The organism is Cupriavidus sp. CuC1, from assembly GCF_044627735.1.
Classification (GTDB): Bacteria; Pseudomonadota; Gammaproteobacteria; order Burkholderiales; family Burkholderiaceae; genus Cupriavidus; species Cupriavidus ulmosensis.
The window spans coordinates 1-55846 of sequence record NZ_JBIUHC010000026.1; the positions used below are offsets into that span (position 1 = coordinate 1).

Sequence of the window (55846 nt, forward strand, 5' to 3'; positions counted from 1 at the left end):
ACGCACAAGAAGAGTCCCAAGGCCGTGCGTCCGACGCCACCTCGGAAACGCGGACATCCTCCCAGTCTCGATCGCCCCCGGCAAAATCGGCCGTGGAGACGTGACGACTCCGGTTAAATGGATACCCCACAGCAACGATTTACTGAAAATTCTTTCCAAGAATTAATCGCGGTAAATCCACTGCCCGCCAGCTTGAGCTAGCCAGGCTTCACGCCTTGGCCGCGCACTCCACCGGCGGCGTCTCGTCGCCATCCCCCAGCGGCCGCTGCAACAACACCGTATCGATCCACTGCCCGTGCTTGAAGCCGACGGATTGCAGCCTGCCTATGGTGCGAAAGCCCACCCGTTCGTGCAACGCCAGCGAGCCCGCGCCTTCTCCGCTGGCCGTGCAGGCCACCACCGCCACCATCTGCCGCCACGGACCGCTCTCGCAGCGCGACACCAGCGCGGCTAGCAGCGCAAGGCCGAGGCCCTGGCCCCGGTAGCGCTCGTCGATATAGACCGAATCCTCGATGGCAAAGCGGTAGGCGCTGCGCGTGCGGTAGGCGGACGCATAGGCGTAACCCAGCACCTCGCCGCCGCGCTCGGCCACCAGGTAGGGCAGGCCCTGGCGTTTCACCTCGGCATGGCGCAGGCGGATGTCGTCCACGCCTGGCTCGACTTCCTCGAACGACGCGCGGCCGTGGCGCACATGGTGCGCGTAGATGGCCTGGATGGCGGGGATGTCCTCGCCGGTGGCGTCGCGGATCGACAGACTGGCGCAGGCCTGGACGGCGACGGTGGCATTGGCCACGGCCATCGGCGTGGCGGAGGCGGCGCTGAGTGTGGCGAGAGGGGCTTTCATGATGCTGGCGCGGCGAGAGGTCTGGGCAGGTGGGCCGGATCGAGCGTAGTCGATGCCGGAGGAAAAGCGAAACACGGATGGAAGCCGTGTTGCAGCGAGTTGCCCCGCAGCAGGCAAGGGCCGGGGCACGCTGCAACCTTACCTTGCGCCGATGCTATAAAGGAAGCTTCGCTGACTTATGCAGCGCATAAGAAATTCTTTGCCATGCGGCATCTCAATCCCGACTTCCTGCAGGCCTTTTCGCTGGTTTGCGATCTTGGCAGCTTTTCGGCGGCTGCCGAGCGCCTCGGATTGAGCCAGCCGGCGGTCAGCCTGCAGGTCCGCCAGCTTGAGCAGCGCTATGGCCTGCGCCTGCTGGAACGGGTGGGACGCCATGTGCTGCCCACCGCAGCCGGCGAGGATCTGCTGGCGCACGCGCGCGGCGTGGCCGGGGCGCTGGCCGCCGCCGACGACAGCATGGCGCGCCACGCCGGCGGGGTGATCGGCCGGGTGCGGCTGGGTACCGGCGCCACCGCCTGCATCTACCTGCTGCCGGCGGTGCTGCGCGACCTGCGCCGCGCCATGCCGGCGCTGGAGATCGTGGTCAGCACGGAAAACACCGGCGAGGCGCTCAAAGGAGTGGAAGACAACGCCCTGGACCTGGCCTTCGTGACGTTGCCTGCCTCCGGCCGGATGTTCGACATCACGCCGCTGCTGGAAGACCCGTTCGTGGCGATCGGCCCGGCCGACGACGCTGCGCTGCCGGCCACAGTGACGCCGGCCGATCTGGCCGGCAGGCCGCTGGTGCTGTTTTCGCCCGGCGGCAATACGCGCCGGCTGGTGGACGAATGGTTCCTGCGCGCCGGCATCAGCGCGCGCCCGGTGATGGAGCTTGATAGCGTCGAGGCGATCAAGGAGCTGGTCGGCGCCGGGCTGGGTTACTCGGTGCTGCCGGGCATGGCGTTGCCGCCAGGCCAGCCGCGCGCGCGGATCGCCGTGCGCCCGCTTGCCCCGCCGCTGGCGCGCACGCTGGCGCTGGTGCTGCGCCACGACAAGCCGCTGCGCGCCGGGCTGCGCGCCACCGTGGCGGCCCTGCTACGGCTTGCACCCGAAAAGGAAAGCCCGCCTTGAGCTGATATGCCACCTCTCGGGGGCATGCGGGCAGGCAGCGCCGCTTGTATAGTGCGGGTTTCAGCCCCGGAACCGGACGGGCCAGGGGCATCAGTCGAACCAGGAGTACCGCCATGATCACCATCTATCACAACCCCCGTTGCTCGAAATCGCGTGAAACCCTCGCGCTGGTCGAGGCAGCCGCCGGCCGGCTGGGCGAGCCCGTGGAGATCGTGGAATACCTGAAGACGCCGCCCACGCTGTCCACGCTCAAGCAGCTCCATACCATGCTGGGCGTGCCGGTGCGCGAGATGGTGCGCAACAACGAGGCGCCTTACAAGGAGCTGGGCCTGGCCGATCCGGGCCTGACCGATGCCGAGGTGCTGGGCGCGGTGGCCGACCATCCCATCCTGCTGCAACGCCCGCTGGTCGTGCGCAACCGCCGCGCCGCCATCGGGCGTCCGCCGGAGAACGTCGCCCCCTTGCTGGCCTGAGCCGGCACCGGCAGCGCACCCGCAAACCTTGGCCCCAGAATAAAACCGGCCCCCACCTAGGTGGGGGCCGGCCCGGTCAGGGAGGCTGATTTGCTTCAGGCGGGTCGTCTAATGAACACCCAGCCAGTGCATGGCCTCCTGGCCGAAAGCGATTGCCGCCAGGACTACCAGCAGGATCACCAGCGTCACCGCGCTCACGTAGACCGTGGCCTTGGCGACTTCGGCGTCTTCCTCCAGGGAATGCGGGCGGGTGGACTCGCGCGAAGATGGCGTCGCGTGCGGCCAGTGCAACCGGCCGACCATTTGGCGCAAGTGCAGGTCGGGATGGAAACGCATGGGCGACACCTCCTGGGCGTGGCTCGCGAGGCCGTGTAAGCCGTATATGGCGTGGCACCGCGGCAGCCCTGAGACAGGGTGGGTTCGGATGCCATATACATCTTAACTATAGCTGGCGCCACACAGGATGCGAAGCTGGCGCAGGTGGCCGCCGGCAATCTGCCGGCGAGCAGGCTCAGGCTGCCGGGGTGGCCGGCGATGCATCGCCTTCGGACGCGGCCTTGGCAGCAGCATCGGCGGCGGCCAGCGTGGCCTGCCGCGCGCGCAGCTCCGCAAGCATGTTGCAGAACAGCGCGCCTTGCTCCAGCGCATCGTCCAGCGCCACATGGGTGTGCGGCAGCGGGTCCTTCCATGCGGCGGGCAACGCCGGCTTGACGGTCCTGCGGTAGGGCAGCCCGGTCATGGCGAACCCCAGCGTCTTGATGTCGAGCGCGGCCCAGCCAAACGGCGAGCGGCCGGCAAAACGCATCATGTACCAGAACATCCAGGTGAAATCGAAGCCAGCCGGAAAGGCCACGAAGACCGGCTTGCCGGGCAGGCTTTCCACCCACTCCACATAGCGCACCATGGCCCGCTCGGGTGGCTCCAGGTCTTTCCGGCAGGCGGCCCAGGCTTCCTGCTGGGTTTGCCACCACTGCATCTGGGCCGGATGACCGGCGGCGCCCGGCAGCGTTTCCAGGTTGGCCGAGAAGGTGCTCAGCACGGTCTTGTCCGCCAGCATGGCGGCGGAGGCGAACGACAGCATGGAGTGCGGCCCCGGGATGGGGCCGTCGGCCTCCACGTCGGTGCTTACATAGATCTCGGGACGGGTGTCAGGTGCCTGTCGTTTGGCCATGTCCTGCCTTGGGAATGAAGTCCGGGGAAAGCGGGTTGCGGGCTTAGCCCACTAGGCCACTAGCCCACATCAATCAGGTGGTCCGCCACATACGGGTTGTTCTTGCGCTCCTCGCCAAAGGTGGAGACCGGTCCGTGGCCGGGCACAAAGGTGACGTCTTCGCCCAGCGGCCACAGATGGGTGCGGATCGAGCGGATCAGGTCGGCGTGGTTGCCGCGCGGAAAGTCGGTGCGGCCGATCGAGCCGGCGAACAGCACATCGCCCACGATGGCGAGCCGGTTGGCGCGCGAGAAAAACACCACGTGGCCGGGCGTGTGGCCCGGGCAGTGGTAGACCTCCAGCGTCTCGCTGCCGAACTGCACGGTGTCGCCCGTGTCCAGCCAGCGCTGCGGCTCGAAGACCTCGGCGTGGCCAAAGCCGAAGCGGCGCGTTTGCTCCGGCAATTGCTCGATCCAGAAACGCTCTTCCTCGTGCGGCCCCTCGATCGGGATCCCGAGTTCGCGCGAGAGCGACGCGGCGCCCGCGCAATGGTCCACATGGCCGTGCGTGAGGAAGATCTTCTCCAGCGTCACGCCGTGCTCCTTGACCGCGGCATGGATGCGGTCAAGGTCGCCGCCGGGATCGGTCACCGCGGCGCGGCCGGTGGTCTCGTCGATCAGCAGCGCGCAGTTCTGCTGGAAGGGCGTCACGGGAATCAGTAGGACTTGCATGGAGTGGAATTCGGGAGGGGGAACACAGGACGTCGCGGACGCCGTGAGCGCCTGATGCGCCACAACCGGCGCAGCCGCCGGCGGGCCCGCGATTGGAATAGTCCTCGCATTGTAGCGTCGGGCATACTGGAACGTGCTGCGCGAGGCAGCGCGGCAAAGACATCAAGCCATGCGGGCATCACACCCGTGAAAGCCTTGCCAGGACTGGCATTGCGCCCCACAGCCGCCGAATCGGGTACGGTTTTTACCGTCTGTTACAGACAATTCGTAACATAATCAAGGGCCATAGGTGTAACTGCGTGATGCTAGACTCCCGCGATGCCTTGGTTAGCCCCCTATCTTTCCCGCCCCGGGCGGATCGTCCGCCTGTGCCTGCACGCTTCGTGCGCGCTGGCGCTGGCCGCCTGTGCGATCCCGCCGGCGGATCAATCGCAGGAGGGCGGGCCCACCGCCGCCACCCCGGGAAGCGCAAAGCCCGCCAAGCCGGGCAAAGCGGCAAAGGGCGCACCTACGGACCAAGCCCAGAAAGACAACGGCAACGGCTGGGGCCTGTTCCGCTGGGGCAGCACCGGTTCGCTGGGCGAAGGCAGGGGCCAGGGATCGTTGGAAGGCCTGCGGCCCGATCTCGGTTCCTACGAGCAGCGTGGCATGGCGTCCTGGTATGGCAAGGGCTTCCATGGCCGCAAGACCGCCAATGGCGAGCGCTTCGACATGCGCGCGATGACCGCCGCGCATCCCTCGCTGCCGCTCGATAGCTGGGTGCTGGTGCGCAACCTGCGCAACAGCAAGGTAGCGGTTGTTCGCATCAACGATCGCGGGCCATATCACGGCAACCGCGTCCTCGACGTGTCCTACGGCGCCGCCAAGCGACTCGGTTTCACCGAGCACGGCTCGACCCAGGTGGAGATCCGGCGCCTGTCGCGCTCCGAGGTGGCAGCGCTGGGGCCGCAGATCGCGCCAAGCGACGACGATGCGGGCGACGGCGGCGACGATGCCTACACCGGTTCCGAACTGGCCGACAACCCGGCCAAGCCAGCGCGCACGGCCCGCAAGACGCGCAAGCCGGCGAGCACCAAGCGCAAGAGCCGCTGAGCCGTGGCGCGGACCATGCAGCCAAGCCAGGTCCGCGACGCCGTCGGCGCCAGCCTCACTCTCCAGTTCGATTTACTCCGTGGTTTCGTCGTCGGTGCTGTCTTCGGCGCGCTGGGCCAGCGCCAGCCGGTACAGCGCATCGGTCGGGGCGCCGGTAATGGCGGCGGCGAGCTTGGCGGCCCGCTTGGCCGGCAACTCGGCCAGCAGCAGGCCCAGCACCTGCTGGGCGCGGGCGTCGGGCAGGCCTGCCTCCGCCGCCACGGGCGATGCGCCTTCCACCACCAGCACGAACTCGCCCTTGGCGCGCGACGGATCGGCGGCCAGCCAGGCCGGCGCCTCGCTCACGGGCAGCACCTTGATTTCCTCGAACAGCTTGGTCAGCTCACGGCCGATCAGCAGCCGCCGGCCGGCCGGCAGCGCGGCGGCCAGCGCCGCCAGCGTGTCAGCGATGCGGTGCGGCGCCTCATACACCACCCAGGCATGGTCCAGCGTGGCCAGCCCGGCGATGGCGTCGGCGCGCGCACGCGCCTTGGGCGGCAGGAAGCCGGCAAAGGTGAAGCGGCCGTCACCGCTGTCGAGCATCGCGCCCGCCACCGACAACGCCGCCACCGTCGCGCTCGGGCCGGGCAGCGGCACCACCGCGTGGCCGGCGGCGCGGGCCGCTTCCACCAGCCGTGCGCCCGGATCCGAGATGCCGGGCGTGCCCGCATCGGACACATAGGCAATGCGCTCGCCGGCCGCCAGCCGCGCGTTGATGCGCTCGGCCGCTTCGCGCTCGTTGTGCTCGTGCACCGCCAGCAGCGGGCGGTGCAGCCCCACGCGCGTGAGCAGTTGCCCGGTATTGCGGGTGTCCTCGCAGGCCACGGCGTCGACCAGGCCGAGCACGTGCAGCGCCCGCAGCGAGAGATCGGCCAGGTTGCCGATCGGGGTGGCAACCACATACAGGGTGCCGGACGGGTAGGACTGGCCGGCCGCCAGGGAGATCCAGTCAGTCATGCTTGAGAACTTCCGTTGAAACCATCATTCAAATCCACGATGTCGCCGACGCAGGCGCGGGGAGCCCGGGCCGAGTCGCGCGCGCTGGACTACCTGGAGGGGCAAGGCCTGGCGCTCGTGGTTCGCAATTATCGCTGCAAAGGCGGCGAGATCGACCTGATCATGCGCGAGGCCGACGGCACGCTGGTCTTTGTCGAGGTGCGCCAGCGTGCCAGCCGCGCCTATGGCGGCGCGGCAGCCAGCGTCACGCCGGCCAAACAGCGGCGCGTCCTGCTGGCGGCGGCGCACCTGGCCGCGCAGGCAGGGCAGGGCTTTGAGCCGCGCTGCCGGCTGGATGTCGTCGCGCTGGAGCCGGGCCGGCTCGAATGGATCCGCGATGCGTTCGATGCCGGCGCGGCGCAATGAAGCGGCAGGCAGCCCGGGCGCCTGCGTCATAATGCGCGGTATCTTGCGGCGCATGCCGTATTTGAAAAGCGTTTGAAAACAAGAAGGCCGATCGAGCCATGCATATCGATAGCATCCAGCAGCATTTCCTTGACAGCGCGGAGACCAAGCGCCAGGCCGCCGCCGTGATGGCGCCGCACATCGCCGCGGCGATCGAACGCCTGGTGGGCGCGCTCACCAGCGGCAACAAGATCCTGGCGTGCGGCAACGGTGGGTCCGCCGCCGATGCCCAGCATTTCGCGGCCGACCTGATCGGCCGCTTCGAGCGCGAGCGCCCGGGCCTGGCGGCGATCGCGCTGACCACCGACAGCTCCGTCCTCACCGCCATCGGCAACGACTACGATTTCAGCGTGGTGTTTTCCAAGCAGGTGGAAGCGCTCGGCCAGCCGGGTGACGTGCTGCTCGCCATGTCCGTCTCCGGCAACGCCGCCAACGTGATCGCCGCGGTGCTGGCCGCCAAGCAGCGCGACATGAGCGTGGTGGCGCTGACCGGCCAGGGCGGCGGCGAGCTCGCCGGCCTGCTCGATGAGTTCGACGTCCACCTGTGCGTTCCCAGCGAGCGCGCGGCGCGCATCCAGGAAGTGCACCTGTTGACCCTGCATTGCCTGTGCGACGGCATCGACGAAGCGCTGCTGGGCGAGGGGTGAGGCCTGCGCCCACCCAAGCCTGCCGCGCGGTGCTGCCGCCTTTTTGCCACCACCGCCCTTTTTTTTGCCTCACCGCTTTCAGCAAGGACCGCATGACGACTCTGCCCAACTCGCGTGAATCCCGCGCCGCCCGGCTGACCGGGCACCTGCCACGCCTGGCCCGCACTGCCACCATGGTGGCGGCCCTGGCCGTCGCGGCCACGCAGCTCACCGGCTGCTTCCCGGTCATCGCCGCCGGCATGGCAGGCGGCGTGACCATGGCCACCGACCGCCGGCCTACCGCCACCCAGACCATCGACCGCGGCCTGCAGCTCGAAGCCGAGAACACCCTGAACTCGCGCTACAACGGCCAGGCCCGCGTGAGCGTGTCGGTCTTCAACCGCAAGGTGCTGCTGACCGGCGAAGCCAAGGACAACACGGTCAAGCAGCAGATCGACCAATACGTAAAGGGGCTGCCCAATGCGCGTGAGGTGGTCAACGAGCTTGAGATCGTCTCGTCGCCGTCGTTCGTCACGCAGAGCCAGGACGCCTTTATCACCAGCAAGGTCAAGACCATGCTGGTCACCGCCGATGGCGTGCCCTCGAACTCGATCAAGATCGTCACCGAGAAGGGCGTCGTCTACCTGCTCGGCGTGGTCACGCCGCCCGAGGGCGAGCGCGCCACCGATGTGGCGCGCAATGCCAGCGGCGTGGTCAAGGTGGTCAAGGCATTCGACTACGTGACCGAAGCCGAGGCCGCCAGGCTCGACGCAGCCTCCACCGGGCGGACCGCACCGCCAGACGCAGCGCCCGGCACACCCGCGCCGGTGCAGTCGGCGCCTGCGCAGGCTGCGCCCGCCGCCACCGACGCTACGACCAGCCCGGTGGCCTCGCCGGTGGCATTGCCGCCCGGCCGCAACCTGCCCTGAACGCACCGGCGCGAAAAGCCGGGCCAACGGGCTCCGGCTTTTCGCGCAGTGCCGTCTCGCCATCTAGCCGACTCTGCCTACGCTTCCCGCGCCTGGCAGCAGCCGGCGCAGTTTGATCTGCGGATTTCGCATCACATGCGCGCGCTGCGCTGTGTTAGGGTTGGCACGCCCTCGCGGCGCGACCCCGGAGCGAACACCCATGAACCAGACCCCCACACTGGCTGCCCTGACGGCGCTGGCGCTGCTGGCCTTGCCAGCCGGCGCGCGCGCACAGGCGCCCGACGCCACCGCGCTGCAGGCGCGCAACTGGGCCGCCGCCTGCGCCGGCTGCCACGGCCCGGCAGGCCGCGCGCCTGCGGGCAGCGTGGTGCCAAGCCTGGCCGGGCGCGACCAGTCCGAGCTGGTCCGGCAGATGCAGGACTTCAAGCAAGGCAAGCGCGAGGCCACCGTGATGCAGCAGATCGCCAAGGGCTACAGCGACCAGCAGATCGAGGCCATCGCGGGCTGGTTCGCCGCCGTGCGCTGACCCTGCAATCCGGAAACCCGGCAAGGAGACATCCAGATGCAACGACGCGAATTTCTCGGCGCGCTGGCCGGCACGGCCATGTTCGGTACGCTTGGCGCGCAGGCTGCGACCCGCAAGGCAAGAGTGGTGGTGGTAGGCGGCGGCTATGGCGGCGCCACTGCCGCGCGCTACCTGCGCGAATGGAGCGGCCAGGGCATCGAGGTCACGCTGGTCGAGCCCAACGCCAGCTTTGTGTCTTGCCCGCTGTCCAACCTGGTGCTGGCCGGCAGCAAGCGCATCGGCGACATCACCTTGTCCTACGATGCGCTGGCAAAACGCCACGGCGTCAAGGTCGTGCGCGACCATGTCAGCGCGATCGATGCTGCGCGCCGTGAGGTGCGCCTGGCCGGCGGCGGTACGCTGGCCTACGACAAGCTGGTGCTGTCGCCCGGCGTGGACGTGCTCTCCAGCGAAATCCCGGGCCTGGCCCAGCCCGGTGGCGACCAGATCCTGCATGCCTGGAAGGCCGGCCCGCAAACGGTGGCCCTGCGCCTACAGCTCGAGGCCATGCGCGACGGCGGCACCTTCGCCATCACCATTCCGCTTGCGCCGTATCGCTGCCCGCCTGGCCCCTACGAGCGCGCGTGCCTGGTCGCGGACTATTTCACCCGCGCCAAGCCGCGCAGCAAGGTGCTGATCCTCGACGCCAATCCCGACGTCACCTCCAAGGGCGCGCTGTTCAAGCAGGTCTGGGCCACGCGCTACAAGGGCATGGTCGAGTACCGGCCACAGTACAACACCATCGACGTGGACCCCGCCACCCGCACGCTCAAGTTCGAGGTGCAGGACGACGAGCGCGCCGATGTGCTCAACGTGCTGCCGCCGCAGCGCGCCGGAGCCATCGCCGTGGCAAGCGGGCTGGCCACCGCCAACGGCCGCTGGTGCGAGGTCGATTTCCTCACCTTCGAGTCGAAGGCCGCGCCTAGCATCCATGTGCTGGGCGACGCCATCCAGATCGCGCCGTTGATGCCCAAGTCGGGCCATATGGCCAACCAGCACGGCAAGGTGGCGGCCGCGGCCATCGTGTCGCTGCTCGCTGGCCACGCGCCCAACCCCGAGCCGCTGTACAACAACACCTGCTACAGCTTCACCTCCGAGCGCGAGGCCATCCATGTCGCCAGCGTGCATCGCTACGATGCCGCGCAGGAGACCATGGTCACGGTGCCCGGATCGGGCGGACTGTCGCCCGCGCCGAACACGTTGGAAGGCACCTATGCGCAGGCGTGGGCGGATGCCATCTGGACCGATATGCTGGGCTGAGGCAAGAAGCCCGGCGCTGTCACGATGCGCACCGGCAACGGTGCGCTAGAGCTTATGTCCCCTAGCTTGCTAGCGCAGCCTGAATCTGGAAGCACCGCACAAAGGGGTAAACACTATATGCGCAATTACGCATATACGAATATATTGAACGGCATGGATGAGATGGATCGCGTGTTCGAAAAAGTGTCGGGGTATTTCAGCCTGCTGGCAGAGCCCACCAGGCTGAAGATCCTGCACGCCCTGTGCGATGGCGAGAAGCCGGTGGGCACCGTGGTGGAGACGGTGGGATCGTCGCAGACCAATGTGTCGCGCCATCTCACCGCGATGTACCGCGCGGGCGTGCTGTCGCGCCGCAAGGAGGCTAACCTTGTCTTCTACGCCATCGAGGACGAGAGCGTGATCGAGCTGTGCCGCACGGTCTGCGTGCAGGTGGCCAGCCGGCTGGAAGACAACGCTTTGCCAGCAAGCATGGTCGATCGCTTCATGCCGCAGGCCACTCCGGCACCGCGTCGGCGCAGCCGCTAAGGCAACGCGCCGGGCGGCCGGGCTGGCACGCTCGCACACAGGTTTGACGGCAGCCGTCCGCTTGCGCGGGCGCTGACCCACAACAGGTTCGCCGACGGCGCCTTTGGCGCCGCACGCGCGATCCGGAGGAGACCGCAGTGCCGGAACAGAGCCGCCCCGGGCGCATCGTGCGTGCGCCGGAGCATTTCGTCAGCGCCTCGCTGCAGCAAGACATCACGCAGCATGGCGTAGGCGCGTCCGACAGCCCTCGCCGCGACTTCCTGCGCAAGAGCTTCCTGGGCGCAGCAGCCGCGCTGGCCGCCAGCGTCGCCGGCCGGGCTCGCGCAGCGGATGGCGCTGCCGGCGACGACGCCATCCTCACCCCGCAACCCTGGGCCACCACGCTCGGCCAGCCGGTTGCCGCGCATCCCTACGGCCAGCCCTCTTCATTCGAGAAAAACCTGGTGCGCCGCGAGTCCCCCGGCCTTACGCGGGTGTCGGCGGCCTCGGTATCCTTCGCCCCGCTGCAAGGCTTCTTCGGCATCATCACGCCCAACGGCCTGCACTTCGAGCGCCATCATCAAGGCTGGCAGGACATCGATCCGGCTCGCCACCGCCTGATGATCAACGGCCTGGTGAAGGCGCCACGCGTCTACACCATGGACGACCTGATGCGGCTGCCCGCGGTGTCGCGCATGCACTTCATCGAGTGCGGCGCCAATACCGGCATGGAGTGGGGCAACGTGGCGGTGCCCACGGTGCAATACACCCACGGCATGCTGTCGTGCTGCGAATTCACCGGCGTGCCGCTCAAGGTCCTGCTCGACGATGCCGGCGCGGACTTCAAGCGCGGGCGCTACCTGCTGGCCGAAGGCGGCGACGGTTCGGGCATGACCCGCACCATCCCGATGGAGCTGGCCGACGAGATCATCGTGGCCTGGGGCATGAACGGCGAGATGTTGCGCCCTGAAAACGGCTACCCGCTGCGCCTGGTGGTGCCGGGCGTGCAGGGCGTGTCGTGGGTCAAGTGGCTGCGGCGGCTGGAGCTCGGCGACCAGCCGTGGAACACCAAGGACGAGACCGTGCACTACGTGGACATGATGCCCGACGGCATGCTGCGCCAGTACACCTCGATCCAGGAGTGCAAGTCCGTCATCACCACGCCCTCGGGCGGGCAGCAACTGGTGGGACGCGGTTTCTACAACATCAGCGGGCTGGCGTGGTCCGGGCGCGGGCGCGTGAAGCGCGTCGATGTCTCCGTCGACGGCGGGCGCAACTGGCGCACCGCGCGGCTGGAAACGCCCGTGCTGTCCAAATGCCTGACGCGCTTCAACCTGGACTGGGTGTGGGACGGCTCCCCGGCCATCCTGCAAAGCCGCGCCATCGACGAGACCGGCTATGTGCAGCCCCGCCTGGCGCAACTGCGCGCGGTGCGCGGCGCGCGCTCGATCTATCACAACAACGCCATCCAGAGCTGGCAGGTGGCCGATAGCGGCGAGGTCTCCAATGTCCACGTTGACTAACTTGACCAACGCCGGGCGCGCGGCATTACTTGTTTGCGCTGCCGCGCTGTGCGGGCAAGCGGCGATGGCCGCCGCGCCGGCCGACAGCGCGCGCGCGGCGCTCGGCCGCACCGCCACGCCGGCCGAGGTCAAGGCGTGGGATATCGATGTGCGCCCCGACTTCCAAGGCCTGCCCAAGGGCCGCGGCACGGTGTCGCAGGGCCAGGCCGTCTGGGACGGCAAATGCGCATCGTGCCATGGCGATTTCGGTGAATCCAACGAGGTGTTCTCGCCCATCGTCGGCGGCACCACCGCCGAGGACATCAAGCGCGGACGCGTTGCCTCGCTCACCGGCAACCAGCCGTACCGCACCACGCTGATGAAAGTCAGCACGGTCAGCACGCTGTGGGACTACATCCACCGCGCGATGCCGTGGAACGCGCCCAGGAGCTTGTCCGCCGACGACGTCTACGCAGTCACGGCCTACCTGCTCAACCTGGGCGATATCGTGCCGGCGGACTTCACGCTGTCGGATCGCAATATCGCCGAGGTGCAGCAAAGAATGCCGAACCGCAACGGCATGACGCTGCAGCATGGCCTGTGGCCCGGGCGCGGCCAGGCGGATACGCGCAATACGGCGTGCATGAAGGATTGCACGCCCACGGTCAAGGTCGTCTCGACCATGCCGGCCTACGCCCGCGATGCCCACGGCGACCTGGCGGCGCAGCAGCGCACCGTGGGGCCCACGCGGGGCTGGGCTGCCGGTGGCGGCGCCAGCGCGCCCGCGGCAGCCCTCCCGGCCGCACCCGGCGAGACGGCGGGCGCGAAGCTGGCCAGCCAGTACCAGTGCATGGCCTGCCACGCCACCGATCGCAAGCTGGTCGGCCCGAGCTTTGCCGAAGTCGCACGCAGGTACAAGGGGCAGGATGCGCAGGACGCGCTTGCCCACAAGATCCGGGCGGGCGGGCAGGGCGCCTGGGGCAGCATGCCGATGCCGCCGCAAGCGCGGATTCCCGATTCCGACCTGCGTACCGTGGTGGCGTGGATTCTTGAGGCAAAATAGCGGACTGGCCGCCCCATGCCCAGAGGCGCGGCCAGCGCGCCGCCGCGCCGGCCGTGCCGACAGGCAGCACTGGCAGCGAGCGGGCTTTTCGCCGTCCCCACGGCTCTTCATAGTTCGGAGCATATCCATGAAGCAGTTTGTCATCGCAACGCTGATGCTGGCTTGCGCCGCCTCGGCCAACGCTGCGGTCGATGCCGCCAAGGCCCAGGAAATCGCCAACAAGAACGCCTGCATGGGCTGCCACCAGGTCGACAAGAAGCTGGTTGGCCCGGCCTACAAGGACGTGGCGACCAAGTACAAGGGCGACAAGAACGCGCTGGCAACGCTGACCAAGAAGGTCAAGAGCGGTGGTGCTGGCGTCTGGGGCCCGGTGCCGATGCCCGCCAATGCCGCTTTGAGCGATGCCGACCTGAAGACGGTCGTGGAGTGGGTGCTGGCAGGCGCCCCGGCCAAGTAAGCACAGCCAGGGCAAGCCCTGCCCGGACCGGTTACGGCTTCGGGACCCAGGGGGCGCCGATGGCGCCCCCATGCAAGGGCGGCAATGCACCGCCCGCTGCCGTGCGAAAAAGGCGCGGCAAGCTAACAGAAAACCAAGCCGGAACGGAAAACGCAGGAGAAAAGGAAACAATGCATTCAAAACGACGAGACGTATTGCGGGTCACCTCCGTGCTCGCACTGATGGCCGCCACCGGGCTGATCAGCAAGGCGCAGGCGGCGGAGTGGAACAAGACCGCCTTCGACGGCAAGAGCGTGGCCGACGTCATCAAGGCGTTTGGCGGCAGCGGAACCGACAAGAGCACCGCCATTGTCTTTACCGCCCCCGACATCGCCGAGAACGGCGCCGTGGTGCCGGTCGCCGTGACCAGCAACATCCCTGGCACCGAGCAGATCGCCATCCTGGTGGAAAAGAACCCCAACACGCTGGCAGCGGATTTCATCATCCCGGCCGGCACCGAGCCCTTCGTCTCCACGCGGGTGAAGATGGGCCAGACCTCGATGGTGTATGCCGCCGTCAAGGCCGGCGGCAAATGGTACGTGGCGTCCAAGGAAATCAAGGTGACGCTGGGCGGCTGCGGCGGCTGAGGCCGCGCTCCCATCCACCCAAGCGGATTTCCCGCCCCACCATTACCTGAAAGAGGAAAGAACATGGCAGACCCGATGCGCGTACGTGCCGCCGAGAGCGGCGGTGTGGTCGACGTCAAGATCCTGATGAAGCACGACATGGAAACCGGCCAGCGCAAGGATGCGTCCGGCAAGACCATTCCGGCCTGGCATATCCAGACCGTCACGGCTCAGTGCAAAGGCAAGGACGTATTCCAGGCCCAGTTCGGCCCGGCGGTGTCCAAGGATCCCTTCCTGAACTTCAAGTTCAAGGGCGGCGCCAAGGGCGACAAGGTCACGGTGACCTGGATCGACAACCGCGGCGACAAGCGGACCGACGAAGCGACCATTTCCTGATCGGGCCGGGCACTGGCTAGTCGTACCGGCCTGACCGAGCGGGCGGCTGCATCCTCTGCTATGGTTCAGGTCGAATGTCGGGCCCGGGCCGGCGCATGGTGCGCGCGGGGGCGCGACCGGAAGGATAGCAATCATGCGGCGAGCATTTATTCGAGCAACGGCGGCACTGGCGGCGATCGGCTTGACGGCCAAGGCAGCGGCGCAAGCGGCGCCGGCGGCTGCCGGCAAGGGCGGGCGCGTCAAGGTGGTCTACCAGCTGTCCGAGGGCACGGACCAGGCGGTGCGCGCCATGGCCAACCTGCGCAACCACCTGAACGCCGCGCCGGACACCAAGATCGTGGTGGTGGCGTTTGGCTACGGCGTGGACTTCATCGTGGAAGGCGCGCGTGACGCGCGCGGCAATACGTTCGAGGCCGCCGTCGGTGCGCTGGCCGCCTCCGGCGTCGAGTTCCGCGTTTGCCGCAATACGCTCACGGCGCGCAAGATTCCCGAATCCAGCCTGCTGATGGAAGCCAAGGTGGTGCCTGCTGGCGTGGTGGAAGTGGCCAAGCTGCAATTCGATGAAGGCTACGCCTACATCAAGCCGTAAGTAATACCCGGGCACAAGGCGGCACAAACCGGGCGCCATGCAACGGGAAGACAAGCAATAAGACCGGCCCGCACGGCCTGGCGCCACACGGCGGCAGGCCCCCGAGGCCCCGAGGAGAAGCCCCATGAAAACGATCAGACGCCGCCACACCGGCGCCGCGCTGGCGCTGGCCGGCACCGTGGCGCTCGCCGCCACGGCGGTGCACGCCCAGGGCAGCACCGCCGAGGAAATCGCCAAGTACCGGCAGATGCTCGCCGAGGGCAACCCGGCGGAGCTGTGGGAAGCCGCCGGCGAAGAACTCTGGAAGAAGCCAGCCGGCCCCAAGAACGCCTCGCTCGAGCAATGCGACCTGGGCAAGGGCCCCGGCGTGACCAAGGGCGCCTACGCCGAGCTGCCGCGCCTGTTCAAGGACACCGGCCGCGTGATGGACCTGGAGCAACGCCTGGCCTACTGCCGGGTAACGCTGCAGGGCCTGACCCAGGAAGAGGCGCTGAAGAATCCCTTCGCCTCCACCGGCAAGCCGTCCGACATCGAGCGCCTGGTGGCATTCCTGGCCGGCGAGTCGCGCGGCGTCAAGATGAACGTGGAGCTGAACCACCCCGAAGAAAAGCGCGTGTATGCCCTCGGCCAGAAGATGTTCTTCTACCGTGGCGGCGCCTACGACTTCGCCTGCGCCACCTGCCACGCCGTCGACGGCCAGCGCATCCGCCTGCAAGAGCTGCCCAACCTGCTGACCAAGCAGGGCGCGCAGGCCGCCTACACCACGTGGCCGGCCTACCGCGTCTCGCAGGGCGAGGTACGCTCGATGCAGCACCGCCTCTACGACTGCCTGCGCCAGCAGCGCTTTCCCGAACCCGCCTATGGCTCCGACGTGATCACCGCGCTGAGCCTGTTCCTCGCCAGGAACGCCAACGGCGGCACCTATGATGGCCCGGCCATGAAGCGCTGAGAATAGGGAGAGCAGAGATGAAGCAAGCGCATAAATACGCACAAGGCACGCTGGCCGCGGCCACGTTCGCCATGCTGGCCTGCATGGGCGGCATGGCGAACGCACAGGACAGCGCCAAGCCGGCCAAGGCCGCAAAACCTGCCAACGTCGCCGCCAAGGTCGCCGCTGTCGGCGACGCCGACATGAGGAAGCTGATCGAAAGCTCCTTCACCTCCAAGGGACCCGCCACGGTCGAAGGCGTGCTCGATCGTGACGCCATGCAGAAGGCCTGCAGCGACTACCCGGACCGCTCCAAGGTGCCGGCCGCGGTGGCCAAGAAGATCGAGGCCGCCGAGTTCAAGCGGATCAAGTACCCATCCGACAAGCAATGGCTGGGCGACTGGAAGGAGGGCGAGAAGACCGCCCAGAACGGCCGCGGCATGCAGTTCTCCGACGCGGTCGGCGGCACGAACGGCGCCAACTGCTACGCCTGCCACCAGATGACCAAGGCCGAGATCTCGTTCGGCAATATCGGCCCGTCGCTGTACCAGTACGGCAAGCTGCGCGGCGATTCGGAAGCTGTGCTCAAGTACACCTGGGGCAAGATCTGGGATTCCAGCGCGTTCGCAGCCTGCTCCAACATGCCGCGCTTCGGGCACAAGGGCATCCTCACCGAGCAGCAGATCCGCGACGTGATGGCGCTGCTGCTGGACCCGGCCTCGCCGGTCAACCAGTAAGGCACCGCGATGACACCCAGGCGCATGGCCGGCACCCTCCGGCGCGCACTCCCATGCGCGCTGCTGCTCGCCGCGCTGGCCGGGAGCGGCGCGGCCGCCGCGCTGGAGGTAGGCGACACGGTGCGCCTGCCGCCGGTGAAGTTGCTCGACGGCAGCGTCGTGACACCCGCCGACCTGGCCGGCAGGCCGCTGGTGGTGGAAGTCTGGGCATCGTGGTGCCCCTTCTGCGCGCTGCAGAACCCGCGCCTGCAAACGCTCTACACCAGTACCGGTGGCGCGCGTGGCGGGCTGCAGGTGCTGGCGCTCAGCATCGACAAGGATCCCAAGGACGCCACCACCTACATGGCGAAACACGGCTACACCTTCCCGGCCGCGATGGACACGCCCGCGCTGCGCGCCGCGCTCGGCAAGCGCAAGGGGTTGCCCGAGCTGTACGTGATCGACGGCCACGGCAAGGTCGTGCAGAAGGAAGTCGGCGAGATGCTGGAAGAAGAAGTCGCGGCGCTGGCCAGGTACGCCACGCCAACGCAGAAGTAGCCGCCTGCGGCCACCTCGGCCACACCGGCCGCCTCAGCCACGAGATGCCGGGTCGCAAGAGCCTGACACCGGCACATGACATGCACAGGACGAGACAATGAACCGACGCGAGTTCCTGCAGGTGCTGGCTATCGCCGGCGCCGGCGGCATGACCTTTCCCGCCACCGACGCACAAGCCGCGCAGGCCGCCGGCAAGCTCTACGACGTGCCGCGCTTCGGCAACGTGCACCTGCTGCATTTCACCGATTGCCACGCGCAGCTGCGCCCGCTGCATTTTCGCGAGCCCAACGTCAACCTCGGCGTGGGTGACTACGCGGGCAAGCCGCCGCACCTCGTCGGGCAGGCCTTCCTGCGCCACTACGGCATCGCCCCCGGCAGCGCGCAGGCGCATGCGTTCACCTATCTTGATTTCGCCGAAGCGGCCCGCCGCTATGGCAAGGTTGGCGGCTTTGCCCACCTCGCCACGCTGATCAAGCAGCTCAAGGCCGGCCGGCCCGGCGCGCTGCTGCTCGACGGCGGCGATACCTGGCAGGGTTCGGCCACCGCGCTTTGGACGCGCGGGCAGGACATGGTCGACGCCGCGCTGGCGCTGGGCGTGGACGTGATGACCCCGCACTGGGAAATGACGCTCGGCGCCGAACGCGTCACCGAGATCGTCGAGCGCGACTTCAAGGGCAAGGTCGCCTTCCTCGCGCAGAACATCAAGACCAACGACTTCGGCGATCCCGTCTTCGACCCCTACGTCGTCCGCGAAATGAACGGCGTGCCGGTGGCCATCATCGGCCAGGCCTTTCCCTACACGCCGATCGCCAACCCGCGCTACTTCACGCCCGACTGGACCTTCGGCATCCAGGAAGAAAACCTGCAGCAGGTCATCGACCAGGCCCGCGGCAAGGGAGCGCAGGTGGTCGTGCTGCTGTCGCACAACGGCATGGACGTGGACCTCAAGCTCGCCTCGCGCGTGCGCGGGCTCGACGCCATCCTCGGCGGCCACACGCACGACGGCATGCCCGCGCCGGCGGCGGTCAAGAACGCCGGCGGCACCACGCTGGTCACCAACGCCGGCTCCAACGGCAAGTTCCTCGGCGTGCTCGACTTCGACGTCAAGGGCGGCAGGGTCAGCGATTTCCGCTACCGCCTGCTGCCGGTCTTCGCCAACTACCTGGCTGCCGATTCCGCCATGGACGCGCTCATCGCCAAGGTGCGCGCGCCGTATGAGAAGCAACTCGGCGAGGTTCTCGCGCGCAACAGCGGCCTGCTGTACCGCCGCGGCAATTTCAACGGCACGTTCGACCAGCTGATCCTGGATGGCCTGATGGATGTGCAGGGCGCCGAGATCGCCTTCTCGCCGGGCTTTCGCTGGGGCACCACGTTGCTGCCCGGGCAGGCCATCACCATGGAACACCTGATGGACCAGACCGCCATCACGTATCCCCACACCACCGTCACCGCGATGAGCGGCGAGACCATCAAGACCATACTCGAAGACGTGGCCGACAACTTGTTCAACCCGGATCCCTACTACCAGCAAGGCGGCGACATGGTGCGCGTGGGCGGCCTGCAATACACCATCGACCCCACCGCGGCGATGGGAAAACGCATCACCGAGATGCGCCTCAAGGGCCAGCCCATCGACGCCGCCAAGACCTACAAGGTGGCCGGCTGGGCGCCCGTCTCGGAAGAAGCCCGCCAGAACGGCAGCCCCCCGATCTGGGACCTGATGGCCCAATGGCTGCGCGCCTGCGGCGAGGTCACCGCCCGCCCGCTGAACCTGCCGACGGTGCGCGGCATGGCCGGCAACGCAGGCATCGCAACGTGATTGAACAACCGCGAAAAACTGAGCTACAATCATTCGTCACGGGCCGATAGCTCAGCTGGGAGAGCGCTGCGTTCGCAATGCAGAGGTCGGGAGTTCGATCCTCCTTCGGTCCACCAAGATAAGCTCCAAAGTAGTCCGAGAAAGGCCGGTAAGCCAAATAGATTCAAGGCTTCCGGCCTTTTTTTCGTCCTAGATATTCCTGCGCGATCTATTGAAATCTGGGGGCATCTGGGGGCAACATTGGGGGCAACTCACCGGGCCCACATAGGAGATGCCCCCAAATGCCGCTGACAGATACCGCGATCCGCACCGCCAAGCCGACCGACAAGACCCAGAAATTATTCGACGGCGGCGGCCTCTACCTGGAAGTCGCTCCCAGCGGGGGCAAGTGGTGGCGGATGAAGTATCGCTTTGCGGGCAAAGAGAAGCGGCTGAGCTTTGGCGTCTACCCGGATGTGGGGCTGAAGGAGGCGAGGGAACGCCGGGAGGCCGCCCGGAAGCTCTTGGCGAATGACGTGGATCCAGGCGAGAACCGTAAGGCACAGAAGGCCGCGAGGTTCGAGCGAGCGACCAACAGCTTCGAGATCATCGCCCGCGAATGGTTTGCCAAGCAGTCCCCAGGCTGGGCCGACAGTCATGCGGACAAGGTGATTCAGCGCCTTGAGAAGAACGTCTTCCCCTGGCTGGGCGGACGGCCCATCGCAGAGATAAGCGCGGCGGAGCTGCTGGCGGTGTTACGCCGTATAGAGGCTCGGGGGGCGCTTGATACCGCCCACCGAGCGCATCAGAACTGCGGGCAAGTATTCAGGTATGCCGTTGCCACAGGCCGAGCGGAACGTGACCCGTCCGGCGATCTGCGCGGCGCACTACAGCCGGCCCGACACGAGAATTTTGCTTCCATCACCGACCCGGTGAAGGTGGGCGCGCTGTTGCGGGCCATCGACGCGTTCAAGGGCACGTTCGTCGTACGGTGCGCGCTGCTGCTGTCTCCGCTGCTGTTCGTCCGGCCTGGTGAGCTGCGCAAGGCGGAGTGGGACGGGTTCGATTTGGATAAGGCGGAGTGGCGCTACTTCGTGACGAAGACCAAGACAGAGCACACGGTTCCGCTGGCCACGCAGGCCGTCGCCATCCTCCGCGAGCTGGCTGCGCTAACGGGCCACGGCCGCTACGTCTTTCCGGGGCGCGACCCACAGAAGGCTATGAGCGAAGCCGCGGTAAATGCCGCCCTTCGGCGAATGGGGTACGACACGAAAACCGAGATTACTGGTCATGGCTTTCGGGCGATGGCGCGGACGATCCTGCATGAGGAATTGCATATCAAGCCCGAAGTAATTGAGCACCAGCTTGCCCACAAAGTGCCGGATGCGTTGGGCACGGCCTACAACCGAACAAAATTCATGAGGGAGCGGCGCGAGATGATGAAGCGCTGGGCTGACTACCTGGACGAGTTGAAGCGGGGGGCCAAGGTCCTTGCGTTCGCCGATCCTGCCGCTTGACCGTCGCACGCCATCCATCACCAGTTAAGCCGCGTCTAGGCCGACGGGCCAAAAAGCCGGATCTCTCGCCGGCCCGGCGCGGCTCCTAATTATCGAGAGTGCGTGAGAGCGCAGTCCAAATGAAAATTGGCAGTTGGAGCCGTCTTGGCGATGTCGTTGAATACCTAAGAGCGGCAACCGGTGAGGAGTGGCTTGAATCGGCGATTATTTCCCGCCTCAGTGAGATCAAGCGCCCCACCATTGCAGTCTGCATCCCCCGGGATTGGCCTCTTCAACGGTTGGAAAGCGGGCAGTGGAAGGATGCAAGATATAGCTATCCGCTGCTGCTGCAGGTTGGCGGAATTGAACAATTTCTTCACGAACTCGAGATCGCAGGGGACGCGCGGCCAAGATTCCTGGTCAGCGAGGCGGGAATCCGGTTTCGAACCGACAAGCCGATTCCGCGGACCGAGGTGCTCCTCTCTCGCGATGATATTGAACAAGTTCTCGGTACCTTTGATCGCCTGGTAGAGGCCATGCGCCGGGGGGAATATCCGGTACTCAGAGCCCTAGCCATGGGTGAGGAGTCCGCCAACACGGTACCAAGCCGAGGCGATGCCGCCCCCATGCAGCAATTTGAGGCACCAGCCCGCGAAGCCGGGAGAGCGCAAGGCCCGAAAAAGCGTCAGGGCGACAAGTGGACGGATGCTCAGTTGCAGAAGCTACTGGCGGACAGCAACTTGCCAGGAATGACGCACCAGAGGTTAGCCGACAACTACGGCGTTAGCAGGTCGCGAATCGGCATGATCATATCCAAAGCAAAGAAGCGATTTGCCTGCCCCAAGACAGCTTTTGCGTATGAATCCGTTCACCTGATTTCTGGCAGGAAGTCCCGTAGAAACTGAATCGCTGTTGCGTTGCACTGTTGCGCCAATCTCCCGGAAACCCGCGTCAGGTAAGCGGGCAACTGTTGCGCAACACAGTCCACGGTGTTGCCTATTCTAAGGTTCGGCCCATGTGCTCCGGTGTGTTCCGGGGCAATCCTCAAAGGGTTATACATGACCGAACAACTTCGAGCTGCGCTTGCCATCCTGCGTAGGGCGCAGGTGGAATCCGAAACGGGGCTCTCTCGCTCCACAATCTACGCTCGTATAAAAAACAAGACCTTTCCAGCTCCAATTCAGCTCGGGCCGCGTGCCGTCGGCTGGCGCCGTGGGCAAATCGATGATTTCCTGGCGAACCCTGCCGGCTACCGCGCTTCGGAGGTCGCGTAATGAAGGCGTCTCGTCATACCCCACTCCCGAGCTTCGCGATCGACCTGTTATACGTCGCCAAGATGGTTGCCCACCCTCCCGTCAACGCGACGCCCGAGCAATTGGTCGAATATCTGGAGCGCCTGGACGCCGCTGTTATCGCCTTTGAAGCAGCGATGCCGATCGTTGATGGTGTGATCGTTGAGCGCCACGCCAACGCGGGGGCCTGACATGGACAAGAAAAAGGCTCACCTCCCCCAAATGGCGGAAGCAGGCCCGGCCGTCAGCCGGGATTCCACCGCAATGCTCCTGGCACGCCACGCGCCCGGCGCGCTACTCCTGTGCCATGAACATGGCGATCCGCGCGTAGATAGCCGCATCCTGGCGGCGCACATGGGCAACGAGCACAAGCACGTCCGCGAGCTAATCGAAAAGTACCGGTCGCACTTCGAACGCTTCGGGGTTCTTCTGTTTGAAACCGCGAAACCCCTGCCGGGCACCGCTGGCGGGCGCCCCGAGCGCTTCGCTCTGCTGAACGAAGACCAAGCCTATTTTCAATTGACCCTCGTTCGGAACACGCCTCTGGTTGTCGATCTGAAAGCCCGTCTGGTGCTGGCCTTCCGCGAGGCACGCAACGGCCGCGCCGCCGCGCCGCAACTGCCGAACTTCGATGACCCAGCTGCCGCCGCCCGTGCCTGGGCGAATGAGTACGACCAGAAGCGCCAACTCCAATTGACCGTCCAGCGTCAGGCCGTGGACGTGGCCGCGCTAGAGCAGATTTCCGCGTCGGACGGCAGCATGTGCGTTACCGATGCCGCCAAAACCCTCAAGCTGCCGCCTCGCAAACTGTTCACATGGCTTGAGGCGAACGCTTGGACATATCGTCGTGGTGGGCCGCAGATCGCGCACCAAGAGGCAATCAAGCGCGGCTGGCTGGAACACGCCGAAACGAGAATCCCACTCAATGACGGCTCCACAAAGGTTGTCAGCCAAGTGCGCGTGCGGCCAAAGGGCCTGACGAAACTCGCCACACTCCTTGGCCAGACAAACTCAGGTGCCGCATGATCCACAGCATCAAATTTGGCCCACTACTGATCGCTAGCCGGTTGGGGGGCGCTTGCAATCCCCCGGCTCCGAGCTATACTCCGGCCGTGCCTGAAACAAAAGGCACCGGGATTGGCGTCCCGAATGAGGCGGCGAGCAAGCCGCAACAACGTGTGCGGCTTTTTTGTTCGCGCCTGGTTATGCCTTCTATGGTGGCTGGGCGGGAGGAGCCGAAAGGCTCGCCGGTGCCTCATCGGTACGCCAACTTCCGTTTCAGCCACCACCCTCAATTGGCGTTGGGGGTGGCGGTTCATGCACCGCAAATGAGGCACACCATGACACACCCTTCCGCTCGCCCTGAGCAATCGCAATCCACCTTCCTTTTCAGCTTCAAGGGCGCCCGCTTTGCTGCGAAACGCGCGGACCTGACAAACGAGAAGCACGGCACCAATGAAGTCGCCTTCCGGGGGAGCGTCTGAATGAGTGCACAAGGACTCCCCTGGTTCCGGATGTACACGGACTTCCTTAACGATCCGAAGCTGATTTCGCTGGCCTTCGAGGATCAACGCCATTTTATCGGCGTGCTGGCACTCAAGTGCGCTGGGGCACTCGATCAGGACTGCGACCCTGACTTGCTGGATCGCATCGTCGCGCAACGGCTGTGGATCGATCACTCCGTGATCCGTGAGGTGAAGAAACGCCTGACGGCAGCCGGACTGATCGGTTCTGACTGGCAGCCCGCTAACTGGGAGAAGCGCCAATTCCGCAGCGACCGTGACCCAACTGCGGCAGAGCGCCAGCGCCGCTTTCGCGAGAAAAGTACCCGTAACGCGTTACGTAACGGAGACATAACGCCTACAGATACAGATACAGATACAGATACAGATACAGACGAAGATAAAGACAAAGAAAAGAAGCCGCCCCGCAAGCGCGACGTTAATTCTTCGTCTGCTCTGACTGCCAAGGACTTGATCGCTGAAGGCGTGGACAAGCAGGTGGCAGCGGACTGGCTGACGCTGCGCACAGCAAAGCGCCTGCCCCTAACCCCGACCGCATGGGATGCCACAAAGGCCGAGGCCAAGAGGGCTGGCATGACCCTGGCACAGGCCGTGGAAGCTGCGGTGCTCGCCGGATGGGGTGGCTTCAAAGCGGAGTGGATCCAGCATGATGGGCCAAGGAAGCCGGGGAACTGCGCGTGGTGGCTCTCGCCGGAGACGAAGCTGGCTAAGGGCATTGAGGTGGGGGCGGGCGCGGCGTGGCCCGGCGAGACGGATGCAGCGTGGGTGGCGCGTATCCGTGCTGCCATCGACAACGGCGGCAAGCCACCCGCTCCGACCCGCTCGCCCCAGACCGTGACAATCCGCGACCCTGGCGCAGCCCAAGAGGCCAAGCCGGTGATCTCGGAAGAGAATCGCAAGGCCCTTCTCGCGGCGGCTGGCCTGGATCGCCATCATGCCTAGCGTCCGCGCAAACAGCACTGCCAGCGCGGTCGCTCGCTCCTCGCTCGAGCATTTCGCCCAAATTAGTGAGGCCTTGCAGTCGTTCACGCGGGTCGATGCTGCCGACAGCAGTTCGGAGGGGAGCGTCACCACCACGGTGCAGGGCTGCGGCGCGCCGGGTCATTGAAGGGATGGGCGAAAGCGCTGTCTACCCGCAGCTTCTGCCTGGCAGGGTGCGAAATTGACGTGATCGACTGCCTTGATCTCCCCTTCACGCGGTTTTCGGCAATCCGCGCGATGCTCGAGGGAATCAAGCTGTTGGGAGCAGAGAGCTTGCCGATCTTGCGGGTGCTGGCCTCGTCTTGGCGACCTCTGGCCTGGAGCGTGCCCAGGCCGGCCGCCTGGCAGTTTCCGGCGAGGAGGCGGTGATGGGGGACATCGGGTGAGTGCATCGGCGGCGTGATTCAACTTCCGCCATTGGCGGAACTCGGGAGGGGCCAGCTGGAATTTCAGCAGGCCTATGCGAATTCGCAGACGCCCGCTACTGCATCGCGCGGCAGGTGGCGGGGAACGGCATGGTCCGAATCGTTGGACCCGTACCGATGGCTACCAATCCCTGGTTGCCGACCTAACGCCAGAAATGGCGTTTGCCCCGGCAGAGTCCATTCGTGGCGGTGCGGCTCCTGGCACCCCACATCTGCAAGGAGCTGGTCTACGCCTACGCCATGTGGGTCCTCCCCCGTTGGGGGAATATCGCCCGGCATCGAGCGCACCATCGAACACCTCGCCGACAAGGGCTTGGTGCGCAATCGTCAACGCCGCGCGCCAAGATTGTGGCGAGGTGGCTGTGCGGCGCAATGACTTCCATGCGCGCTGCGCTGATGAACGGCAAGGGGAGCACTACGAAACTTTCGTAGTGAAGAATCCTAACGGCACCGAATCTGAGGCCTTTACACCATCGGTGGAAACCTCACACGAAGGGTCCCGGAGCGCGGTGCAATCGCGTTCGTTTCCTCAGTCTGAGGAAGCGTCCTTTGCTGGCACGCACCATCGACGCCCTGCCCGAGCGTGGCGTGATCGCTTTTTCTCAGTTTGAGGAAAAGCCCACGGCAGGCCGAGCGGAATCTGGTCCACCCTCAAATTGAGGATGAAGAAGACCTGGATGCGCGCGGCGTTATCGGTTCTTCTGCGATGCAGGAAAAGCCCACGGCAGGCCGCCCGGTGGTGGTCTGCTGAAATTCCAGCACACCGATATCAACCCCCAGAATCGCTAGCCCTACCCGGAGTTCCGGCTGGCAGATCGCGGCGTGATTCAACTTCCGCCAATGGCGGAAGTCTCCAACCCCAGAACAATTCTCCGATGCAATTGGGCGCCTTGCCGCGCGGGGTGTGATCGGTGTTCCACCATTGGTGGAATACAAGGACGGGCTGGGCTGGCGTCCGGCACGACAACGTGAAGCTGAAGCGCACCATCGAAACTCTTGCAGAGCGCGGTGTAATTAGACTTCCTCAAATTGAGGAAGTCTCCAACCCTGGCCCTTTTGGCCCGAAGACTATCGCCGAGTATCGCGTCAGCAAGCGCGACAGCTATGTGATCGTCGCGCAGCTTTCGCCCGAATTCACGGCGCATCTCCCATGAGACAACGCCGCGACAGCGGCCTGGTCGCTAGGGCGGGGCCAGAGCGTTCCAGTTTACGCTTCCGGGTATCTATGCACTCGGGGGCTCGCTATGGCGCATCCCGGGTGCACAATATCGTCAAAATGCTGAGGAAGTGAGCCATGCCTGGAAAAGTCATAATCCGTGCCCGGATCGATCCCAAAGTTAAGGCCGATGCCACCGCCGCGCTGACCGCAATGGGCCTCTCCGTGTCCGATGCGCTTCGGATGTTGCTTCTTCGAGTTGCCCATGATGGAGCCTTGCCGTTTGATCCGCTGCCCAACGCGACGACCATCGCTGCGATGGAGGAGGCACGGGCTGGCAACCTCAGCGTCACGAGCATTGAGGAATTGATGGCCGACCTGAAGGCGGACGATTGAGCGTGTCTGATCAGTAGCACGGCTGGCCCCCAAGCAGCGCATCGCGCGTCAGCTCGCCGGCCTCCTGTAGGGACGAGGATTCGCCCCGCCCGGGCCCCGGACGCCCCCCCTTGCGTGCCTGCCATCTTCAATCCTCGTTGGGACACCTTCGTGTCGGCGCCGTTGCTGGCTGTGAACCGGCGTTGTTCCTGTCACAGTGTTTCGAAGCTGTGGTGACCTCAACCTGAATTCGGTACTTTTGAGATTCAGGGGCACGCTTTGAACCAGGATTTTCTCCCCGAGGAACTCGCCGAGGAAGGGCGGCTTTCTCTATCCGACCGCCGGCAGTGTTCGCGGTCGCGTGCTTGCCGCGTTGCTCCGCGGCGAGCAGGTTACGCAGGCCGATGCCCTGCGCCGCTGGGCGACGTCGCGTCTGGGATCGGCTGTCTACCAGCTTCGCCGGGAGTTCGGCTGGCCGATCATGACGACGGTGATTGAGGTGCCGACGCATGACAATGGCCGGCTGGCGTCGGTGGATGCCGAATCATGCGATTCAGCCTGCCGGTGCGCGCGGGCAGCGGTTTGTGTCGCTCGCAGGTGGGGCCAGAGATGGCCGATCTAATCGGCCTTCTGGCCGCCTGGCGGCAAATCCGGATGTGGCACCGCGCCCGTCCACCACTCATACGGCGGATTCTCGCAGCTGATATCCCAATCGGTCGACTGCGGACGGTCTGCATCCTCGAGGAGTTCCTCGCTCGCCTCGACGTCGCCGGGCTGCAGCGGCGTATCCGAGTCGTTCTCATAGACAGGCATTTCAAACCGTCCTCGCGCGTTGAATAGCCCTAATTTATAGACGATTTCGGCTTGCCAAGGGGGATTCCTGTTCTGGCTGTCTGGATCTCATAGTCCGCCAGGCGTGCGCCCGGCCACCGGCGCTTGACGACCTGCGCGGCCTCGGCCCGACCGGTGCAGTATTCAATTTCAAATATCACCGCATCGCCTCCCACGTCCAGCAAGCAGACCCCGCGATGTAGGAGTTCCGCAGCCTTTTTGGGTGCTCTTCCTTTCCTGTTGGACCCAATCCGCAATTCCCTTTGTCGGTTGTAGCAGGACGCGCAGATTAGCCCACCGAGCAGGCGGTATGTCGCCGCACCGCAGCGCACGCAGGACTTCGCCGGCTCGGTGCCGCGAAACGCTCGCCCTTGCCAGCCGCGCTTTTCGCGCGGTGGCTGTGGCGCGCACTCCAGTGCGTGGACCTTCCCGATTGGGCACCTGGCGCACTGGATTGCCGCCGCAATGGCGACGTTTCTCGCGCAGGCTGTCGGCGTCAAATCGGCGTGCAGCCGCTCGCACCGAAACAGCCAAACGCCCTGAAAAGACTCGGATTCGCGATATTGGATTTCCATCCGAGCATCGTCTGGTCACGACCGCACGGTACGGAGCAGAGTCGTGACGAGACGATTAGGCCTGTGCCAAGCGGCGCCAGGTGGCGCCAAGGAGCGACAACGTGTCCCACGAAACCCAAGAGCGGTTCGTCCGCTCGGCAGAAGTGTCCAGCCGGACAGGCCTGTCGAGAAGGACGCTATTCCGGCTTGTGAAAGCTAACGAATTCCCGGCGCCATGCCGATTGACCGAGTCCTTGCTCGGTTGGCGAGAAACGGACATCGATCATTGGATCGAAACGCGTCCCAAATTGACTGTGGAGGTTCGCTTTGAAAAATAGGCCAATCCTGTTCTTTGCGAAGCGCCCGGAGGAGCTCGCGAAGGCGGCTAACCAGGTGGGCCGGCGCGTTGTGGGAGCTTCGGATGCCCCGATGCTGGACAAGGAGGAGCTGGACTTCGGCACCCCGCGACGCTTGTGTGAAGGCGCGTTTGAGCGCCTGGTCAGGACTCTGAAAGCCCTGAAAGAGATAGTCCGATGAAAACCGAAAAGATTGAAGCCGTTGAGCAACGCCTGCGCGACGCGCTGGCGTCCGGACTTGATACGACCAAGCTGCGCGAGCAATTGCGTCGCCTGCAAGCTGATCTGCCCGTCGATGATGGCGATCAACAGGCCGCAGCCGCGCGTGAGACTGCCATTGGCTTGGACGCTGCCGGCATTGCCGCGACGGCGCGTGAACGAGTAGCGAAAACCGTTGAGAAATATAGCCTGGAGGGCTAACACACATGGAATACCAAGCACACGCGCTGGCTGTTGCGCGCCTCACGTTGGCCTCTGCATCGGAAGCTGCAGTTGGTGTTCAAGCGAATATCGATGCCCTGCAGCAGCGCCTGTATGGCGCGCGGGCACGTTACACCGATTCCCTTGCCGCTATGCGAGCTGGCAAGCTGGACGAGACTCTTGCCGCCGCGCGGATGGCTGCTGCAACGGCCGGCGCCGCGGACCTTGAGGCGATGATCACCGAGGTGCTGCCGTCGCTCGAAATCGCCGAGCGCGCCCAGCAAAAGGCCGCGCAGGACGTCCAGGCAGCGGAGCACGCCGTTGCGCTCGAGGAGCTGCGGCTGACTGCCGTCGCTCTCGATGACCAGATCAGGCACATCGAGGGGAAGCTGTGCGAGGCGCTCGCTGCGCGATATCAGATCTTCAACGAGATGAACGGCGCGCGCGGCGGCTCGCTGTTCCGGATCTGGCAGCCGACCGAGGCGTTGCGGCGCGCGGTGGTCGAAATGCTGCCGCCGGGCCAGTAATGGTCTGAGAGACATTTCACGATTCCCCTCACGGAGCGGCGGGCAAACCGTCGCGCATGATCGTTGTGAGCGGCCAGGACTACGGCAAGATCCTGCAAATCTTCAATATGCCGTTTGGTCAGGATGTCGCCAGTACGATCACCAGCTTTCCGTTTTTCGCGCGATTTGGCTTCGACTCGCAGCCCATGACTGCCGAGGTGTTTATCCGCACCGTGTTCGATAAGGTTGTGAATCCGTACCTCGCGACGATGCGTGAGAACCCGGACGGCACCACCGCGAGCACGGCGCCGTTGCTGCCGATCAAGACCGATATCCAGATGAACGGCGAGCAGGTGTCGCCGTTCGGAGCTGGCGGCTGGAGCCAGGGCACGATGCAAGGCCTGATCACCCAATTCTGCGATATCGGCCCGTGGAACGAGTTCTTTATCGAGGACCGCGCAGATGCGCCCTATGCGGTGTATCGCCCGAACCCGTTCATGGACGCGGCGACAGGGAGCCTCATTCTGCCTGGTGTGACTGCGCCGGCGATCACCGACATTACGCGTGCCGACGTTGTCACGATGACCTGCGAGCGCTCGGACGCGAATGTCGGGAATTATTACTGGGTTGACTCGCCGCGGTTCTCAATCGTGCATAGCTCCGTTGCGCTTGCCGTAGCGTTCCAATCGAGCGCCAAAGGCGGTCCGAAAACCGTCTACGTGGATGACTATGGCAACGTGAATCCGGCGCTCTATGGGACACGAAAGATGGAGGAGGCCACACAGATGGCCGGCCGGGGCGAGCGATACAACGGCAATGGCCTGAACGGTTCGGCGCTTGAACAGAGCAAGGTGGAGCAGCCGGATTGGATTACGTTACGCCGCGAGCAACTGATCGCCCAGAACCGGGACAACGTTGTTTTCGAGACAGGTTCGCTGCACCTGAAAGGCAACGAAGCCATCAAGGGCGGCACCTATGTGCGGCTCAACAGCGGCGATATGCAGCACCACTACTACGCCGTGTCGGTGACGCACGACTTCACGCCGTTCGGGAACTACTTCACCACGGTGGCGTTTGAGCGTGGCACCGGGTTCATCGATCGCACCACCCGCTCGGCGAAGATGAATTCGCCGTATTGGGCTGAGATGGTGAGGAAATCGCATTGAGCGTAGGAAGCTGGCCTGGGGACTGGATCCGGGCGACGAGGGCCCTATGAAAGTCACGGTGGTCCGCGCGGCGCCTGGTGGACCGCTGGCAGGAACTGGGGAGCCGTATCGCGCCGGCCTCTTTCTGTTGCGGTTGCGCCGCCTATTTTGTCATCCTATAGTCGACGCAAGCGCTTGGGGATTTTATGTCAACAGTCAATTTCGCGGAGGCACAATCTTCACTTGGAAGGTTGATCAAAGCCGTTAGCAATGGCGCGGAGCAGGAGATTATTATTCTCGACGGTGACGGCAGGCCGGCGGCTAAGTTGGTTCCTCTCACTCAACCGGCCGCGGCGCTATGCACTGCTCCCTCCGCAAGCGGGAAGCGGCTAATTGGCATCGCAGCCGGGAAACGCAAAATCCCGGATGACATCGACGCAAGTAATGAGGAGATCCGGCGGATGTTCGAGGGGGATGGACAGAATTGAATTTGCTGCTGGAGTTTGTCCACGCAGCACAACACCGAACGCCACACCCCAGGCGCGGACTGCGCCACCGGGCGATGTCCGTCGCCAGATCAGGCGCAATATGGCAATGCCGCACCGGACGCAGCGCTCTGCCGGCGCGACGCCGCGGTAACGGATCCCATTCCATTCGAGCTTCTCGACCGGCTGTGGAGCGCAGTTTGCGGCGTGGACCGCGCCGACCGGGCAGCGGCTGCACTGGATGTTCTGGCGGCCTCGGACCTTTCTGGCGCATGACTCAGGTGAAAGGTCCGCCCGAAGGGGCTCGCATCGGAACGTGCGCAGCCCGGGAAAGCCCGGCAATTCCTCGTAACTGACTTCTGTGAATTCCATCTCCGCTCTCCTGGTTTCGTGCGGGGAATGCCTGCTCACGACCGACAGCGAGGGACAACTTTAAAAAGCGGTTGTCGAGATGGTCTAGGTTGTCGTGACGCCATGCTCGACCGTGAACAAGATCAAGCGGGAGCGCAGACGGTGACGGAAGGTAGGAAAGTGGCCCAGCAATGGGTTTTGGCGCGCGCGCGCTGGGAGGCCGAGCCGCTCGCTACATTCTCAGACGTGGCGGTTTGGCTAGGAATTTCAAAGCAAGGCGTCCAAAAGCACGCCCGGCTGCATGGATGGAGGAAGCGCCTGGACATGCCAACACTCGCTGCCCGGGCGCACCTGAAAGCCGACGAGCAGACTGTCGGGACTATGGGGCAGGATGCGGACGGCAGCCAGACAGAGGCGCCGCAAGTTGTCGCTCCAGGGCCGGTTTTTCCGGGGTTGTCACGCCCGGCGATTCCCGCCGACGTCACCCTGGCACAGGCACGGAAGATTGCCGGGGATGCTGCCGTCGACGAGCGCGCCGAGCTGCTGACCCGCCATCGCCGGGAGTGGGGTGCCGTGCGCAACCTGGCCTATGCCGCGATCAAGTCCAAGGATCTGATACAGGCTCGCACGGCCAAGACCATCGCGGAGGCGGTGAAGACCATCCAGGACGGTGAGCGCAAGTCCTGGGGGCTGGATTCGGGCGACGAGGGGCCGGTAAAGGTCGTGGTCGTTCGCGGAGGCTCTTGATGCGCCTAGGGTTGCTCTGCGTGCCCTTGCTGCGCGGGGTGTCATTGTCCAACCGCCATTGGCGGGTGAACCCGGCACCGATGCGATGGGCCGCCCCCGCATCACCAAGGTCTATTGCCTCAACAAGCGCGACAGCTACGTCATCGTCGCCCGCTCTCCCCCGAGTTCACGGCGCGTCTGGTGGATCGCTAGGTCGATGGGGCGCATCTGCAAGGCCTTGGCCGCGTCACGGATGCAGAACGAGCCGCCGGCGGTGGCGATGCGGTCCAGGGCCTCAACCTTCGGCGTCTGCTCGGCGACGATGGCCGACAGCTCCTGGGCCTTCTCGGCGAGGTCGGCGGCCAGGCGAAGCGCCTCGCCAAGCGTCTGCGGGATAGCGAACTGAGGCGCCGCGGCACGGCCTTCCAGCTCCTGCCAGCGGTCGATGATCTTCGCTCGCATCTGCACGCTGTAGCCGGAGACCACAACCAACGTGTCGCGGTAGTTCAGGCGGAACTCGGTGTAGGTCTGGCGGTTCTGCGGGTGGATGTTGGGGGGTCTCGTTTCCAGAAACGACACCCTTATCCACCAACGCGCGGACGGTCTTGGGCACGTTGTCGTGCGTGCCGTGCTGAACGTGCCCGAACCCTTCCGCGGCCTCGTGCCCGCCGACGAGCCCGCGCCGGCGCCGCTGACGAAGAGCCAGCGGTCGGCCGCCCGCCTGGGCTGGACCTGCCCGAATTGCTGGAATTCATACCCACGCGACCGGGGTCGGGCTGCCCTGAAAGTGTCAAACCTTGACACTCGATCGCCCGTTGCAGCATTGTCAGTTTCCGACACTGACCAGGTCGCTCACCGAAAAGTGTCGAAGTTCGACAGTTGTGGGCTCCTTCCTGGGAGTGTCAACCGTTGATACTATTTCACATTGTGGAAAAGCGTCAGGCTCTGACACTTTTCTCGCAGTGCTGCGGCCGGTGCTGACTGGAGCTGCGTCGAGGATGCTAGACTCTAGCACTCGTTTAAATGAGTGCGATGGCGCACAATATAGTGCAAGTGTTAGAGTCTAACACTTGGCTAAGTGTGCCTGATAGATAACTCATGCCATAGTATGGCACCCATGAAATTACGATCTATAAGGCCCAATCCTGTTCTGCACCCGCGCCTGGACGACGACGGAAAGCCGGTCAAGATCAACGAGCCCTCGATCGCCTCCGCGCCAGAAACCTGGGCGGACCTGGCCGCAATCGCGCTGTGGACGCCTGACAGCGCCACGCCGGCTGAATTGCATGGCGTGCCGTTCGCGCCTTGGTCCGATCATCCGGTAACCGCTGCGGGCTGGGACTACGTCGATGGCCAGATGGACGACCTGGACGAGCCCGCCATGCGGACCAACGGCAAGAAGCCGGCAGCCGGCGTGATCGTGGAAGAACCGGACGGCCGCGTGTGGGTTGTGCACCCGTCCAACGGCTTCGCAGGCTACCGCGCCACCTTTCCGAAGGGGCACGCCGACGACGGGCTCTCCTTGCAGGCCGCGGCCATCAAGGAGGCCTTCGAGGAGTCGGGGCTCAAGGTGGCAATCGTTGGCCTGATCGGCGACGTGGAGCGCACACAAACCATGACCCGCTACTACCGCGCGCGCCGCGTCGGCGGCACGCCGGCGGCCATGGGCTGGGAAACGCAGGGTGTGGCGCTGGTGCCTGCCGGCGAGGTGGCTTCCTACGTGAACCGGGACGTCGATCGCACCGTGGCCAGCAAGGCTGGGCTTGGCACGCACCTAGTCAATTGATCGTTTGCGGGAACGAATGGGCGGCCAGCGCTGCTTCGTAGGTGGCAGCCATTTTTTGGGCTTCCTCGGCCATCAACCACCAGACTTCCGACTGCTCTTCCAGGTAGTCCGTCGCCGCCGCCAAGCGCCTCCTGACCTCATCGGCTTGGGCAAGATCAGGATGGTCGTGCAGGACGCGGGCATCGCCCACGATGAACACGACGTCGGTTTCGCTGATCCGCAGTAGCCTCTTCCCAGTCCGGCCAAACTCGCGCACGTAGCCTTGCAGCTCCAGCCTCAGCTGCCGATCGGATTCGGCGCCTCCGTTGCTGGCTAGCTCGAAGATGGAGGCACCAATCTCGCCCATCACGAACATGACGCCTCCGAGCCGGCCGCTCTGCGAGCAGAAGCCGAGGTAGGGATTGCCGATATCATTGACCATCTCTTGGATCTCATTGAGCTCGCCCACCAAATTCGAGACCTTGACGCTCTCGTCGTCGATCAATGCTCTGCCGATCCTGAGCAGATCCTCGCGGGCCTGCTCCACCAGCGCCGCGAGATGGCGCCGCTGATCGTCATGCATGGTGGGCTCCCTGGCAGCTTGCTGCCCGGTCCCGGGCGCGCATGATGCTCTGCCTGGTCGTGCCGTAGTCGCGGGCGAGCTGGGCGATCGAGACGCCGGCGGCGAGCTTCGCCAGCGCTTCGGCCTGTTCCGCTTCAGTGAGCGCCGCCGGCCGGCCCAGAGCTTTGCCCTCCGACTTGGCGCGAGCGAGCCCGGCCTGCGTGCGCTCGATCAACAGGTCGCGCTCGAACTCTGCGACCGCATTCAGTACGCCCATGGTCATCTTGCCGGCCGCGCTGGTCAGGTCGACGCCACCGAGCGCTAGGCAATGAATCCGCACCCCCATTGCTGCCAGGCGCTCAACCGTGACGCGCACGTCCATCGCGTTCCGCCCGAGTCGATCCAGCTTCGTAACGATCAGCACGTCACCCGCCTCCAGCTTGTGCAGCAGCTTGGCGAACCCGGGGCGCTCGCCGGCCGCGACCGATCCGGAGATGTTCTCGACGACGATGCGGTGCGGCTCGACAGCGAAGCCGGCCGTCTGGATCTCGAGTACCTGGTTGTCGGTCGTCTGGTCCGCGGTGGAAACACGGGCGTAGGCGAAGGTTCGGGACATGGCTGCGTTCCTGATGTGTACGTTGAGGGTGTACGCATTATGTGGCCAGTACGAAATAAGTAAAGACTAATTTACGTACATGCCTGCGGCCCCAGTACGTAGACGGTCGTTTTCGGACAGTTCGTCTTGAAAAATCAAGACGAAATTGAATGTGTATGGGGCAATCTGGCGCGGGCCCGGTGGTTAGTTGATATGCATCGTTTCCTAACCCAGGGACGGCGACTTTCTATGCATTGATTCTCCATGAGCACTGCACGCGACTTGCTTCGGCTGGAAGTACCGGTCTGTTAGACTGATGACGATTTAAGACGACTTCGATCCATTGCGGTTGAGTGCCAATGCCATGACTACTGAACAGTGGGTAACCGCCGAGCAAGTCGCCCAGCATCTGGGCGTGGTGAAGGATACCGTCTACCGCTGGCGGGAGCGCAAGGGGCTGCCCGCGCACAGGATCGGCCGGCTATGGAAGTTTCAACTCTCCGAAGTGGATGAGTGGGTACGTGCCGGCGGTGCCGACGAGGAGGATGCAGGGCAAGGCAAACGGGAAAATTCATGAGCATGAACGAGGCGGATACCCGCTATCACCTGATCGACCCACTGCTGCGTGCCAAAGGCTATGTCAGCCGCGATCAGGTCACACTGGAAACCATCCTCACTCCAGCCCCGGTGGAGCCCAGCGGCCCCAAAGGCCGCCGTCGCAAGGGTCCGGGCCGCACCGACTATCTGCTCTGCGTTCAGGTGGGCGGGATGCCCAGATCCCTGCCCGTCGCCGTGCTGGAAGCCAAAAAGGAAAGCGAAGACCCGCTCAAGGGCATGCAACAGGCCAAGGGCTATGCCGACTGCCAGCGCTTCGACGTCAAGTACGTCTTTTCGACCAATGGCCATCGGTATGGCGAGTTTGACTGCTTCACCAATCTGCAAGGCGGCCCATTCCCAGCCGCCAACTTTCCATCGCACCCGGACCTGACGGCCCGCTATGTCAAGGACACAGGCATCGACATGACCAGGCCAGAGGCAGGGATGCTGTTCCAGGCGGACAGCCCGGCGTGGTCGCTATCCCGTTACTACCAGGATGCGGCCATCCGCGCCGCCTTCGAGAAGATCCTGATCGACCAGCAGGCCGGCAAACCGCCCCGTGTACTGCTGACGCTGGCCACTGGTGCAGGCAAGACCATCATCGCCACAAACTTGCTCTGGCGCCTGAGCCAGGCCGGGCAACTGCCTAAGCCGGCACTGTTCCTGTGTGATCGCGATGAACTGCGCGAGCAGGCTTACACCAAGCTCAAGGCAGCCTTCGGCGACAACGCGCGCATCGTCAGGACGGAAAAAGGCAGCAACGCGGCCCAAAACGCCCGTATCCACATCGCCACCTACCAGACGCTTGGGCTGGATGATGAGGAAGGCTTTGCCAGTTTCCTCACCGAGCACTATGGCGAAGATGCATTCAGCGTCATCATCATCGACGAGTGCCACCGTTCGGCCTGGGGCCGTTGGTCGGAAGTGCTCAAACGCAACCCCAAGGCCATCCACATCGGCCTGACGGCCACGCCGCGCAAACTTGAAGAGTCAAAAAACGCCAACGCCGAAGACCAGGAGATCACTGCCAACAACCGGAAATACTTTGGCGAGCCAGTCTATGAATACACTCTGATCCAGGCTCAGGAAGACGGATATCTAGCTGCCTGCGAAATCGTCAAACGCAAGGCCAGCATCGACAGCGCCGTGTTCACCAAGGCCGAAATTCTCAAGGCCGGCGTGCGCGATATCAAGACTGGCAAGCAGCTCACCGAAGCCGACCTCACTAAGGATGAGTACTCCGGCAAGGATTTCGATGACGAGCTGTTCATCGAACTGCGCACGCCCAAGATGTGCGTAGACCTGTTCGAGTTGCTGCGCGGCAATGGAGGGCCGGAACAGAAAGCCATCATCTTCTGCACTCGCGAGATCCACGCCGATCGCGTCGCCCAGCATATGAACAACCTATACACGCACTGGTGCAAGGAGCAAGGGCAGACACCCAAGGACCACTATGCCTTCAAATGCATGGGCGGGACGAACAACGGCTCGGACATGATTGAACCGATGCGCGGCTCCGGCGAGCGCGCCTTCATCGCCTGCACGGTAGACCTGCTGGAAGCGGGCGTGGACATTGAGCGCCTGAACGCCGTGGTGTTCTTCCGCTATCTGCAATCGCCCATCAAGTTTTACCAGATGGTAGGGCGCGGCACCCGCATCCATGAAGAAACCCAGAAGTACAAGTTCTGGCTCTACGACTACACCGACGTCACCCAGCTGTTTGGCTCCGACTTCATCACCAAACCGCCGCGCCCCGGTGGAGGGGGCAAGGGAGGGGGTGACGATGGCGGCGACAAAGGGGGGGGTGGAGATGAGGGCCCCGCCGTGGCCGAAATCGGCGGGCAATCAGTCGTCATCAATGCGCAGGGCCGCTTCATCCTCAGTCGTCGCGACGGGCGCGACACTCCGATCCCCGTGGACGAGTACCGCCGCGAGGTCGTTCAGCGCGTCATTGGTGAGGCACACAACATCGACGAATTCCGCGCGCTCTGGATCGAAACCCAGAAGCGCCGCCAACTCATTGACCACCTGCTGGGCGACAACTTCAGCCCCGAGGTGATCCGCGAAATCGACCAAATGAACGACTTCGCCCTTTACGACTTCTTCGGCCACCACGGCTATCACGCACGCGCCTTGAAGCGCCTCGAACGCGGCGCGCTGTTCATCACCCACAACCAGCCCTGGTTTGACGGGATGGACGGCAAGGCCGCCATAGTGCTCAAGGGCTTGGGCCACCAGTTCACCCAGGGTGGTACCGACGCGCTGGAAACCCCGGCGTTGTGGGATGTGCCTGAGATCAGGCTGGCCGGTGGGTTGAATGCGCTGCGGCCCTTGGGCAAACCAGTGCAGGTGATGCACGAGGCCAAGGGGAGGTTGTTCGGGGTATGAACGACTGCATGACACTAGGCGAAGTGCTGCTGGACATCCAGGCTGGAAAGAGCTTCCAGACAGCCGAGGTACTGGCGCGTCCCGATGAACTGGGTGTATTGAAAGTAAGTGCCGTAACGTGGTCAGACTTTCGCGCTGACGAGGCCAAGGCGTTGAAAGAAGCATATGAGCCCGCCGAAAGCCACAAGGTCAAGAAGGGTGACTTTCTCATCTCTCGCGCGAACACGAAGGAGTTTGTCGGCGCGGTGGTCCTCGTCGATAGGGACTACCCATTCAGATTGCTTTCTGACAAAACACTTCGTCTGGTCTTGGATGAGGATCGTGTCTGCAAGGACTTTCTCTTGTTCGCGTTGCGGTCATCAAGTGCGCGAAACCATATTGAGCACTTTGCAACAGGCACTAGCGACTCAATGCGGAATATCTCCCAAGGAGTAATCACGTCCATTCCACTCAACTTGCCAAAGCTCAATGAGCAACGCGCAATCGCCGCCCGTCTGAAAGCTCAATTTTCCGAAGTGGAAAAGGCGCGACTTGGGGCAGAGGCGCAGTTACGCGAGATCAGCGCACTGCCTGCAAAGCTACTTGCTCAAGTTTTTTAGAATTGAATATGGGCCGACCAAAAAAGACCGAAAAGCAACCTAAGGCCATCGCCTCCACGCAGTCGCTGTCCAGCTTCGTCAAGAGCATCTGCGATGTGATGCGCCGCTCCAACTGCGCCAGCGCGTTGCAATATGTGCCGGAGCTGACTTGGATTTTGTTTCTGCGTATTCTGGATGCACAGGAGTCACGCGACCACGAGAAAGCGGAGGTGGTGGGGGCGAGCTTCTCACCGGCATTGCGTAGTCCGTACCGGTGGCAGGACTGGGCTGCGCCGTACTCCGACAAGCCCGATCACCCCAAGACCCCAGAAGGCGAACTCTGGGGCTGGAAACGACAGGAACTGTTCGCGGCGGGCGACGGCAAGCTGTTCGACTTCATCAACAAGGAACTGCTACCGCACCTGCACAGCCTGGACATTGACACTCGCACCGGTCTGCCCAACCCGAATGCCAGCCGCAAGCAGCGCATCATTGGCCGCATCATGACGGCAGTCGAACGGGTGCGCGTGGACAGCGAAACCAACCTGCGCGACATCCTCGACAAAGTTCACGAGATCCATATAGACCATGTGGACGACACCCATTTCTTCACCCTATCGCAGGTGTATGAAGACTTGCTGCTGAAGATGGGTGAGAAGAACTCGGACGGTGGCCAGTTCTTCACCCCGCGGGAGGTGATCCGGGCGATGGTGCACACGGTGAATCCTTCGTTGGGGCACACGGTGTATGACCCCTGCTGTGGCACGGGGGGCTTTCTCGCCATCGCCTACGAGCACATCGCCCGCAAGCTGGGGGCGAGCCTCACCAGCACCGACATCGACGCGCTGAAGCATGACACCTTTTTCGGTCGCGAGAAGGAGAACCTTGTTTTCCCCATCGCGCTGGCAAATTTGGTGCTGCACGGAATCGACCAGCCCAACCTGTGGCACGGCAACTCGCTGACGCGCCGCGCCACCTACGGCGCGCTGTTCGAAGAAGCGCCTAGACAGTTCGACGTGATCCTGACCAACCCGCCCTTCGGAGGGAAGGAAGGCAAGGACGCGCAGAAGAACTTTGCCTTCGAGACTAGCGCCACGCAGGTGCTGTTTGTGCAGGACATTCTGGGCGAGCTGGCGCCGCAAGGTACCTGCGCCATCGTGCTGGATGAAGGCCTGCTGTTTCGCACCAACGAGAGCGCCTTCGTCGACACCAAGCGCAAACTGGTGGATGAGTGCGATCTCTGGGCCGTCGTCAGCCTGCCAGGCGGGGTGTTCTCCACAGCCGGCGCTGGCGTTAAGACCAACCTGCTGTTCTTCACCAAGGGCAGGAAGACCGAGCAAATCTGGTACTACGACCTCGCCCATGTGAAGGTGGGCAAAAAAACGCCACTGACTCTGGCACACTTCGGCTTTTCGCCCAATGGCGATGTGCTGCCGGATGCCGCGCTGCCGGATATCCTGACTGCCGAGTGGCAGAGTATTGAGGCCAATGTCGGCAAGCCCTTTCCCAGCTACGCGCGCATGCTGGCAAAGCGCGGCACCCCAGACGGGCACGGCCGCTATTCGTGGACGGTGGATTTCGCTGCCCGCCGTGCCAAGGCCCGCGCCGAGATGCAGCCACTGCTCGATGAGGCTTCCACTCTCAAGTCCACCGTGGTGGACCTCAAGGAGCAACTCAAGCGGCTGAAGAAGGATAAGGCCGCCATGGTTGAACTCGACACGCTGGACGCGCAGATCCGCGAGAAGGACAAGGCCGCCCACGATCTTGAAGCCCAGGCGGCCGCCATCGATGCAGCGGTGTTCGACCTGAAGGCCGTCAACCCCAATGCCGTGACCAAGGTCGACGAGCGCACACCGGCGCAGATCATCCAGAACGTCCAGGACCAGGCGCGCATTGTTTCCGAGGCACTAGCGCGGCTGAACGCGCTGATGGTAGCGGCGAACTGAGAGCTGAAACGGCCAACGAACAAGGGAGTGAAATGAGTTCAAGCAAAAAGGGTCAGATCGACAGCGGCAAGATCTTCATTGGTGAGGTTTTCTCGCGCTTCTGGTTCCGCATCCCGGATTACCAGCGGGCCTATGTGTGGGGCAAGGATGAGATTTCCGAGCTAATCGACGACGTGAACTACGCCAGCGAGCACAACCCTGAGGGGCAGTATTTCCTGGGCTCGATGGTACTGCGCAAGGCGACGCGTACAGCGGACGATGTGAGTTTCGAGGAATACGAGTTGCTCGACGGCCAGCAACGACTGACCACCCTGATGCTGATGCTCGCCTGCATTCGGGACAGGGTGACGGATGCCAAACTCAAGGGCGCGTGCCGTGAGATGCTGTATCAGGAAGAGAACAAGTGGAAGAAGATTCCTGGCCGCAATCGGATTGTCTATGACATCCGCGACAACGTGGGCGCATTCATCGGGCGCTACGTCAAGGCCGACGACGGCTCGGGCAGCGCAGACTTGCCTGGCATCGCTGCAAGCAAGAACCTGTCGCTGGCGAACATGGCTGCGGGCATACAAACCATCCATTCCAGTTTTGACGATGCCGAACGTTTCCCGTCTGCAGACGACTTCGACCGTTTTGTCGGCTATTTGCTGAACAACGCGCTGTTCATCTATGTATCAACGGAGGATCTAGACGATGCATTCCGCCTGTTCACCATCCTCAACGACCGGGGTATTCCGCTGTCGAACAGCGACATCCTGAAGGCCAAGAACCTGGGTGCGATCACTGGTGAGAAGGATCGCGGCAGGTGGGCCGAATACTGGGAGGAGGTCGAGGGTGAAATGGGACGCGATGAGTTCGACCGCTTCCTGTCATTAGTGCGAACCATCTACGTCAAGGACAAGGCGCGCGAGGGCCTGCTCAAGGAATTCGACGAGCGGATTTACGGCTCCAAGCCGCCACTGCTGGCGCTGGGAACGCACACCTTCGAGGCGGTGAAGGCCTACAAGGACGCCTACGACGAGGCTATCCAGTTCGACGGACTGCCAGCCAGTCTGGGCAATGCCTACCGGAACCGCATTAATGTGATGCGTCGGGGCCTGCCTGCTACCGACTGGATTCCGCCTGTGCTTGCCTGGTATCGCAAGTTCAAGGCGCAAAAGCTGCTCGATCTGATTGAACGGATCGACAATAAATTCTCGGCCGACTGGATTGTTCAGCTGACGCCCACGCAGCGGATCAGCAACATGAACGAGGTGCTCAAAGCCATCGAGGCGGCGGCGACACCTGACGCAGTGCTCGCTGGCAAAGTGTTTGAATTTGACCGCAAGCAGCTGGCCACTCTGCTGGATGGCGCAATCTACGGACGGCGATTCGCCAAGTACGTGCTGCTGCGGCTCGAGTATCTGCTAGCCAGCCACGCAGCCCCGTTGAATCTCCCGGATGAGATCAGCGTCGAGCACATTTTGCCGCAAACTCCGGCCAAGACCAGTAAGTGGGTCAAGGACTTCACCGAGGATGAGCGCGAGGCGTGGTTGCACCGGCTAGGCAACCTGATGTTGCTGTCTCGACGCAAGAACACTTCGCTCGGCAATTTGGATTTCGCCGACAAGCGAGTGCGCTACTTCGAGGATCGTGTCGAGAGCTTACCGAATTCACAGCGCTTGCTGGCAACGACCGCTTTCGCATTGAATGATTTGGCGTCTCGTCATAGGGATTTATTGGACCGGCTGAACACCTCTTACGAGGGCAAGCCATGACTGATCAGGTTCAACCCCGCGAATCCCTCCACTTTGAAAGCACTGACAGTCGCACAGCCCTGCCGGTAGGCAAGATCGTTGACGGCGAGGTCTGTGATCTCAACGATGTGGGGATCAGCTGTTGACTCCAAATACTGCGTGCGGGTGGCTTGGCTAAGGGCCTTCATTACGTTCATCGCGCCCTACGCCATCAATACTGTTCCGTGCACGGTACCGGGCATCCTCCCAGGTGCTATTGGCGTCCGCGAGCCTGCGCTCCCCGCTGCGTATGCCGTCTGGCCCGTGCCTACGCTCATTGGCTGTGCCATTGGAGGCTGGAGCTTCTATCGTGACCACTATTGCGGCGACATAGAATGGGATTTCTATGAGTAGCTCTCATCATAGGCGCGACCTGGGCGCCAATTAGTCGAACATACCTGGCAACCTGAAAATCTAACGCCGAGCGAAGGATTATGAAATTTGCAATCCCGTGCCCGGAGCGCTCAAGAACGTCTGGGCCGGGCAATCTGCAATAGAGTTTCCAGCAGCTTGAAGCACGGGAAGGGGGTTCTTACACATTCACATGCCTAGCCGGCCACGAAATCGCTGGCGTGCTCCAGTAGCGGAAAACCTGAGATCCTCTTCGAACTAGGCGCTTTAGCGCTTCTCGATGCCCCCCCCATCAGAGGGGTGGTCTGCTAGCCAAGCACAACCGATGCTTAACCTCGCAGTCGTGTCTATTGACGTGACAAATAATTATCAAGAGGCAAGAGGTCAAATGAGCACGGGCAATGGAACGGTTGCGACGCTAGGTCAGGCAACCCAAGGCAGGCCTCGCGGCGAGCAGAAGAAACCTATCGAGCAATTTAAACGCCGAGAGTCTGCGGAACTGGTGATTGCGTTCGCTGGCCCGATTGGCTCGGGCATTAAGAGCGTAATCGACCAGGCCGATCAGCGATTGCAGGCGTTAAATTACAAGGTCCATCGGATCAAGCTAAGCGGCTTCATTGATGCCGCACTGAGGGCCGGCACGATCAATCTCGGCGCTTTGCCCACCCTCGGCAAGGCAGACAGATACATTCGCCTTCAAGACGGTGGGTACGCCCTACGCGAGCGTTTCGCCCCAGACATATTGGCGGAATGGGCTGTTAGGGAAATTGTAGGCGTTCGCGCGGAAGGGATGCCCGCCGAGTTGGACGAACGACCGAAGGACTTCGTTCCGGTGAAAGTTGCATATTTGATCGATCAGATCAAGCATCCAGCCGAGGTCGAGTTGCTTCGAGCGGTCTATCGAAATCTTTTCTACCTTGTAGGGGTTGTCAGCGTTGCCAGCAGCCGAGAGCAAAGGCTGCTACAAGAAGGCGTTGCGATGGCCAACGTCTCTGAATTGATGGAGCGCGACCGGAGGCAGGAGCATGAGAACGGGCAGCAACTTGATAAGGCACTGCAGTTGGCCGATTTCTTTATACGGAACGACCGAGGCAACCTCGATCCAATTAAGGAACAGATCGCTAGATTTCTCTCACTCTTGCACGGCGAAAACGGGATCACGCCGAGTCGACAGGAGTATGGCATGTACGTGGCATACGCCGCCGGCTTGAAGTCTGCGTGTATGTCACGTCAAGTTGGAGCAGCCATCGCCAACGCAGAAGGCGAAATCATTGCTACGGGGTGTAATGACGTACCAAAGGCTGGTGGCGGCCTGTACGTCACCGAGGATGGCCAGCACGACCATCGTTGCGTGCACAGGGAAGAGCAAGTTTGCTTCAATGACCGGGAGAAGGCGGCGCTTAGGGAGGCTATGGAAGGTTCATTGAGAGACGCATTGGCAAGCGCTGTTCCCGACAAGGCAAGCGATCCAGCAGTCCTCGACGCAGTGATGGCGGCAGTCTACAGCGCATCTAGGATCAAAGACCTGATCGAATTCTCCCGTGCGGTCCACGCCGAAATGGAAGCAATCATCTCGTTGGCCCGTGGTGGCGGGACAGGACTTACCGATGCGGTTCTTTACTCAACTACGTTCCCTTGCCACAGCTGTGCGCGTCATATCGTCGCAGCAGGAATTAAACGGGTCTACTACATTGAGCCGTACGAGAAGAGCTTAGCGAAGAGCTTACACTCCGACGCCATTCAATTCGACACTGAAGAGTCCGGAGCTGGGGCAGGTACTCGAAGGGAAGCCGGCACGGAGCATGTCAAGTTCATCCACTTCGAAGGAATCGCGCCTAGGCAGTATCTGCGATTCTTTACAATGAACTCCCGCAAGGATCGCACTGGCAAAGTTATCAAGATCGTACCAGCGCAATTGCCTAAAGCCGTCAACGAATACCTTGATGACTACCGAGACTTCGAAGCGAAGGTTGTGGCACACTTGTCCGAGATCCTGCCGGACGATGGGCAAGAAGAAACTGCTTGACTGGGGCCTCGTCTAGGCACTACCCTCGCGCCACCGAAGTGAGGAGCATCATGAAGAATCGTTCATTCGAACAACTCGAACTCGACTTCTCAGCCTCAGCGCGTCAGCCGGCACCCGAACGGCCTGCGACATTGATTCTGGCCTACTCTCGGCCTACTGAGCGCCGCGAGGATTCGAAGCACCACGACCGGAAGCTAAGGCTTTTTGACGGACTGACCTCTTACGCCCGCACACTTCCTTGGTAGTGTAAGCGTTAGCCGAGGGGGCTCCCTGGCGCCCGCATCACATCCGCCTGTCCCGACGTAGTCGGGCCAGGCTCCTCTCAAGATGCAATTGGCCGATCCTATTGCCAATTTAAAGCGCAGCAAGAATCACTCTAAATTGCAAGCACCCGCAAGGACACGCGCTTGCGCGACATCCTCCTGACGGGACGATCCGTTCGACTACTACTGCGGTGATATTGCGCGGGGTAACCTCAGAGTAGCCTTTCAACGGCGGGGGGTGGTGCGCTGTCGGCACGTGCATTAGTCCGGTAGATAAGCAGTGACATCGAACTGAACCGTAGACGCCGCTGGTACAGCAGGCTCCTTCAACCACGCCGCAACTGGGCCATGTCACGCCTCATCATCTAGTGTCGGCGGGTCGCTGCTGAAACCAATACTAGCTATCAGGGCGCGTCCGTAGCGCGGTGGCTGAAACGCGACCGAGCAGGAGGCAATGCGCCCTGAAGCGACCAGTGTCACGACAAAATCGAACTCTCTGTCCGACAGCTCAACAACGCCGTCCATCACAGGCTTGACGCGAATAAAGCTTCCGACCGACGGGATCTGAGCTTGACCCACGAAGGGTTCGGTGACTGGAAACATGTGAATCGAAAAGCCCGAGACGCCTGACACCGGCTCGGTCAACTCGCCTTCGAGCACTAACCAAGCACTCCCCTTCCGCTCGCGCAGTCCGCCGCGATGGCGTTCGGCGAGCACGTGAAGAGAGGCTCGCCAGCCGGTAATAATGCCCTCGCGAGTCAATAATGTACTTTGGGAAAGACCTCTTTGTACCTTTTTAATCACTTCAATCCGGAGCGACTTGTCATGGACGCAGAGAAGTAGTCAGAGATTCCCTCTACTGCCTCCCGCGTAGTTGACGCACGTGGCAGCAGCTACTGGCCGCTAGCGCCCGCCCCAGCAAACTCGGTGAGCGCAATAGCCCAAATCGCCTCCGCAACACCGCGCGAGCGAAATGCTTACTAGCCTTCTGGATGAAAGCTCGGCCAATCCAAACTTGTAACATCCCTCAGCCCCCTACCTTCGTAGGGTATGCCACTAAGAATCCAAAGCCGATTCACTGCCTGGTAACCTTGAGTTATCAATGGATCATATGCACATTTTTCTCGTGTCGTATGTCTGCTACAGGCCGACATCCTGACGGGCAGACACGGATACAAAACCGGGTACAAATCCGGGTATGAGCCTAGCCTCACAAACACAAGACCCATGAATGGAGCGTGAAGCCGGCCGAAATAATGGTTTAACGTCTGAACTGTCACGCCGACAGCCTCGCTGTGGGCGATCGCCGTCGCCGCCGACACGGAAGTATCTGAATCTGACATCCGCTAGCTTCCTCTGGGAGTGTCGAATTTCGACACTTTTGGGCCATTCCCTTGGCGTTTCACACTGTGGCAACCGGCCTGATCAGGTGATGTGGCTTGAAAGTATCACCCGGTGACAGTCACTCCGAGATCGGCGAGGAAGCCAAGGTTTGACATCGGCGCCGGGCGGCATGGCCTGTCCTGCCTTCATTCAATGAGTTACTTGTGGGCCCGACAGGGCATCAGTCCACGCTAAGCCGTCTTCTGGGGCCGGATGACGTGGCTCGTCATCCGGCCGAGCATTCTCACGGCGCCCACATTCCAGCGAAGCGAGTAGGCGCCGGCAGCCGTCGGCAGTTGGTCCCGCCCCTCTGGCCCGAAGGTAAAGTTGCGCCCGCAGCTCATTGCTTGCCTTCGGGATGACGTCGTACTGTGTGTCGTCAATTGGTACTTTGAGCGTGAACATGCCTCTCAACATCCGGAAGGCTGACATGTTCGGGTGAATAGCCCTCCCGGCGTCAAGTGCCTCCAGCAGGTACGACTGGCGTGCCTCGTCGCTTCCCTTGATGTGGGAGAGGACCTCGCCGGCAAGCCTATCGGCCAAGGAGGACCTGGTCTGCCGGCATGCGTCCAGGAAGTCCTCAACCTGACCAGTTCGCTCACCCAGGACGGCAGCGATGCTGGGGGCAAGGCGCTCGAGAGTCCATTCATTTCCGCACCACGCAAGTAGTGTCCCATTAGCAACGAGCGCAAGAAACTCAGTGAGGTGCCTTGGCGTCAGGGCAGAAACCAATGCCGCGCCGAGTTCCTCTGGTGGTCGCGCTTTCTCAACAAGCTCCCCACCAATCTCCAAGAGCGCGGGCCAGGCGGCTTCTGAGTGCATGGCGCCCAAATGACGGATGATCTCGTTGGGGTAAGAAAAGCGGCGCCATTGCTGAAGATAATGGCCGATCGGCTTGCTCAAGAGTGAAAGAGGCACCATGCGAATCAGCAGTTCGCTAAACCCCGACATCGCATAGCGCGTCGAATCGTCGTACCACTTTGTATTGGCTGCTTGGTCGTACTGAGCCTCAAGTTGCCTGACAACGGCCGTATCGGAGATGTACAAGCCTTGGCGCACGAGTCCTCGCAGTGCCCCAACCGTCCCATAGACGTCCATCAAACCACTTGTCAGAGCGCGATGCACCGGCTCGACGACACCCGCACTGGGAATGCTCGCTACGATGCCAGCAAGGCGACCGACGTAGTGCTCGGCCTCTCGAGCGTTCCACTTCTCGTTAGTGGACTTTTTCTCCTCGTAGGTCGTCACGAGTTTGCTCAGCCTCTGCCCGATGGCTTTGGCCGACTCATCTGTCCAGTGTTGGAATGTATCGTCAGGCTGCCGAAGTTCGCGGCCTAACCGCCGACGTTGATCTCCCTCCTGGATATCAGTACTAAGACTGCTGAACAGCCGCTCCCGCTGGCTGGCCCAAGGCAAGCTGACAATGCGGACAATCGCCTCAGGGACGAATTCCATAGCACTGGGGTGAGCCATCAGTTCCAGCAGACCCGGTAGGGAATCAGCCCCCCACTTTGCCAAAGCCGATGCCAGGTAGAGGCCCTCCTGAGGGTTATGCGGCCGATGCAACGTTCCCATCTTCGAGCATTGATCGACCTTTTCCCGGAAAGTGCTCCAGGCATCGAGGTGGCGGCGACACGTCTCCATCAGGAATGACCCGAACTCAGCCGGCGCGACATGGCTGGCGACGCCACAGAGATACACGCGGACCGTATCCTGCGGAACCTCCGCAGCCTCTACTTTCTCGGCAAACTGGGCCACAAGCTGCCGGACCGCATCAACTGTGGGTTGCCATTGATTGGCCATTCTGGCGCTTCCGTCGTCTCGCCCCATTCGCCGCAACACCAAGTCAACCAACTGCGCTGCCTCGTTGTAGGAGGCCGACTGGCCACGCTGCATGACCACGTTCAGCAGGTCACCCCCGGGCACATGTGCAAGCAGGTATCCCACCTGCCTGTGCCTTTCGTGGTCAATGTCCGATAGTGTCCCGCGACCAGCTTCGCCATACTCCAGCCACGAGGTGACGCTGCGCTCGATTTGATTGCGGTCCGCCAATGGCCCCAGGACCTCGCCACTGAGTTTCTTGAAGTCCTGTCCCTGCAGAGCGATCCATGCTTGTTCGAAGACGTCGGTCTTGACGTCCGTCGAGGTCTCTTGCAGGTATTCACTGACCCATTCAGGCACCTCGCGCGATTGCACGGCGAGCTGCCGAGCAAGGTTCAACAAGCGCTCGGGTGCATTGGTCCGTGCGATGGCAACCAGAGGAGCATCATTTCCGTGATGCTCACGACCGTGCAAGTGCTTGAAGACAACATCGAGCGCACGTGGCCCAACCTCATTGGGCAAGGCCAGAGCAAGTTGCAACTGTGCGTTGTCAGACGTGTCGCTGGCAGCGATGCTAAGGAGACGCTTACGTACCGCGTCACCGGCGTATCCATCTTCCAAGGCGTACTGGACGTGGCTCATGAGGTTGTGTTCTATCTGGACCTCAACTGGCGCATCCAACCAGGCCTGCAATGGCACATCCGAGGCCGGGAAGTGCCAGAACAAGGCGGAAATCGCTGCGGTCCGGACGGCGGGGTCAGGCTCATGTCGAGCCAGACTCACAAGGAACTCGTAGTTGTCCGCGTTATCAGCCATCTCATGCACGAACTCCACTCGGAGGTCTGGCGGCCATGAGGCGACACGCTGAGCAGCCCCAGCTCCAAGTTGTGCGAGCGATATGGCGGAGCCGTTCAATCGGTATGTATGGAGGCGCGTTTGCTGGTCTTCGCTCTCCAGAAGTGGCCACAGCCGCTCAGCGAAGGCCGGTAGGCCAGACGCAATCTGGTAGGCGACTCCAAGGTCTCGAACCTCATCCATGGCGGATGCGGCCAGTTCATTGACGCGCGACACGAGTTGCTGGTGAAGCTCCGAGTCATCCGCGTAGCTAAGAGAGCTGATTCCAGCCAAATCGCAGGCAACTCCCAAGTCAATCGCTACGGCGGCCTTGACCATACGGACTCGGGCAGCAGCCGGGCCTCCCTGAGCTTTTAGCTTCCCAGCGACAAGGACGAGAGACTCGCTCCAGGCCGGCTGATTGACCGCTGTGCGCAGGAACGTTGGTGGGACGGCATCTTCAATGCATTCGCGTAGCACCCGAGTAGCGGCGAAGTACTCTTGGAAGCGCTGGTGGGCGAAACGAACCACACCGTCGTCGAGGTGCAAGAGATGATGGCTGACCAGTACGTCCAAGACCGAGGTCGGTCGTGGAAGTGCTCCAACTAGCTGTCGCTCGGCCAGCCGAGCAGCAGCACTGTGGATGGCTTGAAGTGCCTCGTCTCTGGAACAGTTGGTAGCCAGCCGTTGTGTGAGTAGGCAAGCAATCTCTTCAAGATACGCCCGTTGATGGCCATCTACAGGTGACACAGACAGCACAAGACTGCGCTGGTCATCCTCTTCGAAGGCCTGCACGGCGGCACCAAGAAGCTCAAGCATGCTCGAATATGCCACGACGCCCTTCCTGGCTTGTGCAATGAGGCCTCGAAGGATGAGCGGGCTCCTGGCCGCATGGCGCAGGCGCGTGTGCCTGGCTAGAAGGTCCACTAGCGACGCCGATCCGTCATCGCCAAGCTCAGCGCGAATAACAGCCGATTGCCCCTGCCATGTAAGTCCTCGAACCTCAATTTGCTTCGCGTTTGGCAAGCTAGGCGTGTCGCTTGAAGTCCGAGATACGGCAACAACGCTGATTGCTTCCGCCGCCGCCGTCAGCTGGATAAGTCCATCTCGGCAGACCAGCTTAGACAAGGCGGACATCTCGTTCCATCCATTGAGCATGATGACAAGGCGGCCAGCCTCTGCCAGCTTGGTCAGCTCCTCGGCAGTCACGCCGTTTGCCTGCGCCGCGGGAAGGCCGGTGAGGAATTCAAAGAGGCCCGAATTTGTCCGTCCCCAGACTGCCGCGTCCACGAACAGTGGAATACGGCGCTCGCTGTTTATGCAAGACGTGCAAAGGTCCAACAGGAACGTCGTCTTACCTATGCCGCCTGTTCCGAACAAAATGAGGTTGCCCCCGGATTCGATAACAGACGAAAGTTCAGAAGCGCTAGTTGGGCGTGGTTCTTGCCCTTCCTGCCTTTCGTGCACCTCCAGGGTGAGCGGCGCAACGAACCGAGGCATCTTCCAGCTACGCTTGCCGGCCTCGAGCAACGTCGCGGCCATAGCGCGCACACGAGCTAGGTCGGCATCGATCGGGAACTGACGCTGCTCAGGATGTCGAATCCTGAACACCTGCGCTGCTATCCATTGCTCAAGAGCCAGTTGCAATGCTTGCCTGCCAGGCTCTGTTGCTCGGAGTTGCCCGTAGATGTGCGATACGGCTAAGGCCACTCGGCCAGTGGCCAGCTTTCTGGTTTCGTGAGTGACCCTTTCAAACTCGATAGCAAGCTGCTCCTCTGCTCGCCTTGACATCTCAGGAACGTTGCCTGCCCGTGCTATCAACACCTCCATAAAGAGTTCAACGTTTTCGCCTTGGCGCAACCAGTTTCGAAACTCGTCAGACTGGAGCCCGGGAGGTAGACTGTCGATGGCCGCAAGCCTTTCGAGTTCTAACTTGACGAGGTGATGAAGGCTGCCTTGGCTGGCAAGGTCCTCGCCCTGCATGGCTCTTTCGCTGGCTTTGTGTCGACCGTACCTTGCGCCTGCGATGTTCAGGAGCTTCTTCAAGCCCCATCCAACTGGTGTCTTGATTATCGCGAGCCAGTCGAGGGCCATTCCTATACTCCCTCTCACTCATGGGCCGCGATTCGGGCCGTTTCGATTGTGGTCTGAAACACACGCTTGGCTAAATTTATGACGGCCGCCGTACGGCTGTCTTAAGCAGCGATTGAAGCACTGCCAGACCCGACAGGTCAATACCGGCACTTGGATTCGAACGACGCAGCGGCCTTATCCCATGCGGCGACTGCACGGAAATCGCGTGAAAGGCCGATCCCGGCCGATCACCGACAGCTGACACGCCGTCGCGCCCCGTCCTCCACGGCGGACCAGACGGGCAGTAACCAACCCGTAGCGGCCCCCGGCTCCTAGTAAGGTCCACCGCTTACAAGACTTGGCGGAGGCGATGTGTTTAATCCAAAAAGCCTAGACAAGGGCTTCAGGAGTGCGCCCCTGCCAGATTGCCAGCGTCATACCGAGCGCCTTCGGGTACTTGAGGCAGCACGTCATGTGTGGGGGCATCTTTGGGGGCATATTCGAAATAATACGAGCCAGGATGGCCAATTTATGCGACTTCTGAGCAGTTGTTCGGTAGTCCTTCGGCCACCAGTTTCGCTGTACAACAACGCACTTGAGACCGGCACGATATTTTTGCGCCGGGTGCAAGGATATGCTTGCCTGATGAAAAAGCCGACCTTGAGTCGGCTTTTTCATTTGTACAGCGCAAAGGCAGCTAAAAAGCTGAATCCGGAGGTGGACTACATGCCACACGCCTTCTCGCCCAAGCGGCCATACAGGTGGTCAAGAGGCCCGCGTTAGGAGAATTCGACCTATTTCCCTGGCACTGGCACTATCCCATTTCAAGTGCCCAGGGACTCACCATGTTCGGTATCGACTGCGAGAGAGAAAAAGAGCGTCCAGGAATCAGGGATTTATTTCTACAATAATCGATGATACCGATGATATCGGTACGGCTGCTTTTGAATGAGGATGCAGATCGATCAAGAAAAAAATGAAGTGCCAGGCCGGGGCGGTCCCGCACTTCATAAAGGGTAGAACGGAGGGTTACTGCGGTCCAACTAGAGGCCCGTTGTTTTAACTAGACTCGCCGGGAGTTTGATTCATCGCTCTACCGGCGACAATGAGAATATTCTGGAAAGGCGTGACGACTGGCGATATCCACCTGCCGAACTTCTCCTTCCAATTTCTTCCCCCGAACCGTGGGGAGTTATCGGCGACCTATCGGCCGGCCAACCCCAGCACCATCAAGGTGGTGAACCCGGTATTCTTTGAAGGCTGTATGCCCCTGGACAAAGTGCGGAATGTGCCCATGGGCAAGGAACTCGCCAGAGGTATCCAGGCTGGCACGGCGTCGAAGAAGGATTTTTCCTTTGAGATCCGCTGCGAAGGGAAACCCAACAAATTGCCGCCGGTCAAGGTCTACTTCCAGGGGGACTCGCCGGCCGCCGGCATGCTCAGGCTCTCCGATGCGGGGAAGCCGGGCGTCGCCAGCGGCGTGGGCATTGCTCTGACCAACAACCGGGGCGTGAAATTGCCCTTTAGCGGGGCCAGCACCATCGCGCTGGATTGGCGGCGCAGCGAGACCGGCGGCGAAGTCTATGGCTTCTCGGGCATTGCCAGCTATGCGCCGATCGGCGGGGAAGTGAAGCCGGGCAGGGCAAATGCCACGATGACCTATGTGCTCGACTACAACTGAGCATGCAGCCGCGCCGCTCCAGGACGTGCTCACACTAAACACGTCACTTCGCAAACTCCAGCGACTTCAATCACCAAGCCGCCATCTTGAGCGGAAACCATAGCGTGCCTTTTGCTTCGAACTCATCGCCGTTGCGCCGAACGTGCCGGATTGACGGCTCAGCGTGCGGGGTACGCGCGCGCCGCCACGCCACAAGCTCAGCCACCTGCAGGGGCGGCGCGAACCAATAGCCTTGCCCCCATTGCACGCCGTGCTGGCGCAGATACGTCACCTGTTCCTGGGTCTCGATGCCTTCGGCGATCAAGTCCAACTGCAGGCGCTGGCCGAGACGGATAATCGTCTCCAGCACGATGGCGTTCACCGACCCTGTGTCGATGCCTTTGACAAACGAGCGGTCGATCTTGAGGTAGTCCGCGTCGATCTGTTCAAGATAGGACAACGCGCTTTGGCCGGTGCCGAAGTCATCGAGCGCCCAATGAACGCCCAATGTATGCAGATGCTCGATATTGCGTTGCACCTGCTCGTCATCCGGCAGTGCTTCACGCTCGGTGACTTCCAGGACCAGGCACGGCCCGTTGGGCCCGAGTTTGCGCATGAGCCGCAGCACATCGTCGATGAACTCTGGCGTCGCCAGATGAGAGCCGCTGATGTTGACGCCGATGTGGTCTTGGGAACCAAGTCCCAAGCGGGAAATATCGGCGGCCACCAGATCGAAGATGTGCCGTGTCAGGTCCCCGATGAGGCCATTGTCTTCGGCCAGAGGGATAAAGAGGTCGGGCCGAATATGGCCGCGGTTCGGCCGCTGCCAGCGCACCAGCGCCTCTACCCCACTGAACTCCCCGGTGGCGAGCCGGACAATGGGCTGGTAGACCATGTGGAATTCCCGCTGGCGCATGCCTCGGTAGATTTCAGTGACCAGGGACATCCGTCGCTTGCAGAACAGATGGGCCAGATAGCCCGAGAGCAGCGCGGCCAGTACCAGGAAAGGCGCGTAGTGCCGCCACAGCTCACTGCGGTAGGAGGTGATCAACGCCGGGTCGACAGCAACGCGCACCTCGATCGGGAAGACGGCTGACTTGGCGACTCCCATGCTGTTCCGGTAGCTTGGGCCCGTCGGCGTTTGTATTGGGGCTCCGCTGGGAAGCTGTCGCTGCGAGTCGCTGAGCAGGATCTGGACCAGGAATTGACGGTTGTAGGAAGCAGCAGCCTGGATGTCCAGCAAATACTGCCCGTCAATCACGGCCAGCACACCCGAGCCATCGCCCACACCACGAGAGACGATGACCGCGGGACGGTCCTGCACCAGCGAGGTGTTCGCATTTGGGGTGATCTTCAGCCCTGTCGGCAGGCTGGGCATCGCGTCGAACTCCAGCTTGAGCGGTATATCGTCGAGCTTTCCCAGCACCGGAGAGCAGTAGAGCTTGTCGTGGCGCACGAGCACAAGCGAGCGAAGATACGTCCCCAGGGTGCTCGTCCGCGTGAGCTCGCCGATCACGTCCTGGCAAGGCTTGCCAAGCATGGCCGTGGCCTTGTCGGCATTGGCGGCCACGACCTGAAGCATGTTGTCCACTTGCCTCTGGATAGCTACAGCCGTCACAGAAGCTTCGCCGTCGGCGCGCTGTTTCGCCTGCAGGAAAACCAGTGGCACCATGGCCAACGGGATGACCAGGATGGCCGCGAGCACGATGGCCGCGTGCCAGTATTGCTCACGCCGGGGCTTGATAGTCTGCACGTCCGAGGCTCCTGCGCGCGCCGTGCGGTTCGAGGCCAGTCCCTCTCTCGGTTCCCCATACCTGGTGACGTGTTCGCGCCTTTTTGTTTTCTCGATTTCCTTGGCACCCGTCTCAAGGAGGAGACCGGTGGCGGGCACCCTGGCAAGCCAGGCATTCCGGAACAAGGCTGGGCTGACACCTCGCTTGTCCTGCTCTACTTCGGCTTGGATCCCGCATGATGCGGATCGGGTTCCCGTCGCAACGGAGCAAACCGCAAGTCTAAGCTACCCTGGCCAATGCGCAAACACAAGCGACTTCGCCGAGTCGCATGGGTCATCACCGTCCACGGTACCGCGCCCCAAAAGTGGCAACAGCGTCTTCGGGAAAGATGTCCCCACCGCTAAGTGTTTGTCCTTAGTTGCACCGAGCAACTAATGTACGGAGAATCTATTGTCGATATCCACTGACTCCTTTATTCCTCCATGTCGTCTTCTGACCATCCCATCCTCGAGTACCTGTCGTTCCGGTTGGACCGGTTGAGCGAGTTGAGCAAAGCGGCGGGAACGAAGTACTACGAAGAAGAGTTCGGCGTCACGGTGCGGGATTTGCGCGTGCTGCGGCTGGTTGCCTTGGAACCCGGGCTGACACTGAGCCGGCTTATCGAGCTATCCTTGCTCGAAAAGACGATGGTGTCAAAGATCGTCAGCGCTCTTGTCAAGAAGGGGCTCCTGTACCGCGAGATCGGAGAACTCGATGCCCGGCAGATCAATCTGTTCCTGAGCGCCGAGGGAAAAAGCATGGTGAAGCGGACGTATGCGCGCGGCAACACGCTCGAAGAGGCTTTGCTTGGCACCCTGACCGAGTCGGAGCTCAAGACCTTTAACCGCTGCATCGACAAGCTGACGGACACGCTCGAACACCACGCGAAGAACGCCGGCAGCGCCAAGCCGAAGCGGGCCGCATAGATTCGTCAATCCCCAGCCGGGGTATCCATGTTCCATCCATCGTTCCGCCAGCCATTCCCATTGGTGCCGGATGCCCTGGCCAAGGACTGGGAAGCCATGCGTCCAGCAAACGATCCTGGCCCCAACCGCCGCAGGCGCTAGCCTGAGCAGCCTGAGCGCGTCGCCTGACGCTGAAACCATCTCAACAGAAGGAGAAACGATGCGGCTGCTGCTTGCCTCGTTCAAACACGAGACCAATACCTTTTCACCGGTTCCCACGCCGTTCCAGCGCTTTTTCCGCGAAGGCGCGATCCTCAGCGGCGCCGAGGCGATCGCCGCGCGGCGCGGCACAGGCACCGCGCTCGGCGGATTCATCGAAGTGGCGCAGCGCCATGGCGCCCAGATGGTGGTGCCGGTGGTGGCAGAGGCGTCGCCAAGCGGGCCGGTGGATCCGCAGGCCTACGAGCGCATCTGCGGGATGATCGTGGAGGCGGCGGCCAGCCAGGCGTTCGACGGCATCCTGCTGGATCTGCACGGTGCCATGGTGACGCCCGATTTCGAGGACGGCGAGGGCGAACTGCTGCGGCGCCTGCG

Annotated in this window: 57 protein-coding genes and 1 tRNA gene (1 of these 58 cut by a window edge); 45 read left to right on the plus strand and 13 right to left on the minus strand. The window is 62.8% G+C overall.

Translation table 11 applies throughout. The features are described from left to right. Positions 1-208: 208 nt before the first annotated feature. On the minus strand, positions 209-799 hold the full coding sequence (locus ACGLHR_RS13720) for a GNAT family N-acetyltransferase (protein WP_400094559.1): 591 nt from the start codon (positions 797-799) through the stop codon (positions 209-211). A 249-nt stretch (positions 800-1048) separates the two neighbouring features. Here ACGLHR_RS13720 and ACGLHR_RS13725 point away from each other — a divergent pair, with 249 nt between their 5' ends. Then, positions 1049-1954 carry a LysR family transcriptional regulator gene (locus ACGLHR_RS13725; protein WP_400094464.1) on the plus strand — a complete coding sequence of 302 codons (906 nt, stop codon included), beginning with the start codon at positions 1049-1051 and terminating at the stop codon, positions 1952-1954. A 113-nt stretch (positions 1955-2067) separates the two neighbouring features. After that, positions 2068-2427, plus strand: a complete 360-nt coding sequence (gene arsC / locus ACGLHR_RS13730) for an arsenate reductase (glutaredoxin) (protein WP_318231778.1) — start codon at positions 2068-2070, stop codon at positions 2425-2427. 108 nt (positions 2428-2535) lie between these two features. On the opposite strand, the gene ACGLHR_RS13735 is transcribed toward arsC, so the two are convergent. The 3 genes from ACGLHR_RS13735 to ACGLHR_RS13745 all read right to left on the minus strand — a co-directional run bounded on the left by ACGLHR_RS13735 (position 2536) and on the right by ACGLHR_RS13745 (position 4308). After that, entirely contained in the window at positions 2536-2763 is a 228-nt protein-coding gene (locus ACGLHR_RS13735; protein ID WP_318231777.1) for a hypothetical protein, read from the minus strand. A gap of 175 nt (positions 2764-2938) precedes the next feature. Beyond that, positions 2939-3598 carry an exonuclease gene (locus ACGLHR_RS13740; protein WP_400094466.1) on the minus strand — a complete coding sequence of 220 codons (660 nt, stop codon included), beginning with the start codon at positions 3596-3598 and terminating at the stop codon, positions 2939-2941. 59 nt (positions 3599-3657) lie between these two features. Further along, positions 3658-4308: an MBL fold metallo-hydrolase gene (locus tag ACGLHR_RS13745; protein WP_400094468.1), complete on the minus strand. Its 651-nt coding sequence runs from the start codon at positions 4306-4308 to the stop codon at positions 3658-3660. A gap of 318 nt (positions 4309-4626) precedes the next feature. Between ACGLHR_RS13745 and ACGLHR_RS13750 the strand changes: the two genes are divergently transcribed. Continuing rightward, entirely contained in the window at positions 4627-5400 is a 774-nt protein-coding gene (locus tag ACGLHR_RS13750) for a septal ring lytic transglycosylase RlpA family protein (RefSeq protein ID WP_400094469.1), read from the plus strand. Between the two features lie 72 nt (positions 5401-5472). Here ACGLHR_RS13750 and rsmI read toward each other — a convergent pair whose 3' ends face one another. After that, positions 5473-6396 (minus strand): 16S rRNA (cytidine(1402)-2'-O)-methyltransferase, encoded by a 924-nt coding sequence (gene rsmI, locus ACGLHR_RS13755; RefSeq protein WP_400094471.1) that lies wholly within the window; start codon positions 6394-6396, stop codon positions 5473-5475. A 39-nt stretch (positions 6397-6435) separates the two neighbouring features. On the opposite strand from rsmI, the gene ACGLHR_RS13760 reads away from it, so the two are divergent. From ACGLHR_RS13760 to ACGLHR_RS13890, 27 genes are all read left to right on the plus strand, one after another. Further along, a complete protein-coding gene (locus tag ACGLHR_RS13760) occupies positions 6436-6801 on the plus strand; it encodes a YraN family protein (protein WP_400094560.1) in 366 nt (121 codons plus the stop codon). A gap of 98 nt (positions 6802-6899) precedes the next feature. Then, entirely contained in the window at positions 6900-7487 is a 588-nt protein-coding gene (locus ACGLHR_RS13765; RefSeq protein WP_400094472.1) for a phosphoheptose isomerase, read from the plus strand. A gap of 92 nt (positions 7488-7579) precedes the next feature. Then, entirely contained in the window at positions 7580-8395 is an 816-nt protein-coding gene (locus ACGLHR_RS13770; RefSeq protein ID WP_400094474.1) for a BON domain-containing protein, read from the plus strand. Between the two features lie 199 nt (positions 8396-8594). Then, positions 8595-8921 carry a c-type cytochrome gene (locus ACGLHR_RS13775; RefSeq protein WP_318231772.1) on the plus strand — a complete coding sequence of 109 codons (327 nt, stop codon included), beginning with the start codon at positions 8595-8597 and terminating at the stop codon, positions 8919-8921. Between the two features lie 36 nt (positions 8922-8957). After that, positions 8958-10220, plus strand: coding sequence for an FCSD flavin-binding domain-containing protein (locus ACGLHR_RS13780; RefSeq protein WP_400094475.1), 1263 nt, complete (start codon positions 8958-8960; stop codon positions 10218-10220). Between the two features lie 117 nt (positions 10221-10337). Then, entirely contained in the window at positions 10338-10745 is a 408-nt protein-coding gene (locus ACGLHR_RS13785; RefSeq protein WP_043350505.1) for a metalloregulator ArsR/SmtB family transcription factor, read from the plus strand. A gap of 137 nt (positions 10746-10882) precedes the next feature. Further along, entirely contained in the window at positions 10883-12247 is a 1365-nt protein-coding gene (gene soxC, locus ACGLHR_RS13790) for a sulfite dehydrogenase (RefSeq protein WP_400094476.1), read from the plus strand. Beyond that, entirely contained in the window at positions 12231-13289 is a 1059-nt protein-coding gene (locus ACGLHR_RS13795) for a c-type cytochrome (RefSeq protein WP_400094477.1), read from the plus strand. The genes soxC and ACGLHR_RS13795 overlap by 17 nt, the downstream gene beginning before the upstream one ends. A 127-nt stretch (positions 13290-13416) precedes the next feature. Then, positions 13417-13746 (plus strand): c-type cytochrome, encoded by a 330-nt coding sequence (locus tag ACGLHR_RS13800; protein WP_267604677.1) that lies wholly within the window; start codon positions 13417-13419, stop codon positions 13744-13746. 170 nt (positions 13747-13916) lie between these two features. After that, on the plus strand, positions 13917-14372 hold the full coding sequence (soxY, locus tag ACGLHR_RS13805) for a thiosulfate oxidation carrier protein SoxY (protein WP_267604676.1): 456 nt from the start codon (positions 13917-13919) through the stop codon (positions 14370-14372). Positions 14373-14435: 63 nt separating this feature from the next. Beyond that, positions 14436-14747 (plus strand): thiosulfate oxidation carrier complex protein SoxZ, encoded by a 312-nt coding sequence (gene soxZ / locus ACGLHR_RS13810; RefSeq protein WP_267604675.1) that lies wholly within the window; start codon positions 14436-14438, stop codon positions 14745-14747. A 133-nt stretch (positions 14748-14880) separates the two neighbouring features. Next, on the plus strand, positions 14881-15336 hold the full coding sequence (locus ACGLHR_RS13815; RefSeq protein WP_267604674.1) for a DsrE family protein: 456 nt from the start codon (positions 14881-14883) through the stop codon (positions 15334-15336). A gap of 124 nt (positions 15337-15460) precedes the next feature. Further along, on the plus strand, positions 15461-16285 hold the full coding sequence (gene soxA / locus ACGLHR_RS13820) for a sulfur oxidation c-type cytochrome SoxA (protein WP_400094478.1): 825 nt from the start codon (positions 15461-15463) through the stop codon (positions 16283-16285). 17 nt (positions 16286-16302) lie between these two features. Continuing rightward, positions 16303-17001 (plus strand): sulfur oxidation c-type cytochrome SoxX, encoded by a 699-nt coding sequence (gene soxX / locus ACGLHR_RS13825; protein WP_400094479.1) that lies wholly within the window; start codon positions 16303-16305, stop codon positions 16999-17001. A gap of 24 nt (positions 17002-17025) precedes the next feature. Beyond that, positions 17026-17538 carry a TlpA family protein disulfide reductase gene (locus tag ACGLHR_RS13830; protein ID WP_400094481.1) on the plus strand — a complete coding sequence of 171 codons (513 nt, stop codon included), beginning with the start codon at positions 17026-17028 and terminating at the stop codon, positions 17536-17538. Between the two features lie 97 nt (positions 17539-17635). Then, entirely contained in the window at positions 17636-19357 is a 1722-nt protein-coding gene (gene soxB / locus ACGLHR_RS13835) for a thiosulfohydrolase SoxB (RefSeq protein ID WP_400094482.1), read from the plus strand. 40 nt (positions 19358-19397) lie between these two features. Next, positions 19398-19473, plus strand: a tRNA-Ala gene (locus ACGLHR_RS13840). A 165-nt stretch (positions 19474-19638) separates the two neighbouring features. Next, positions 19639-20853, plus strand: coding sequence for a tyrosine-type recombinase/integrase (locus tag ACGLHR_RS13845; RefSeq protein WP_400094484.1), 1215 nt, complete (start codon positions 19639-19641; stop codon positions 20851-20853). Positions 20854-20972: 119 nt separating this feature from the next. Continuing rightward, positions 20973-21737: a hypothetical protein gene (locus ACGLHR_RS13850; RefSeq protein ID WP_400094485.1), complete on the plus strand. Its 765-nt coding sequence runs from the start codon at positions 20973-20975 to the stop codon at positions 21735-21737. A gap of 153 nt (positions 21738-21890) precedes the next feature. Beyond that, a complete protein-coding gene (locus tag ACGLHR_RS13855; RefSeq protein WP_400094487.1) occupies positions 21891-22106 on the plus strand; it encodes a helix-turn-helix transcriptional regulator in 216 nt (71 codons plus the stop codon). Beyond that, positions 22106-22315 carry a hypothetical protein gene (locus tag ACGLHR_RS13860; protein ID WP_400094488.1) on the plus strand — a complete coding sequence of 70 codons (210 nt, stop codon included), beginning with the start codon at positions 22106-22108 and terminating at the stop codon, positions 22313-22315. The genes ACGLHR_RS13855 and ACGLHR_RS13860 overlap by 1 nt, the downstream gene beginning before the upstream one ends. A 1-nt stretch (position 22316) precedes the next feature. Continuing rightward, on the plus strand, positions 22317-23150 hold the full coding sequence (locus ACGLHR_RS13865) for a phage antirepressor KilAC domain-containing protein (RefSeq protein WP_400094490.1): 834 nt from the start codon (positions 22317-22319) through the stop codon (positions 23148-23150). Next, positions 23147-23608 (plus strand): hypothetical protein, encoded by a 462-nt coding sequence (locus ACGLHR_RS13870; RefSeq protein WP_400094492.1) that lies wholly within the window; start codon positions 23147-23149, stop codon positions 23606-23608. Before ACGLHR_RS13865 ends, ACGLHR_RS13870 begins: the two co-directional genes overlap by 4 nt. Then, positions 23609-24589 carry a hypothetical protein gene (locus ACGLHR_RS13875; protein ID WP_400094494.1) on the plus strand — a complete coding sequence of 327 codons (981 nt, stop codon included), beginning with the start codon at positions 23609-23611 and terminating at the stop codon, positions 24587-24589. It abuts the gene before it with no gap. Beyond that, positions 24582-24755, plus strand: a complete 174-nt coding sequence (locus ACGLHR_RS13880) for a hypothetical protein (protein WP_400094495.1) — start codon at positions 24582-24584, stop codon at positions 24753-24755. The genes ACGLHR_RS13875 and ACGLHR_RS13880 overlap by 8 nt, the downstream gene beginning before the upstream one ends. 1266 nt (positions 24756-26021) lie before the next feature. Beyond that, entirely contained in the window at positions 26022-26207 is a 186-nt protein-coding gene (locus ACGLHR_RS13885; protein WP_400094497.1) for a hypothetical protein, read from the plus strand. 140 nt (positions 26208-26347) lie between these two features. Continuing rightward, complete coding sequence (locus ACGLHR_RS13890) at positions 26348-26605, plus strand: type II toxin-antitoxin system RelB/DinJ family antitoxin (protein ID WP_400094499.1); 258 nt, start codon at positions 26348-26350, stop codon at positions 26603-26605. A 597-nt stretch (positions 26606-27202) separates the two neighbouring features. Here the strand turns inward: ACGLHR_RS13890 and ACGLHR_RS13895 are convergent. Next, positions 27203-27397, minus strand: coding sequence for a hypothetical protein (locus ACGLHR_RS13895; protein WP_400094500.1), 195 nt, complete (start codon positions 27395-27397; stop codon positions 27203-27205). A gap of 694 nt (positions 27398-28091) precedes the next feature. Between ACGLHR_RS13895 and ACGLHR_RS13900 the strand changes: the two genes are divergently transcribed. The 4 genes from ACGLHR_RS13900 to ACGLHR_RS13915 all read left to right on the plus strand — a co-directional run bounded on the left by ACGLHR_RS13900 (position 28092) and on the right by ACGLHR_RS13915 (position 30417). Further along, a complete protein-coding gene (locus ACGLHR_RS13900) occupies positions 28092-28307 on the plus strand; it encodes a helix-turn-helix transcriptional regulator (RefSeq protein ID WP_400094501.1) in 216 nt (71 codons plus the stop codon). Positions 28308-28502: 195 nt separating this feature from the next. Beyond that, positions 28503-28745 (plus strand): hypothetical protein, encoded by a 243-nt coding sequence (locus ACGLHR_RS13905; protein WP_400094503.1) that lies wholly within the window; start codon positions 28503-28505, stop codon positions 28743-28745. A 5-nt stretch (positions 28746-28750) separates the two neighbouring features. After that, entirely contained in the window at positions 28751-29272 is a 522-nt protein-coding gene (locus ACGLHR_RS13910) for a hypothetical protein (RefSeq protein ID WP_400094504.1), read from the plus strand. A gap of 56 nt (positions 29273-29328) precedes the next feature. Continuing rightward, on the plus strand, positions 29329-30417 hold the full coding sequence (locus ACGLHR_RS13915) for a hypothetical protein (protein ID WP_400094505.1): 1089 nt from the start codon (positions 29329-29331) through the stop codon (positions 30415-30417). Between the two features lie 368 nt (positions 30418-30785). Here ACGLHR_RS13915 and ACGLHR_RS13920 read toward each other — a convergent pair whose 3' ends face one another. Then, entirely contained in the window at positions 30786-31253 is a 468-nt protein-coding gene (locus tag ACGLHR_RS13920) for a hypothetical protein (protein ID WP_400094507.1), read from the minus strand. 102 nt (positions 31254-31355) lie between these two features. On the opposite strand from ACGLHR_RS13920, the gene ACGLHR_RS13925 reads away from it, so the two are divergent. Continuing rightward, a complete protein-coding gene (locus ACGLHR_RS13925; RefSeq protein WP_400094508.1) occupies positions 31356-31979 on the plus strand; it encodes a hypothetical protein in 624 nt (207 codons plus the stop codon). A gap of 135 nt (positions 31980-32114) precedes the next feature. On the opposite strand, the gene ACGLHR_RS13930 is transcribed toward ACGLHR_RS13925, so the two are convergent. Further along, complete coding sequence (locus ACGLHR_RS13930; RefSeq protein WP_400094509.1) at positions 32115-32537, minus strand: phage antirepressor KilAC domain-containing protein; 423 nt, start codon at positions 32535-32537, stop codon at positions 32115-32117. A gap of 538 nt (positions 32538-33075) precedes the next feature. On the opposite strand from ACGLHR_RS13930, the gene ACGLHR_RS13935 reads away from it, so the two are divergent. Further along, positions 33076-33744, plus strand: coding sequence for an NUDIX hydrolase (locus tag ACGLHR_RS13935; RefSeq protein WP_400094511.1), 669 nt, complete (start codon positions 33076-33078; stop codon positions 33742-33744). On the opposite strand, the gene ACGLHR_RS13940 is transcribed toward ACGLHR_RS13935, so the two are convergent. Both ACGLHR_RS13940 and ACGLHR_RS13945 read right to left on the minus strand, forming a co-directional pair. Beyond that, positions 33737-34306, minus strand: a complete 570-nt coding sequence (locus ACGLHR_RS13940) for a hypothetical protein (protein WP_400094512.1) — start codon at positions 34304-34306, stop codon at positions 33737-33739. The genes ACGLHR_RS13935 and ACGLHR_RS13940 overlap by 8 nt on opposite strands. Beyond that, positions 34299-34901, minus strand: a complete 603-nt coding sequence (locus ACGLHR_RS13945; protein ID WP_400094513.1) for a recombinase family protein — start codon at positions 34899-34901, stop codon at positions 34299-34301. Before ACGLHR_RS13945 ends, ACGLHR_RS13940 begins: the two co-directional genes overlap by 8 nt. 343 nt (positions 34902-35244) lie before the next feature. Here ACGLHR_RS13945 and ACGLHR_RS13950 point away from each other — a divergent pair, with 343 nt between their 5' ends. The 6 genes from ACGLHR_RS13950 to ACGLHR_RS13975 all read left to right on the plus strand — a co-directional run bounded on the left by ACGLHR_RS13950 (position 35245) and on the right by ACGLHR_RS13975 (position 44541). Continuing rightward, positions 35245-35457 (plus strand): helix-turn-helix domain-containing protein, encoded by a 213-nt coding sequence (locus ACGLHR_RS13950; protein WP_400094515.1) that lies wholly within the window; start codon positions 35245-35247, stop codon positions 35455-35457. Continuing rightward, positions 35454-37865: a DEAD/DEAH box helicase family protein gene (locus ACGLHR_RS13955; protein ID WP_400094516.1), complete on the plus strand. Its 2412-nt coding sequence runs from the start codon at positions 35454-35456 to the stop codon at positions 37863-37865. The genes ACGLHR_RS13950 and ACGLHR_RS13955 overlap by 4 nt, the downstream gene beginning before the upstream one ends. Positions 37866-37873: 8 nt before the next feature. After that, positions 37874-38464 (plus strand): restriction endonuclease subunit S, encoded by a 591-nt coding sequence (locus ACGLHR_RS13960; protein WP_400094517.1) that lies wholly within the window; start codon positions 37874-37876, stop codon positions 38462-38464. A gap of 8 nt (positions 38465-38472) precedes the next feature. Next, positions 38473-40389, plus strand: coding sequence for an N-6 DNA methylase (locus ACGLHR_RS13965; protein ID WP_400094519.1), 1917 nt, complete (start codon positions 38473-38475; stop codon positions 40387-40389). A 32-nt stretch (positions 40390-40421) separates the two neighbouring features. Beyond that, complete coding sequence (locus ACGLHR_RS13970; protein WP_400094521.1) at positions 40422-42146, plus strand: DUF262 domain-containing protein; 1725 nt, start codon at positions 40422-40424, stop codon at positions 42144-42146. Positions 42147-42903: 757 nt separating this feature from the next. Continuing rightward, complete coding sequence (locus tag ACGLHR_RS13975) at positions 42904-44541, plus strand: anti-phage dCTP deaminase (RefSeq protein WP_400094522.1); 1638 nt, start codon at positions 42904-42906, stop codon at positions 44539-44541. A gap of 614 nt (positions 44542-45155) precedes the next feature. Here the strand turns inward: ACGLHR_RS13975 and ACGLHR_RS13980 are convergent. Together ACGLHR_RS13980 and ACGLHR_RS13985 are read right to left on the minus strand one after the other, a co-directional pair. Then, complete coding sequence (locus ACGLHR_RS13980) at positions 45156-45608, minus strand: hypothetical protein (RefSeq protein WP_400094524.1); 453 nt, start codon at positions 45606-45608, stop codon at positions 45156-45158. Between the two features lie 729 nt (positions 45609-46337). Further along, complete coding sequence (locus ACGLHR_RS13985; RefSeq protein WP_400094525.1) at positions 46338-50936, minus strand: NACHT domain-containing protein; 4599 nt, start codon at positions 50934-50936, stop codon at positions 46338-46340. 1105 nt (positions 50937-52041) lie between these two features. On the opposite strand from ACGLHR_RS13985, the gene ACGLHR_RS13990 reads away from it, so the two are divergent. Beyond that, a complete protein-coding gene (locus ACGLHR_RS13990) occupies positions 52042-52596 on the plus strand; it encodes a fimbrial protein (RefSeq protein ID WP_400094527.1) in 555 nt (184 codons plus the stop codon). Positions 52597-52666: 70 nt separating this feature from the next. On the opposite strand, the gene ACGLHR_RS13995 is transcribed toward ACGLHR_RS13990, so the two are convergent. Beyond that, the gene (locus ACGLHR_RS13995) at positions 52667-54328 is read right to left on the minus strand and encodes an EAL domain-containing protein (protein WP_400094528.1); all 1662 of its coding nucleotides are present in this window, start codon (positions 54326-54328) and stop codon (positions 52667-52669) included. Between the two features lie 462 nt (positions 54329-54790). On the opposite strand from ACGLHR_RS13995, the gene ACGLHR_RS14000 reads away from it, so the two are divergent. Both ACGLHR_RS14000 and ACGLHR_RS14005 read left to right on the plus strand, forming a co-directional pair. Continuing rightward, complete coding sequence (locus ACGLHR_RS14000) at positions 54791-55273, plus strand: MarR family winged helix-turn-helix transcriptional regulator (protein WP_400094530.1); 483 nt, start codon at positions 54791-54793, stop codon at positions 55271-55273. 199 nt (positions 55274-55472) lie between these two features. Next, a protein-coding gene (locus ACGLHR_RS14005) for a M81 family metallopeptidase (RefSeq protein ID WP_400094531.1) crosses the window boundary here: on the plus strand, positions 55473-55846 show its 5' portion. It continues 1105 nt past the right edge of the window; 374 of the gene's 1479 nt are visible here — the first part of the coding sequence; it begins with the start codon at positions 55473-55475; its stop codon lies beyond the right edge, outside the window.

Excerpts from the sequence above, each read along its gene's own strand:
- ACGLHR_RS13720 (WP_400094559.1), bottom strand. The coding sequence starts at position 799 with ATGGCCGTGGCCAATGCCACCGTCGCCGTCCAGGCCTGCGCCAGTCTG.
- ACGLHR_RS13725 (WP_400094464.1), top strand. The coding sequence starts at position 1,049 with ATGCGGCATCTCAATCCCGACTTCCTGCAGGCCTTTTCGCTGGTTTGC.
- arsC (WP_318231778.1), top strand. The coding sequence starts at position 2,068 with ATGATCACCATCTATCACAACCCCCGTTGCTCGAAATCGCGTGAAACC.
- ACGLHR_RS13735 (WP_318231777.1), bottom strand. The coding sequence starts at position 2,763 with ATGCGTTTCCATCCCGACCTGCACTTGCGCCAAATGGTCGGCCGGTTG.
- ACGLHR_RS13740 (WP_400094466.1), bottom strand. The coding sequence starts at position 3,598 with ATGGCCAAACGACAGGCACCTGACACCCGTCCCGAGATCTATGTAAGC.
- ACGLHR_RS13745 (WP_400094468.1), bottom strand. The coding sequence starts at position 4,308 with ATGCAAGTCCTACTGATTCCCGTGACGCCCTTCCAGCAGAACTGCGCG.
- ACGLHR_RS13750 (WP_400094469.1), top strand. The coding sequence starts at position 4,627 with ATGCCTTGGTTAGCCCCCTATCTTTCCCGCCCCGGGCGGATCGTCCGC.
- rsmI (WP_400094471.1), bottom strand. The coding sequence starts at position 6,396 with ATGACTGACTGGATCTCCCTGGCGGCCGGCCAGTCCTACCCGTCCGGC.
- ACGLHR_RS13760 (WP_400094560.1), top strand. The coding sequence starts at position 6,436 with ATGTCGCCGACGCAGGCGCGGGGAGCCCGGGCCGAGTCGCGCGCGCTG.
- ACGLHR_RS13765 (WP_400094472.1), top strand. The coding sequence starts at position 6,900 with ATGCATATCGATAGCATCCAGCAGCATTTCCTTGACAGCGCGGAGACC.
- ACGLHR_RS13770 (WP_400094474.1), top strand. The coding sequence starts at position 7,580 with ATGACGACTCTGCCCAACTCGCGTGAATCCCGCGCCGCCCGGCTGACC.
- ACGLHR_RS13775 (WP_318231772.1), top strand. The coding sequence starts at position 8,595 with ATGAACCAGACCCCCACACTGGCTGCCCTGACGGCGCTGGCGCTGCTG.
- ACGLHR_RS13780 (WP_400094475.1), top strand. The coding sequence starts at position 8,958 with ATGCAACGACGCGAATTTCTCGGCGCGCTGGCCGGCACGGCCATGTTC.
- ACGLHR_RS13785 (WP_043350505.1), top strand. The coding sequence starts at position 10,338 with ATGCGCAATTACGCATATACGAATATATTGAACGGCATGGATGAGATG.
- ACGLHR_RS13795 (WP_400094477.1), top strand. The coding sequence starts at position 12,231 with ATGTCCACGTTGACTAACTTGACCAACGCCGGGCGCGCGGCATTACTT.
- ACGLHR_RS13800 (WP_267604677.1), top strand. The coding sequence starts at position 13,417 with ATGAAGCAGTTTGTCATCGCAACGCTGATGCTGGCTTGCGCCGCCTCG.
- soxY (WP_267604676.1), top strand. The coding sequence starts at position 13,917 with ATGCATTCAAAACGACGAGACGTATTGCGGGTCACCTCCGTGCTCGCA.
- soxZ (WP_267604675.1), top strand. The coding sequence starts at position 14,436 with ATGGCAGACCCGATGCGCGTACGTGCCGCCGAGAGCGGCGGTGTGGTC.
- ACGLHR_RS13815 (WP_267604674.1), top strand. The coding sequence starts at position 14,881 with ATGCGGCGAGCATTTATTCGAGCAACGGCGGCACTGGCGGCGATCGGC.
- soxA (WP_400094478.1), top strand. The coding sequence starts at position 15,461 with ATGAAAACGATCAGACGCCGCCACACCGGCGCCGCGCTGGCGCTGGCC.
- soxX (WP_400094479.1), top strand. The coding sequence starts at position 16,303 with ATGAAGCAAGCGCATAAATACGCACAAGGCACGCTGGCCGCGGCCACG.
- ACGLHR_RS13830 (WP_400094481.1), top strand. The coding sequence starts at position 17,026 with ATGGCCGGCACCCTCCGGCGCGCACTCCCATGCGCGCTGCTGCTCGCC.
- soxB (WP_400094482.1), top strand. The coding sequence starts at position 17,636 with ATGAACCGACGCGAGTTCCTGCAGGTGCTGGCTATCGCCGGCGCCGGC.
- ACGLHR_RS13845 (WP_400094484.1), top strand. The coding sequence starts at position 19,639 with ATGCCGCTGACAGATACCGCGATCCGCACCGCCAAGCCGACCGACAAG.
- ACGLHR_RS13850 (WP_400094485.1), top strand. The coding sequence starts at position 20,973 with ATGAAAATTGGCAGTTGGAGCCGTCTTGGCGATGTCGTTGAATACCTA.
- ACGLHR_RS13855 (WP_400094487.1), top strand. The coding sequence starts at position 21,891 with ATGACCGAACAACTTCGAGCTGCGCTTGCCATCCTGCGTAGGGCGCAG.
- ACGLHR_RS13860 (WP_400094488.1), top strand. The coding sequence starts at position 22,106 with ATGAAGGCGTCTCGTCATACCCCACTCCCGAGCTTCGCGATCGACCTG.
- ACGLHR_RS13865 (WP_400094490.1), top strand. The coding sequence starts at position 22,317 with ATGGACAAGAAAAAGGCTCACCTCCCCCAAATGGCGGAAGCAGGCCCG.
- ACGLHR_RS13870 (WP_400094492.1), top strand. The coding sequence starts at position 23,147 with ATGATCCACAGCATCAAATTTGGCCCACTACTGATCGCTAGCCGGTTG.
- ACGLHR_RS13875 (WP_400094494.1), top strand. The coding sequence starts at position 23,609 with ATGAGTGCACAAGGACTCCCCTGGTTCCGGATGTACACGGACTTCCTT.
- ACGLHR_RS13880 (WP_400094495.1), top strand. The coding sequence starts at position 24,582 with ATGCCTAGCGTCCGCGCAAACAGCACTGCCAGCGCGGTCGCTCGCTCC.
- ACGLHR_RS13890 (WP_400094499.1), top strand. The coding sequence starts at position 26,348 with ATGCCTGGAAAAGTCATAATCCGTGCCCGGATCGATCCCAAAGTTAAG.
- ACGLHR_RS13895 (WP_400094500.1), bottom strand. The coding sequence starts at position 27,397 with ATGCCTGTCTATGAGAACGACTCGGATACGCCGCTGCAGCCCGGCGAC.
- ACGLHR_RS13905 (WP_400094503.1), top strand. The coding sequence starts at position 28,503 with ATGAAAACCGAAAAGATTGAAGCCGTTGAGCAACGCCTGCGCGACGCG.
- ACGLHR_RS13910 (WP_400094504.1), top strand. The coding sequence starts at position 28,751 with ATGGAATACCAAGCACACGCGCTGGCTGTTGCGCGCCTCACGTTGGCC.
- ACGLHR_RS13915 (WP_400094505.1), top strand. The coding sequence starts at position 29,329 with ATGATCGTTGTGAGCGGCCAGGACTACGGCAAGATCCTGCAAATCTTC.
- ACGLHR_RS13920 (WP_400094507.1), bottom strand. The coding sequence starts at position 31,253 with ATGGAATTCACAGAAGTCAGTTACGAGGAATTGCCGGGCTTTCCCGGG.
- ACGLHR_RS13925 (WP_400094508.1), top strand. The coding sequence starts at position 31,356 with ATGCTCGACCGTGAACAAGATCAAGCGGGAGCGCAGACGGTGACGGAA.
- ACGLHR_RS13935 (WP_400094511.1), top strand. The coding sequence starts at position 33,076 with ATGAAATTACGATCTATAAGGCCCAATCCTGTTCTGCACCCGCGCCTG.
- ACGLHR_RS13940 (WP_400094512.1), bottom strand. The coding sequence starts at position 34,306 with ATGCATGACGATCAGCGGCGCCATCTCGCGGCGCTGGTGGAGCAGGCC.
- ACGLHR_RS13945 (WP_400094513.1), bottom strand. The coding sequence starts at position 34,901 with ATGTCCCGAACCTTCGCCTACGCCCGTGTTTCCACCGCGGACCAGACG.
- ACGLHR_RS13950 (WP_400094515.1), top strand. The coding sequence starts at position 35,245 with ATGACTACTGAACAGTGGGTAACCGCCGAGCAAGTCGCCCAGCATCTG.
- ACGLHR_RS13955 (WP_400094516.1), top strand. The coding sequence starts at position 35,454 with ATGAGCATGAACGAGGCGGATACCCGCTATCACCTGATCGACCCACTG.
- ACGLHR_RS13960 (WP_400094517.1), top strand. The coding sequence starts at position 37,874 with ATGACACTAGGCGAAGTGCTGCTGGACATCCAGGCTGGAAAGAGCTTC.
- ACGLHR_RS13965 (WP_400094519.1), top strand. The coding sequence starts at position 38,473 with ATGGGCCGACCAAAAAAGACCGAAAAGCAACCTAAGGCCATCGCCTCC.
- ACGLHR_RS13970 (WP_400094521.1), top strand. The coding sequence starts at position 40,422 with ATGAGTTCAAGCAAAAAGGGTCAGATCGACAGCGGCAAGATCTTCATT.
- ACGLHR_RS13975 (WP_400094522.1), top strand. The coding sequence starts at position 42,904 with ATGAGCACGGGCAATGGAACGGTTGCGACGCTAGGTCAGGCAACCCAA.
- ACGLHR_RS13985 (WP_400094525.1), bottom strand. The coding sequence starts at position 50,936 with ATGGCCCTCGACTGGCTCGCGATAATCAAGACACCAGTTGGATGGGGC.
- ACGLHR_RS14000 (WP_400094530.1), top strand. The coding sequence starts at position 54,791 with ATGTCGTCTTCTGACCATCCCATCCTCGAGTACCTGTCGTTCCGGTTG.